This window comes from Endozoicomonas sp. ALB115, from assembly GCF_049310245.1.
Lineage (GTDB): Bacteria > Pseudomonadota > Gammaproteobacteria > Pseudomonadales > Endozoicomonadaceae > Endozoicomonas.
Map to the genome: position 1 here is coordinate 57,672 of NZ_JBLYZG010000014.1, position 57,671 is coordinate 115,342.

Below are 57,671 nucleotides of genomic sequence, written 5' to 3' on the forward strand. Positions count from 1 at the left end.
CTTTTTATTGCCTGAAGCTCTGCCACTGATGGTGGTGTGGCCGGACAGCCGACAATGGTCGCCCATGGTGATGGTTAATGGCCCCAGTAGCAGCGGCATGCCTGAGTAGAGATAGAGCTTCCCCGGGACATTGGCAAGTTGAGATTTGAACAGCGGTGTCCAGTAGAAAATACGAATCAGACTACTGAAAGCCCCGGTAATCATTTTATGCAATTGATACATTAAGCCGTGGGCAGGTCTGATTACTGGCATTTCAATGCTGCGAATGGATTTCAAAAAAGAGAATAGAGCCCTTCCTGCGACAGAGTCACTGTTTTTTATTCGGGCTTTCAGGCTGTTTAGCATGTGGCAAACCCTTGCCGTGTATGGTGTCCGCTAATCCATTAACTATAGACGCTTTTTCTGTCTCTGCGTTTTCTTCTTCGGCCGGATAGTGATTGTCCATAAAGTTGGCAATGGCAATACTGATCGATGTAATGATGTAGACTGGCCAGAGAAAGCCCTGACTCAGAAAAGATCCGGAAACACAGAAACCAACCAGTCCTGCATAGGTTCCTACGGCGATAGCGGTCATATGGGGATCGTACTCCGGTGACCCTTTATTTCTATCCAGGCGTGTCAGGGAGCTGCGTATCGACATGAAAATGGTGAAAATCATAAAGCCGAACAGGCCAAAACCAACAAAGCCGGATTCTGACATGACCTGAAACCAGGTGCTGTGGGTAACGTGGGCCTGACCCTCCGCCCGACTGTGGGTTGCGTAATCCCAGTAATTATCCAGGAAGAGAGATAGACCAACGCCGGTCATCGGGTTTCTGAGGGCCATGTTAAAAGCCGCTTCCCAGGCGTGGATACGGCCCATCGCTGATGCATCAACACCCTCCTCTGCGGCACCCCCGGATTTACGGTCGCTGATGCCAGCAGCGGCCACCAGAATCATCAGGCTAAAGCTGCCAATACTGATGAGCAGCAATTTTGATTTGATGATGCGAAGACCAAAGATACCAAACACGGCAACCGTCGCCAGTAAGCCGCCGCGACTTTGTGTCGCAATGATAGATGACACAAAGATGACAATACCAATCAGGCCAAGCAGCGTTCTGATCTTGCCGGTGCCTTTGGTGGTTGCCAGGGCCACGGCATAGCTCATGGGAAAGCTGAGAACCAGAGAGAGGTCGTTGGGGTCACCCAGACTGGTGCCCGGAATGGTGACACGGGTTTCCTCGACCATACCGATACCGTTGGCATTGTTATACAGTGTGACACCGCCCACAGCCAGACCAGAACAGATGATCAGAAAGTGCGCCAGCTTGAAGTGCCAGTGCTCGGTCATCAGCCACGAGATGGCCAATACCATGATACCGATTTTCATATAAACACTGGTGAAGCTGCCAAAAGCGGTGGGGGGATAGCTGGAAAATGCGATACCAATGACCACCCAGCCAAAAAAGCGGGCAAAAATGGTGTGTTCATGACGCCAGTAAACCTGAACTTTCTTGGTCAGGATAATGTGCCAGGCCAGCACAAAATAGGACCCCAGTGCGGTTAACAGCGGGATCTTGATGGGATCCAGCTGAGGAAAAACCTCATGGAGCCGGAAAAATGAGAACATGATAAAAATCAAACAGACCACAAAGGGTTTTTTCAGAATAAATATCAACCCCAGCGGGATCACTGCCAGAGGGAGCAGGGCTATAGGGTGTGGAAAGATCAGGCTTGGCAGTGCTGCAAGTGCACAGTAAACGGTGACGGTTACTGTTTGGTAGCGATTAACAAACAGCCGTTCAAGGTTGGGTAGCCGCATCTTTAAAACACCCTAGTGCCTTAAGTACTTGAGGGTGGTGAAGAGCGGGCGACGAAAGAGCAGCAGCTGAGTGGCTGAAAACAGGAGCACTCCAGCCAGAATCATCAGAAATAGTTGAGCTGCCTCATGTATCTGGCCGGTCAATTGATCCCGAAGCAGCAGTAAGCCCCCCAGCATAATCATGGCGCTGCAGAAGCTGGGTAGAAGAGCGCTCAGGAAAGACGATGATTTCAGCTCAAATGCTGGCAGCATAAGTTTCAGGTGAACAGCGAAACTGATCAGGTTAATGCTTAACCAGGCCCAACATGCTCCTTCAACACCATATTGGATACCAACGAAAAAAATGGGCAGGGTCAAAATAGTTAACAGTAAGGTATGGCTATTTTTTTTCGGTTCACCAATGGCGGTTATACCGGTAGCCATCATTTCCGACAGCATCCGGAATGGGCTGGTCAGGCAGAGAATTTGAAATGGCACAATCGCCGCAGCCCATTTATCGGAGAGGACCAGAGTGATTAATTCAGGCGATATGGCACACATACCGAGATACATGGGGAAAAGTACCAGACTGGCAAGCTGAACTGATTTATGCAGATATTGCCCGGCAACATTACGTTCATTCTGAAGCTTGGCAAATGATGAAAGCCCAAGGTGGTTGAGAAGTTCGCCGATCTTGTCGCTGGGAAGATTGGCCAGATTCCTGGCAACAGAGAACACCCCCAGATCGGCTTTGCTGAGCAGGCGGCCAATGCTGATGTTGCCAAAGACATTGACGAAATAACGCAACACATCATTAACGGTGGCGATGCCACTGAATCCTGCCATTTTGGCAAAACCCCTGAAACTCAATGCAGGCCGGACCCAGCAGGGGGCTATTAGGTTATAGCCAATGGTCAGAGCCAGACGCATAAACAGATGCCCCAGAATCAGTGACCATACGCCGCAACCGGAGGCAGCCATGGCGATGGTGACAAGGCTGGTCATCAGGGCGGTATAAAACTGGACTTTTTCCCGCTCTTTGAACAGCATCCTGCGGCTTGCCATGGCATAAGGGAGGGTATGAAAGATCATAATAAGGTGCTGGCAGGCGACTGCCCGGACCAGAACGGTCACTCTTGGTTCATCAAAGAAGCTGGCAATAACCGGGGCGATGGAAAAGAAAACGCTGAAAAAGACCAGACAGGAAACAATGTTAATCGTGCAAGCCTGCCGGAGCCGGTCTGTGGTGAGCTCTTCTGCCTGAATGATCGCTTTGCCGATACCAAAGTCTCCCATCAGTGCAAAGATACCGATAAAAGCCATGGTCATGGCCATAAGGCCATAATCATCAGGTGTCAGCAGGCGGATCAGAATCAGTGTATTGAGCCAGGTGAAAATCTGGGCCACAAGGCGCAGGATCGCGCCAACTTTCAATCCTTTGATAACATTCTGTCCAAGTTCCATTGAGTTTATCCAACCGTTTGAGAGCGATCCTGTTTCTTATTAGCCAGGCCATGGGCAGGGGACTCTTTGATGAGGTTATTGGGCCAATCGTACCCTTTTGCCTGCACGGCTTGCTGGTAGACATCAAGAATCTTTGGCAGGATTGCCTGACTTGAATAGTTATTGATCACTGTCGCAATACAGGCTTCTCTGATTTGCCACTTTACGGCCTCTGGCAGTGAGTCCCAGAACAGCAGTAAATTGCTCATTGCATTAAGGTCGCCAATCGGAGACGTCCAGCCATTGAAGCCCTGCACAATAAGGTCCGGAAGTCCGCCCAATGGAAAGCTGAGGACAGGCACACCATGAGCCATGGCTTCAAGCGCCACCAGGGGCAACCCTTCAAAGCGGGAGGTGATACACAACAGGCCAATATCGCGCCAATGGGCTTCCATGGATTGAACCTGTCCCATGAACATGACGTTATTGACCTGCTGCTTTTGCAGCATTTCTTCCATTGGGCCACTGCCATAGAGCCGGAAGGGGAGATGTGGCTGGTGCTTGGCCAGTTGCAGAAACAGGTCAGGACCTTTCTCGTGACTCAACCGGCCAACAAAGGCGATGGCTGTTCCCGAGGAGGGATAATGTTCCGGAACCTCCACAAAGTTATCAATCCGATGGGGAGCACTGATCCATCTTCTGGCAATCTCATCACTGACGGCAATATTTTCAGATATGGGGCTGCTCAGCTGATCAAGCAGTGAATATAGCCGGACCATACCTTCACCCGGATCACCATTATGAAAGGTGGAAACAACAGGCGTCCTTGTGACTACCGAAGCCAGGCGGCCAACAATACCGGCTTTGTACCCATGGGTGTGAAGTAACAGAGGCTGTGTGTTTTTGAGTGCTGAGATCAACCCGGGCAACTTGCCGCTGAGGTAGCGAAAACGGAGGGCCGAGTCTGTTAAGGCCTGTTCAAGAGGGTGTTCAGCCTGATATTGCTGGTAAAACCAGATTTCTGCAGGCCAGCCACTGTTTTTCAGCGCTTTGCCAAGTTGGTAAACATGGGTCTCGATACCACCTGCCTGTCGGGAGTCCAGGAGTATGACAATGGGATGATCAGTCATTATTGTCTCCCGGCGTTTCATAATCTCCGCCCTCTACCTGCGTATTACCCGACAAGGCACGCTGACTTGATATGAGGCTGATAAAGTCGTGGGCGGACAGTGGCTTTCCGTAGTAATAGCCTTGTCCTTCCTGACAGCCTTTGTTAGCCAGGTAGGTTTCCTGTTCAACAGTCTCTACACCCTCAGCCAGAACTTTCAGGCCGAAGCTCTTGCCAATCTGAACAATCGCTTCAACGATGCCACAGTTTTCGCGGTTATCAGGAAGATCTTCGACAAAGGATTTATCAATTTTGATTTTGTCGAAGGGAAACTGTTTAAGGTAACCCAGCGAGGAGTAACCTGTTCCAAAGTCATCAAGTGCCAGTGTTACCCCAATGTTTTTCATATTCTGGAGCTGGGCTTTCGATGCTTCCAGGTCATCAATAATGGAGGTTTCTGTCACCTCAAGCTCCAGGGTTTCAGGGGGAATCTGGTATTTATTCAGTAAAAAAGCGATTCGATCAGCAATATTCTGATCCTGCAGCTGAATGGCCGAGAGGTTGACGGCCAGACGCAGGTTTTGATGACCGTCAAGGTGCCACTTGTTTAACTGTTGGCAGGCATTCTCCAGAACCCAGTTACCAATAGGAATAATATCAAGACTGTGTTCTGCCATGGGAATGAACATATCCGGTGAGATCACCCCTTTCTCCGGGTGATTCCAGCGCAGCAAGGCCTCGGCACCCACCAGCTCGCCTTTTTGATAGTTAAACTGTGGCTGGAACGCCAGGCTGAGTTCGTGGTTTTCAAGGGCCTGGTGGAGGTCCATTTCCAACCGCTTGCGCTGGCGGATTTCGGTATCAATCGTGGCTACATAGAACTGGTAGCGGTTGTGGCTTCTGGACTTGGCCATGATCATGGCAAATTCAGCCTGCTGCAGGAGGGTGTCGACATCCTCACCATCATCAGGAAAGAGCGTTATTCCGACAGTAGCACTGATGGTCAGCTGCTCATTGTTAATCTCGAACGGTCTGTCAAGCTGCCTGATCAGAGACTGGGCCATCTCAGCAGCCTCGTAGGGCTGTTCGATCTTTGATTGGATAATGGCAAACTGATCTTCACCTAATCGACCAATATAGGCTTTATTGCCGATGCAGTTTCTAAGGCGATCCGAGACTTTTACCAGAATATGTTCGGCGGCATTGAAGTTGACTTGGGCATTGAGGGATTTAAAGTCATCCAGTCCGAGGCAGAGAATAGCGATGTTCTCATGCTTGTTAGTGGCCTTTTGGATAAAGGTATTGATCTGGTTCTGCAGGGTGCGGCGATTTGGTAGTCTGGTCAGGTAGTCATATTGGGACAGCCGCATGATACGGGCTTCTGCTTTTTGACGCAGACTTTGATGGTAGTTAATGGATGTTAACAGTTTATTGGCCGTTCTGACCCAGAGACCTAACTCATTATTTTCATTACCTTCAGGCACAGGCAGCTGCTGTTGTCCCGGTGCTTCAGGATCGATACTTGATAAATGGCGAATCAAACGATTCATGGGGCGAGTCAGCAACGTTGAGCAGATCAGGTACATCAACAGAGCCATTGCTATGGCCCTGATTATCCCGGCAAATACCACAACGACGGATCTTTGAATAAACGCCTTACCTTCGTAGGCCGTATCAATGGAGAGAATCAATTCCCCAAAGTGTTCTTTCCCTGATTCAAGTGGCTGACGGTAGGTACGGATGGAGTCAAAAATATAGTCAGAAAGGAGGCGGTACCGGGAAGCAAAAATGGGCCTCTCTACCTTGGCCAGATTTGCCGTATCATCCAGTCGTATTGCTGCCACCTGCACCGACTTCATTTCCAGCAGACCATTGAGCACTTCTTGTCCCATATCGGTATCCAGACGATCAACCGCCTTGCTGGCGGGATCATGAATCATTGCCAGCAATTCCCGGGCTTTTCGATCAATATCAGCGCTGGACAGGTGAGCATCCAGAAACACCTGCACAAGGCTTAGTAATATGCCTAATGTGCAGGCACAGAGAAGGACCGCTTTAAGCAGTTTGATGGATAAGTGTTCTGCAGAATGCACGCCCTTCTGGGTATCCATAAAAATAACTTTAATAATTAGCCATCGATTCAGAGTTATTTGGATACAGCTTCATGTCTGAATGCATTAAGGCGTGTTGTCTGGTTGGTATTTTTTACAGCCTTACGAATTAACTATAGGGTTTGCTCAGATTTGTGTTTTATAAAAAAATGAAATTTTAATTATTTTTTAATTCCCGAGACTATTTCATGATCTTTTGCTCTTTTCTTTAAAATATGACTTTTACAGAATGCATCTCTGTTCTTTTGTCTAATCTAATTGAATGTGTGTTGTGTAAAATTATGTTTTACTTTTATCAGGTAAATAATAAGAAGTATTGAAGTTGGGAGTAACAGGTAATGGATTACGCGACTTATCAAGCCAGCAGCTGTGATATTATTGAATTGCATAACAAATTCAATGCAGAGACAGTGAATGAGGTTAGAGGTCACTTTGATCATTTAATTAAAGAGTGTGCAGGAGATGTCCTTGTTGATATGAGTTCTGTTAATGAACTTGATTCTTCAGGCATCGGTGCGCTGGTTTTTCTTTATAAGCGTCTAAAGACTGAGAGCAGAAATCTTGGATTGCTTGGTGTTAATGGAAAGCCTGACGAGTTATTGACAATGCTCAGGATTAACCAGACGATCAAGCAATATGAGAGTATTGAAGAGTATCTGTCGAAAAAATAAATTATTTTTATTTTTTTCTATTTTGATATCGGGTGGTAAATCTGCCGGGTATCTGTTTGTTTGTTTTTTATTTCCTTTACTCTCCTCATGCTCATTTCTATGGCCATTTCATGCTGACCGTGATTTTAGCCTTACAGTTGATGAAAAACGCAATATCAGGGATATTAACCGGTCTCATGTGATTAAGTTATTGAATATCAGCCAATCCAGATATATTGAGCTCAAAGACGCTGGTGGTGAATATTGCCTTCCCGGGCAGATGAGCTTAATCAATGATAAGCATCGGCTTATCAGGCATGAGATTGATGGTGACCTTCTGGGCGATGCCAGTCATCAACTCAGTGAATCATTTGTGGCCCTGGAAAAGGTTCGTTTGATCATGGAGGCGATGGCTGAAGATGGCGGATGCCCTGTACAGTATGCTTCAGGGCTGATTCAAGAGGGCCACAAACCATTACGGTCGAAAGACTCTGTTCTGGGGCTTTCAGACTGGCCAAGACCTGTAAATTTATGGCTGTTTATGCGGGTGCCTCAATGAAGACTCTCCATTGCACAGGTATTTGCAGCAGGCTATTGCAGACTCTGGCAGTTTTCCTGTTATTCGTCGTCTATTCTGGCGGAGTACTTGCCAATGCACCCATCGAAAAAGGTGGAGTGTTCCTCATAAAGCTGAGTGATGGTGGAGAATCTGTGCCGCTTCTTCGAGTTGATGAGGCGGTGGCAGTCACTTTTCCTGATGGAATGGTTCTCAATTTGATGGGAATGGATGAAGAGGCTGCTTCCACTGAAATACTCAGTAAAACTGGTGAATCTTATAATGTAGAGAGCATAAACTATATTGCCCCGGAACGTTTGATCAACATTGCCATCCTCGGTGATATCCAAAATCCCGGGAAGTACCCTTTTCCCATTGACTCATTGTTAACCAGTCTTAATTCGTACCACACTTTTTTTGACGATACTGATGTTGATGCAGATTTTACCCTGATCAGGAACAGCCAGCATATTAAAGTGCCAGCCGCACAGTCAGGGGAATGGCAGCTGGAAGCCGATGATGCTGTGCTGATTTCTTTACGGGAGAAAACTCCTGAAAAAACAGTTGATCCGCAGAAGCAGACGGGCAGTAAAAAAGAAGTTTCACCTCAACCTGGTTTGAAAAACAATCAAAGCGCTGGCATAGAAGCTCACATGTTGGCTGCACCGGTAAGCGAAGAGGAGACTGTTCTGACGGGGCCAGAATCGGCGACTGCGGAGGTGGCTACCCCGGAAGTAGCTGACGTATCAGGCGTTGAGGTTGATAAATCATCAGGGCGGACGAGAGACCCTGTACATTATCAGTTGCAGTCAGGGGATATTCTGGTTATAGGGCTGCCGGGGGAAGAGGGGTTTAATACGAACTTCCTTATTGGCAGAGATGGGACTATCCACCTGCCTGAAGTAGGGCAGTTGAAAGTAGCCGACCTTACGTTAAGGGCTGCAGATAAAGCCATTTATACGGCGTTGTCCGATGTGTTTCTCGGGCTTGATAAACTGACCATTCATTTGAAGGAAAAACGGCTACTGATCACTGTATTGGGTTTTGTCAACAACCCGGGTGAGGTCGAACTGCCCAGTACCGGTAATATCCAAATGGCGATTACCGAGGCAGGGGGCTTCGTTGATGGTGCCCAGCTGGATAGGCTTCAGTTGAGAAGGGATGGTAAGAAAAACGTCTTTAACTTTAAACGCTATCTGGATACCGGGGACCCCTCTGTTCTTCCGGAGATAAAGTCTCTGGATGAGATTTTTGTGCCTACCTCACCTGGTTTGAGCAGTGTGCACGGAGAGCCCAGAGCCGTAGATGATAAGGCGCTTGATTCTGTTTCTGACAGGACCGTGATCAAGGTATTTGGTGAAGTGCTGAAGCCCGTTAGCTTTCCTTACCAGGAAGGCATTAATGTTGTGGATGCCATTTTGAAAGGCGGGGGGGTTACCCGCTATGCCAATGTTGAACAGATTCGGTTGCTTTCTGGTACAGAGCCCAAGCTGTTTGACCTTAAGAAGTTTCTTGACAGTGGAAAAGATGAAGATTTACCAATGTTGGAGCCGGGATCAACCATCTATGTTGCTCAGCAGGTTGATTCTGTTTCTGGTGGCGCGCGTAAAGTGTATGTGATGGGACAGGTTCAGAAGCCCGGTGCATTCGAAACATCTGAAGGCGTTGGTTTTCTGGATATTCTCGCTAGCTCAGGGGGCCCTACCCAATATGCCGATATTCGTTCGGTCAGGATTTTGAAAAATAATGGTACAGTAGTACCATTTAACTTTCAGGATTTTACCGAAGGACGAACCAGCAGCATACCTTCGATTGACTCGGGCGATGCGGTGTTTTTCCCCGAAAAAGGTCCTGAGGATGATAAGTCCTGGCTCAAGCTTGAAACTGATGACTCACTGAAGATACTCGGGGCTATTAAAAAGCCCGGCCGCTATGAGTGGGCACCTTCGGTAGATTTTATGGATTATATCAGTAACGCTGGTGGCCCGACTGATAAAGCAGACCTCGCCCATGTGAAAGTTATTAAGCCAGGCCCCAATGATCAGCGGAATATCATTGAGTTCAATATGCAGGAGTTTATTGAAGTTGGTGGGTCATGGTCAGATATGCCTCAACTGACGGGTGGTACAACGATCGTTATTCCCGAGTTGCCGGAGAACCCATCAGCCAATACTTCCAGCTGGGTTAAGTTACCAAAGGAAAATGCCATCTACGTTATGGGTGCTGTTAAAACACCGGGGCGCTACGCTTTTAACAATGAAATGGGCTTTCTGGATATAGTCGGTGCTACTTCAGGACCTTCAGAAGAAGCAGACCTGAGCCAGATTCGAATCGTTCATCGCAATGAGGGAGCTCCCAGAGTCACCAAGTTTGACCTTGTGAGATATTTTGAAACGGGTGATGACAGTTTGCTACCAAAAGTGAAACCCGGTGACTCTATCTTTTTCCCATCCAGAGCACGTAAATGGGTTGAGAAAAAACCTGAAGATACGGTCAGGATTATGGGTGCTGTTTTTGTCTCAGGCCGTTATGAATTTACCAATAACATGACCATTCTGGATTTACTGGCAGAGGCGAAAGGACCAAAGGAGACCGCTTATGTTGAGAAAATACTCATAGTCAACAGTTCCTGTTGTGAGAACCGGACGGCGACATTTGATCTGGTGGAATTTATGAAAGACCCGGATGCTTCACGGTTACCGGTGTTAAGGGCTGGTGATACGGTCTTTGTGCCAGAATTATCACAATCAAACTGGAATGTTCTCATGGGGCTGGTTGCTGATGCGGCCGCTGTTTTGACGGTAATTCAATTCCTCACCAATCTGGGATGGTTTACGCCATGATCAAGCTACCCATTAACTATCTGGAGATTGAAGAGGTATATGGCAACAGTATTGGTAAAGGGTTGCGTTCGGTCGCTATTACTTCCGCCAATGCGGAAGAGGGCTGCAGTACCCTGGCTTATGCGTTAAGTCAGCGCAGTGAAATCGATGGCAAGCGAACGTTGCTGGTGGAAGTGAACATGCTGCACCCTGAACTGGGTGATATTTCCGGGCATATTCATACCGACTGGTTGCCCAATCCTCAGTCTGCTGATGGCTGTATTATGCGTTCGGACGATGTGAACCTGGATATACTGCCGGCTCCTTGTGATACGGATGTGCTTGGATTCCGCAGTATTACCAACATGAGCAAGCTTATGGAGCATTGGCTGGAAAACTATGACGCGGTGATTTTTGATACCTCCCCGGTAAATGCCAGGAATCGTAATAATATTCCCGCAGAGTCCATTTGTGCCATGGTTGATGGAACAATCATGATCGTCATGGCTGGAGTGACTCGACAAACACAATTCAAAACAGCACTGGACAGGCTGACCCAGCATGATGTGTCATTAGTTGGTGTTGTTTATAATGATTTTCTAAATCCTCGCCTGGCGGATGAAATTTGCCGGGAAACCCGTCGACTGGACAACTGGTTTCCTAATGCCATGCAGAAAGTCAGAAATTACGTTAAAAAATCTTCGTTCTTTAATATTGACCTTTAGGGGCTGTGTTCCCTTTGGTTATCTGCGTCATCAAACAGGTTGTCGTAGCACACAGTGAAATATCAAAGGGGCTCTGCTGGTAGTGTTTTGTCCCGTAGATAGATGAAAACGGTATTGTTTATCAGGTAGGGGGCGTAACACCAATCTCAATGGTCGGGCCAAGGAATTTAGGGCCAGTATTGAGAAAATGTACCTCCAGCACAGCCAGTACCCTGGCAAGCATCTCTCTGGCTCTATTGCTGATATCAATGTCATAGCCCTCGCCCGCATTAAAGGCAATGGCGTCAATATCATGATTCATGGCGATATACAGAGCCCGCTTATTGTGTGGAGCCTGGGAAATAATTGTAAAGCTATCCAAATCAAAAACATGATGTGCCCTGAGAACGGAATCAAGCGTTCTGAAACCGGCATAGTCGCGATATATGCGTTCTGCAGGGACGCCTTTCTTTAGCAGGTCACGCCTTATAGTGCTTGGTTCATCGTAAAAACGGGTGCTGTTATCGCCGCTGATGAGAATGTAATCAATCTTACCCGCTTGGTAGAGTTGGAAGGCTGCTTCCAGCCGGAGCCGGTAGTGGTCATTAAAGCCGCCTAGGCGAGAGTATTTGCTGGTACCCAGCAAAACACCAACCTGATTATAGGGGAGCTTGCTCAGGTTAGAGTACAGGGCGTTATTGGTTGCCCTGGCCACCATCAAGTTGCAAAGTACAGTCAATGCCAGCAAGACAATGGTAGAGAGAATGGCCAGCCTGACAAAAATCAGTACATGGGGTATTCGGACACCCATCGTATACCTTCAATGCGAGTCACATCATTCCTGAGTAGATCACATTGCGTACATTCTATAAAGCCAGTGAATCAAAAAACTCTCTATTTTTAATCAGACATTCGTCTTAGCTCATCAATCATCAGCTTTGTTATGGTTTTGCTGGGCGCATCCGGTATGCCCAGGCTTTCGGCAACCGCCGGTGGCCTGAAGCCCCTGATGTGAGCATAAATCATGACGGCCAAAGGATCCGGGTTTGATGCGCGAATGGCCAGCTGTTCGGTCAGCATCAGGTTCTGATAGTTTTCATCAGCCACATAGATGACCGGCTTGCCCCGGTAGATGGCCTGCTGGGCGACGGATGATTTATGGACAATAACCGCAGAGGCAATGGTGCTCAGTGATGCGGTGGAATAAGTGCCGTGGTGTAACAGATGGACATTGCCGTCCGATTGAGCCTCAATGATCCTGCGCTCAAGCTCACCATCAAACTTGGGGTGATATGAAACCAGAAAAAGAATGTTGGGCAGCTTCCTTGTTGCTGCAATAAAGGTTTGAAAAGCCTTGGGATAGCTGCTGCTGTAATCACCGGCAAACAACACTACAGGCTGCTCCGGGTGTATATTGAGGGTGTCGCGTAATAGGAAAATATCGGTCTCATCATAGACTTTGTCCCAGTCTTCCAGTGCGGGCTGTCCGGTAACGGTCACTGCTGCTCCCAGGGAGGCAGCGATGCTCTGAAAGCTAAGCGCGGTGGTTTTACTGGGGACATGGAACTCGTCCAGGTAGCTCAGCTCTTCTAAAAAAGGCTGTACATAGCTGATGGAATCAACTGGCTCAAAATTATCATAAAATGCGATGACCCTGGCACCTCTTCTCTCCCAGATATTGGCAATCTGAGCCTGTGCCCGACTTGCCATACCGGTATAGACAATTTTGGTGGAGATGCTTTCAGCGAGTTGGTAAACCAGCTTCTGGTTCAGCAGATGGTCGCGATTTTCATACAGCGCTTCGTTGTGGGTCAATCTATCGAATGGAATCAGAGCCGGGTCATTTTTGAAGACTTCAGCAGCACGACCCATCGCCAATATCCGGTAGGGAATATTGGCGTTTTTCAGTTTTTCCTGAATACGCAGGAATGCGTTGCTTTCACCCTGGTCATAGGCCACGAACAATACCGCAGTTTTGATATAGTCCGCATCGCTGCTGTAAGAAGTCGGTGCAAAGAAAAGCCAGAAAACAGAGAAAATGATGGATGCTGGCAGATATTTCAGCTTGTTGTTTTTCACGTGAGGCTACCCCGGAGAACTTCCTTAAAACTTTTTCTTCCTAAGAATCAAAGTAGGAGTCCCGCCGGGGAGTGTAAATCTGACTATTTCCGAATCAGATGAACGCCCATTTCAGCATGATGAGTGTATGGGAACTGGTCAAAAAGGGCGATTTTTTCGATTCTATGGGTCTGGCAAATGGTTGACAGATTTTTCCTGAGCGTTTCAGGGTTGCAGGAAATGTACAGGATATTGTCGAAATTCTGCACCAGCTTTTCTGTTCCTTCATCGAGACCTGCCCTGGGAGGATCCACCAGAATGGTTGAGAAATCATAGCTGTCCAGGTCGATCTCACTCAGGCGGCGAAATGCCCGTTCCCTGTTCATGGCCTGGGTCAACTCCTCACTGGATAGACGGGCGATTTCTACGTTCTCTACATTATTCAGCTTAAAGTTTTCCCGGGCCGAATGGACTGAGGTTTTGGCAATTTCAGTGGCCAGTACCCGGGTAAAATGTCTGGCAAGCACGCAGGTGAAATTACCATTTCCGCAATAGAGCTCTAACAGATCACTGCTACGGTCGGACGTAATCGCTCGTGCGGTGCCACTGGCCCAGGCAAGCATGTGCTCATTAACACTGGCATTAGGCTGGGTAAAACTGTTTTCTACTTGGGTGTAATGGAATGGTTTGCCATCCACGGTCAAAGTTTCAGTGACATAGTCTTTATCCAGCACCAGTTTCTGTTTGCGGGCACGTCCAATAATGGCAATGCCAAACTGTTCCTGGAGTGCTGTCGCTTCCTGCTTCCACTGATCATCCAGCTGGCGGTGATAGATCAGTGACACCAGGGCTTCCTTTGTCTGGGTGGTGAGAAATTCAACCTGAAAAAGCCGTTTCTTCAGATGGCTGCTGGTGATGATAGCCTCCATCAAGGGCATCATTAACCGGTTAATGGTTTCGGAGCCGCTGGGAAAGGAGGTGACTTCAAAGGGCTGCCTGGTTTGTGGATCGAACATTCGGTAGTAGCAGTGATCGCCCTCATGCCAGACATGAAACTCTGCTCTCATCCGGTAATGGTCCGACCTGGAGCGGAAAAGTTCCAGTTCAGGCATATCGAATTCGGCAAACTCGCTGCAAATGCTGCTGGCCTTTTGGGCCAGTTGCTGTTCATACCTTTCGGGTTGGACTGTTGGTAGGGACATAGCGCTCGTGATCAAATAAAAACGGCCCATATTATGGGCCGTAATAGCATGGGCGTGAAGCGTGGTTTATGATTGATTTGAGTGGCCATGCATTGACTGCTGGATGTTTTTCCGGATTTGCTGCATTTTTAAGGCGATTTGATCACTGCGATGGCTGATCAGGATCATTCTCTGCTCAAATCGTTGCAGAACATGGCAGGCTGCCCGGAGTTTGTCAGGAAGTGTTCGTTGAAGATGTTCAAGTGAGCGATCGTTGGGCTTGTTCATAGCCCAAGTATAGATGTGAGGTAGGGTGGCCGGCACGTTCAGGGGAAGAAAATGCCGGTATAAGGAATCAGGCAGCGACAGCCACGCTCTGGCTATTCATGCCCATGGCTCTTGCGGTGAGTTCTGCCAGCAGTTGTTCAATTTGCTGGCGATCGGATGCCTGGCTATCCGACGTCTTCTGGGCCCTGGCTTTGCGGTGCCGCTCAATGGCTTCGCGGATGCGTTGTTCCCGTGGGTCAAGCTCAATAATGATCTCTGGTTCAGCCGCTTTCACTGGCTCAGGCTGCGGTTCAGCCACTTCGATCTCAACCGTTACGGGAGCGGCTGGTTTGCTGTTGAGGAGTTCAACCGCATTGCTGTCTCCTGACAGGACGGCGTTGGCTGCTGCCTGAATGGCTTCAAGCTGGGCCGAAATGTCGTCGCTGAGACAGATGTTGTTCATTTGCACAACGGCATTCACCTGAGAGCCGTTTTCCGGTTTTGCCACCAGCTTTTCTTTCCGGGCTTCTGCTGCGTTTTCCTGTGCGGTAGAAACATCCAGTTTGATGTCCGGTGATCTGACGCGTTCAACAGAAACAGGCGTCACTGGTTGTGCAATGCCGGGCTGTTGTGGTGTTGCGGTTTTCTCTTCCGTCTGCTTTTTCGGCTCTGGAGAAATCTCATCAAAGTCATCCATGTCGCCGTCGAACTCGTCAAAGATGCTGGCAAGCTCTTTTTCCACGCTGGACTTGCGGGTTCGTGTTTTCTTTTTAGGCTGGATCTTGACGGTGCTGGTTTTATAGCCACGGAGACTGCGAGCACCCAGCGTTTCAATGGCTTCCTGTTCAAGCGCGTTCAGCTCATTGCGGTCTTCTACGAAATCCCACTCTTCAACGACAAAGCCATCCCTGCCGTGTACACGGATCTCCTGGTATAGCGGGTAGTCAAGATTCTGCTCGGCTGCAGCCACCATTTTTTCCCATTGGTCAACCAGGTCATTGCGGGTTGACCCAACATAGACTTGAGAGGTGGTTTTGTTGGTGACGGTGAAGATAATCAACGCTTAAGACCTTGCTGTGACTGAAACAGGGGCGCGATTATACCTGTCAATTTATCCCTGTGCAGGGGTGGAAAGCTCGTATTTTGTAGTTTTTTTTTACGATGTCCGGTTTGATTTTGAAGCCTGGTCGATGACTTTATCGTTCACACGAAGACCCATTGCGCTAATACGATGCAATTGTCGTTTAATGCGGTAACTTGACGAGTTTATTAGGAATAAGTCGCTTCCAGAGCAGCTGTTGTTTTCAGTTGTTGTCAGTTGTTGTCAGCTGAGGAAAGTATCAGGTTCCATTGCCATCACGATGGCATCTTCCCAACCCCTGCCCATGGGGTAATAGTTTTTCCTGATGCCGATCTCGCTGAAGCCTTCATGAAGATAAAGGTTGAAGGCTTTGATATTGGAGCGGCGGACTTCAAGCAGAATGGTGTTGCAGCCAGACTGTCCTGCTGTCTGCAGCATGTGTTGCAATAGCTGCCGACCGATACCTCGCCGTTGAAAAGATTTGTCCACCGTCAGAATCAGAATGCTGGCTTCGCCGGCTACCGTCATCATGACGCAGTGTCCTACAATTCTGCCATCAAGCACTGCCAGTTCGCAGGTATAGCCGGAGGACAGGCTGGCGGAAAAGTGTGCTTTTCGCCAGGGGTGTTCTGCTGACTGTTGCTCCACGGCATTGACCTGTTCCAGGTCACTTTCCAGCATGGGGCGAAACGTGAGTGAGGGTTGTGTCATGGTTGATGATTTATCTGAATCGTTTGATCTTCAGGCATTGCCCTGTGTGTCTGGTGTTTTGGTGAGTAGCGGAGCCAGATCCTGCCATGCTTCCCTTTTGAGTATGGACTGTTTCATCAGTTCATTCAGCCCATGGGTTACAGCAAACCACTGGCCTGTATGAGTGCCCGGCTGGATGCCCCGTAGTTGCTCAAAATCTTTTTCCGGGTCCATAACAAACCTGGCCGCTGACTGTCCAAATAACAGAATCACCTTTCTGCGGGATAAGCCGTATTGGTTGCTCAGATAAGCACAGACGGCATCGGCGGCAGCGTAGTCATCCTGGCTTAGTTGGCTCAGCAGGCCCCGGCTTTCGCTCATGGGCCAGACAAATTCACGAACAGTCTGTGCACCTTCCGGGTTGAGCTTGAGTGCTCTGAGAATGTCATCTAAAAGGCGTTGATGGTAGCGGCTGAATTGGTTGAGCCCGGAGTGTGGCATTTCGGCCACCACAAGGCAGTCATCGCTGACGGGTTTTATCACCAGACGGAATTTGCTGACGGAGCCTGACAGCTGTTTTACAGGCTCTGGTGAAGGTTGAGCTTCCTGTTTGATGTCCTCAACAGGTTTGGATGGGGTAATAAATTGCCCAAGGATATCTACTGGCTTGGTCGGCGAGTATCCTGTCTGGGGCTGCTCTCTGGCATTCTGCTGGTTAAACGCTGAGCTGATTTCAGTGCCAGAAACAGCCTGAGCTGACTCTGCTTCGGCAAGTGCCCGGGCGTCCTCTGCTATCCAGTCAAAAGGTCTGGCTGGTTGAGCATTGGTCAGTTGATATCTGGGAAACCAGGTTTGTATGCCCATGGCTCCCAAATAGTTCTGTCTGAGTTTTTCCCGGTGGGCAATCTGAATTTTTGCTGCAGAACTGTCGACAGCCTGATCACTGTTGGATGGTGAAGGGTGGTCAACGGTTTCGCCCTGCATGTTGGTTCTCAATGGTTGCCGCTATTTACGGTTGCTGCTCTCAAGGGTAAGAGCAGAAGGAAGATTAAAAAGCCAATAGTATCATTGAAAGATCCTGTTGGCATTTTAATCAAACCAAATTGATTAAACCGTTCCCCCGGTTTGTGGATTGGCTTTGGTGATATCGGCTTCCAGCAGGTTGAGGGCATGGATGTAGGCTTTGGCGGAAGCAATGACGATATCGGTGTCAGCCCCGGAGCCATTGACAATCTGCCCGTTTTTCTCAAGCCGGACAGAGACTTTACCCTGGGAGTCAGTACCTGTTGTGATGGCGCTGACATTATACAATGCCAGTCTGGCCCGGGAGTTTGCCAGCTTTTCAATGGCTTTGAATATGGCGTCAACAGGACCATCACCGCTGCTGGATACCGTCTGCTGTTTTCCGTTGATTGCCAGGGTGAGTGTTGCTTCCGGTGTTTTGCCAATTTTTGAGCTGGCATTCAGATCGATCAGTTTATATTTCTCCACCAGCTCGCTGCTGCTGCGGGCATCACTCACCAGTGCCTGAAGGTCATCGTCGTAGATTTCCGATTTTTTGTCCGCCAGAACTTTAAAACGCTGGAAGGCATCATTCAGGTCGTCCTGGCTGCTGAACGATATGCCCAGTTCCTCCATTCGGGTTTTGAAGGCATTGCGACCAGACAGTTTACCAAGTACCAGCCGGTTGGTATTCCAGCCGACATCTTCGGCAGACATGATTTCATAGGTTTCCCGGTGCTTCAGTACACCATCCTGATGGATGCCAGACTCGTGGGCAAAGGCGTTGGCTCCCACGATGGCTTTGTTGGGTTGAACCGGGAAGCCGGTGATGGAGGAAACCAGTCGTGAGGCCGGTACAATCTGAGTGGTGTTAATACCGGTGGTTACTCCCAGACAATCCGACCGGGTTTTCAGGGCCATGACAATCTCTTCAAGCGAGGCATTGCCCGCTCTTTCCCCTAATCCATTGATGGTGCATTCAACCTGACGTGCCCCGTTCACAACGGCAGACAGTGAGTTGGCTACAGCCAGGCCAAGGTCATTGTGGCAGTGAACGGAGAAGATGGCTTTATCAGCGTTTGGGATACGTTCCATCAGGGTTTTGATGGTTTCTCCAAACTGGTGTGGCAGGGCGTAGCCAACGGTATCCGGAATATTGATGGTTCTGGCACCGGCATCAATGGCTGCTTCAATAATACGGCACAAAAAATCTATTTCGGAGCGGCCGGCGTCTTCACAGGAAAACTCAACATCGTCAATGTGATTTCTGGCCCGTTTGACGGCAAATACGGCCTGTTTGATCACATCGTCCGGGTTCATACACAATTTGTGCTGCATATGGATGGGAGAGGTGGCAATAAAGGTATGAATCCGCCCCCGTCTGGCTGGTTTCAGGGCTTCGGCGGCCCGGTCAATATCTTTTTCCAGTGCCCTGGAGAGGCTACATACGGTGCTTTCCGTGATATTGGTGGCAATGGCTTTGACAGCTTCAAAGTCACCCGGGCTGGCCATGGCGAAACCGGCTTCAATAACATCTACCCGCAGTTTTTCCAGGGTTCTGGCTATGCGTAATTTTTCATCACGGGTCATGGCTGCGCCGGGGCTTTGCTCTCCATCGCGCAGGGTGGTATCAAAAATCACAACTTGATTGTTGTTCATGGTGTATCCCTTGCCTTTGCTGTCCGAAAGGCTGGTCAATTTCTTATTGGCTATGCTGCTGTTACTTGTTTTGTGTGCGCAGCAAACTTGTCTGGCAAGTCCGCTTTATCAGTGGTCTTGCGGTTTGGCCATCAAGGCCGGGTAGTTGGGGAGATAGTAATTAATATGCCCTAAGGCAGTAGTAGAAGTAGCAGACGAGCAGGAGCGAAGAAAGTTTCAGGCAGGAGAAGAACTCCCTCTTGGTAAGCAGTCTTATTATTACTTTTTATATCAACGTACAGTCTTTGCCAGTTTATCACGCTACTCATTGCGCCCTTCTCTTGAGGGAAATACGTAGATCGGCCAGGTAGTTGTACTATAAAGGCAGAGTTTGCAGGATACAAGATGGATATGGGGTGGTGGGCATGTTTCATGCCCACTCATTTTTATCATCAATGAGTCAGAGGGTGTTCTGACCATTGCTTCAACAGGTCAATCCAGGCTGGATGATCATTCAGGCAGGGAATGAGTTCCAGTGATTCACCCCCGGCTTTAATAAACTCCTCTTTGGCCCCAATGCCGATTTCTTCCAGCGTTTCCAGGCAGTCAGAAACAAAAGAAGGGCAGATAACCAGTACTTTTCTGGCTCCTTGATCTGCCAGCTGCTTGAGAACATCCAGAGTATTTGGCTCCAGCCACTTGGCTTTTCCCAGTCGGGACTGGAAGCCAACGCTGTATTTATCAATCGGGATGCCTGCTTTTTCAACAAAGGCCTCTGTTGTCTGGTATACCTGATGTCGATAGCAGGTTTTGTGGGCAATGGAGGTTTTCTGGCAGCAGCTTTTATCTTTCAGGCAGTGGTTACCGGTTGGATCATCTTTTGTAATGTGGCGCTCTGGTACGCCGTGGTAGCTGAACACCAGGTGATCAAACTCTTTTTCCAGCCAGGGCTTTGCACTTTCGACCAGCGCCGCAATGTAGCCATCGTGATCATAGAACACCGGGTGGACGCGAAGCGGCAGGGTGATGCCCATTTCCTGCATCAGGCTTTTGGCCCGTTCAATCACGGTTTTTACCGATGACATGGCGTAGTGTGGGTAGAGTGGGAACAGCAGGATCTCTTCGATGCCCGGTTGCTTTGCCAAATTGCTCAGAGCCTCTGCCATATCCGGTTTGCCGTAGCGCATGGCCAGCTCAATCGGGATGCTGGTACGCTCTCTGAGCTGCTCCGCGCACTTTTCGCTGTTGACAATGAGTGGTGAGCCCTGCTCAGTCCAGATGGCGCTGTAAGCTTCAGCGGATTTTGCCGGACGTGAAGGTAAGATAAAAAGGCTTAGGATAAGCCTGCGAATCACCCATGGCAGGTCAATCACATGCTTGTCCATCAAAAACTCATTGAGATAGTTTCGAACATCTTCAACAGATGTGCTGTCCGGTGACCCCAGATTAACCAGCAAAACGCCTCTGTTTTCCATGGGCTAAAGAGCTCTCTATGATTTGTCAGAAGTACCGCCAATTCCTTTTCATTGTTCAGGCTGGATCGTATGGGTGGAGTACTTCCGGATTGATTAATTGACAGCGAGTTTAACAGCTTTGCAGAGACTTTGGTGAGAATGGTGTTATTTCTTGTTGGTTGAGAGTTCCGGCCTCTGCTTAGAGGCCGGAAACAGGCTCAGGCCTGTTTGCGTCCGGCCCAGTAAAGAGTGATAAAGCCAAAAACAGCGGAGAGTATGGAGCCAGCCAGCACGCCGATACGATCTGAGACCAGGTAGTTGGTATTCACGTTTTCAAAGGCCAGTGAGCCAATAAACAGACTCATGGTAAAACCAATACCGCAGAGTATAGAGAGGCCGTACATCTGGAGCCAGCTGGTTCCGGTGGGCAGTTTGGCCAGTCCGGATTTAACCGCCAGCCAGCAGAAGCTGAATACGCCAATCTGTTTGCCCAGGAAGAGGCCGGCCACAATCCCCAGGGGAATTGGGGTGAACAGGCTTTTGATCTGTTCGGCATTCAGTTCAAGTCCGGCGTTGGCAAAGGCAAAAATAGGCAAAATGACATAATGAACACTGCTGTGCAGGTTGTGTTGCAGGGCTTTCAGCGGTGATCGACCTCTGCGGTCAACGGTTTTCAATGGAATGGTAAATGCCAGAAGTACGCCAGCCAGCGTAGCGTGAACGCCTGACTTAAGCACGCAGATCCAGAGCAATACGCCTACAACCATGTAAGGTCCGATTCTGGTAACATCCCTGTGGTTGAAGAAAGCCAGGATTGCCAGTAAGACAGAGGCAATGCCCATGGACATCAGGGATAGCTCTTCTGTGTAGAAAATGGCAATGATAATGATGGCACCAAGATCGTCAATGATGGCCAGGGCCAGAAGGAATGTCATCAGTGATGCAGGTGCACGTTTACCGAGTAAGGCAAGAATGCCTACGGCAAAGGCAATGTCAGTGGCGGCGGGGATTGCCCAGCCTTTAATGGCAATAGGGTCTGAGTAGTTAAAAGCAACATAGAAGAGTGCCGGTACCAGCATTCCGCCGATGGCACCAATACCCGGCAGTATAACCTGGGCCGGAGTACTGAGCTCCCCTGCAAGCACTTCCCGTTTGACTTCGAGGCCGATCAAAAGGAAGAAAACGGCCATCAGACCATCATTAATCCACAGCAGCAGTGGTTTGTGGATGTCCAGGGGGCCTGCGGTAAAACGGATGGGGGTTGATAGCAGTAAGTCATAATACTCTGCAAAAAACGTATTGGCAGCGAGCATCGCCAGTGCCGAGGCAATAAAAAGCAGTACGCCAATGGCGTAATCCTGCTGCAAGAAGCTATGAAATCGTCTGGCAAACATGTTTTCTCCAGGTGCCCGCTATAACCGCCCGTAGCCCATTGATTACACCAGTATCTCCGTAAGGATTTCATGCCAGTTGTTGCTTGACAAGTACGTTGGTGCAGCGGGCAAAAAATAGCATTCAGTTTATCTGCACTGAATGCCGCTTGGTATTACGGGCTATTACTTATGGCGGCAGTACGGAGTAAGCCTATAGGGTTATTGGTAGTTCAGGCCGCAGGTTTGCGGGCAAGGGTTACGCGGTCATGACCGGCCAGATCGGTTTCTGTGCGAATTTGTGTGAAGCCTGCCCGGGAAAGGATTGTCTGGACGGGCCTGCCCTGGTCATAGCCGTGTTCTAACAGGAGCCATCCCCCGGGCTTCAGGCTTTGCAGTGAGTGTTCGGCAATCACACGAATATCGTCCAGTCCATCCACTCCAGAGACCAGCGCTGACAGGGGTTCATAGCGAACGTCTCCCTCTTTCAGGTGCGGGTCATTGCTGCAAATGTAGGGGGGGTTGCTGACGATCATATCCATTGAGCCTTCAGCCAGTGGTGAACACCATGAACCCTCAATAAATACGGTATTCCGGATATCATTGATCACCGCATTTTCTGCCGCAACAGCCAGGGCGTCCGGGCTTTTGTCGATAGCGGTAACTTCCCAGTTCGGCCGTTCCTTTGCCAGGGCAAGGGCTATTGCGCCGGTACCGGTTCCCAGGTCGGCCACTTTCATTGTTGATTCGGTGTTTTGATCCAGCGTGCTATCTAAGCCAAGTGCCAGCTCAACCAGTAGTTCGGTGTCTGGCCTTGGGATCAGGGTGGCTTCGGTAACTTTTAACTGCAAGCTCCAAAACTCCCGTTGCCCGATCAGATAGGCTATGGGGTGCCCTGCTTTTCGTCGATCGATAAGCTTTACAAACTGAGCCATCTGTTCACTGGTCAGAAGCGCTTCAGGCCAGGTAAAAAAATAACTGCGTGGCTTGTGGAGAACATGTGCCAGCAGCAGTTCTGCATCAAGCCTGGGAGTGGGGCTGGCAGAAAGCATGCGGGATGCTTTTGCCAGGGCGGTGTCAATTCGGGCGCTGCTCATGACTTATTCGCCAGCCAGACTGGCCAATAGCTCAGCCTGATGCTCCTGCAGCAGAGGGTCAATAACCGGGTCCAGTTCACCTTCCACGATTTCCGGCAATTTATAAAGAGTAAGGTTGATACGATGGTCGGTGACCCGCCCCTGGGGATAGTTATAGGTACGAATACGCTCAGAACGGTCACCACTGCCTACCAGACTTTTCCGGGTATCACTGATCTCTTTCGCGGCAGCGGCATCCTGGGCATCCTGAAGTTTGGCCGCCAGCCAGGTCATGGCTTTGGCCTTGTTTTTGTGCTGTGAGCGCTCATCCTGGCATTCAACCACAATACCGCTTGGCAGGTGGGTGATACGAATGGCTGAGTCAGTAGTGTTGACGTGCTGACCACCGGCACCTGATGAGCGGTAGGTATCGATGCGCAGGTCTTCCTTACGGATCTCAATCGCCTGTTGTTCATCGGGCTCCGGCATCACGGCAACGGTGCAGGCAGAGGTATGGATTCTGCCCTGGGATTCAGTCTCAGGAACCCGCTGTACGCGATGGGCTCCCGACTCAAACTTCATTCGACCGTAGACGTCGCTGCCAATAACACGGGTGATTATCTCTTTGTAGCCGCCGTGTTCACCGTCGCTGGCACTGATCACCTCAATTCGCCAGCCGCGTTTTTCCGCGTACCTTGAGTACATTCTGAACAGGTCGCCGGCGAAAATGGCGGCTTCATCGCCGCCTGTTCCGGCACGGATTTCCAGAAAGGTGTTCAGGCCGTCCCTTGGGTCTTTGGGTAACAGCAGCACTTCAAGACTCTGTTCCATTGCTGGCAGCTGTTGTTCGCAACTGGCCAGTTCCTCGCGGGCCAGTTCCGTCATGTCCGGGTCGCCATCTGTCATCATGGCTTCGGCTTCGGCTTTGTCGCTGAGTACCTGGTCATACTCTTTGTAGGCTTTAACCACCGGTTCCAGCTCAGCGTATTCTTGGGAGAGCTTGCGGAACTGATCCTGGTTACCAATAACCCCGGGGTCACTCAACAGTGCGGAAAGCTCTTCGAAGCGCTCACCGAGGTTTTCCAGTTTGACGAGAATGGACTCTTTCATGATGTCTGTAAAAGGTGTCTATATAAGGGTGGATTCAGAATGCCATCAGGCATCCTGAGTTGAATCGGATTGACGACTGGGGCTCAGGCCCAGAAGTTTCTCGGCCCACTCCAGCTTTTCATGCTGCCCTTTTGCGGCAGCACTTTTCAGCTGTACGCTGGGGTGGTGCATCAGTTTGTTGGTCAGCGAGCGGGCAAATTGCTGCAGTACTTCTTCCGGACTGCCGCCTCTGGCCAGCCATTGCAGTGCTTTCTCAAGCTCCAGGTCTCTGATCGCTTCGGTGCTCTGGCGATAGTTGCGTAACAGGCTGACGGCATCCAGCGCACGCAGGCGGGTCATGAACTCAAAGATATCGGCCTCAATCATGCGTTCAGCCTGTTGGGCTGCATTTTTGCGCTCTTGCAGATTGTCTTCAATTGCATCCTGCAAGTCATCCACTGTGTAGAGAAAAACATCAGCCAGATCACTGACCTCGGGTTCAATGTCCCGGGGAACCGCAATATCCACCATAAACATGGGTTTGTGTTTTCTCTGCTTCAGCGCCTTTTCAACCGTTCCTTTGCCGAGCACCGGTACCGGGCTGGCGGTGGAGCTGATAACAATATCGCTTTCATGGAGTATGTGCGGCAGGTCCGATAGCAGGACGGCTTTTCCGCCAAACATGTCGGTCAAGCGCCGAGCTCGCTCCAAGGTACGGTTGGCCACGATAATATTGGCAACGCCCTGCTGGCACAGGTGTCGTGCGGTCAGTTCAATGGTCTCGCCGGCTCCGATCAGTAATGCCGTATTTTCGCTAAGGTCAGAAAAAATCTGTCTGGCCAGTCCGGTAGCGGCATAGGCAACGGATACCGGCTGCGCGTTGATAGCGGTTTCTGTGCGAATCTGTTTGGCCGTGGTGAAGCTGTGCTGAAACAATCGATTCAGACCAGGGCCGGTGGTGTCGGCTTCCTGTGCGCTGGCGTATGCGGATTTTAGTTGTCCCAGAATCTGGGGTTCGCCAAGCACCATGGAGTCAAGCCCACAGGCAACCCGCATCAGGTGGCGGACCGCCTGTTCATCATGGAAGAGGTAGCTGTGTTCTGATAGTAATTTGCCGTTGGTCTGATGGTAACCGCTCAGCCAGTCAATCAGTTTGTCGTAGCACTGTCTGACTGTTTCGGCCCCGGAGCTGTGAATAGCACAGTAGATTTCGGTACGGTTGCAGGTAGACAGGATGGCAATTTCTTCAATACCAGTGTGGATTCTGGCGCTTTGCAGCGCATCGGACAGCTGCTCAGCAGAAAAGGCGACCTGTTCCCTCAATGTGATTGGTGCTGTCCTGTGATTGATACCGGCGGTAATATACCCCATCAGACCTCTGTTGCTGTCCAGGTTCACTGCTACTATAGATTGGCTGACATATCCGTACCCGGATTATAAGGCGTTCAATGCCATCTGGGCAGGGAGTTATGTCGCTCAATTGTTCATTTGAAAATGCTTTCAGAGGCGCATTCCCTGGTGAAGGGGGGCAAGGCCTGACATTTTCTGCTTAAGGCTTTCTTTCAGGAAAGCTCTTGATTGCTGGAGTGTTGTGCAAATCCTGCTTATGTTTTTTCTGACTTATGACCATGTCCGATACTTCAATCGCAGTTATCAGGTTCACACTCAGGAGCGGGGCTGCTGGATTGATGGGTGTTTCGGCCGATCAATTCTGCAATGGAAAGCGTGTAACTGCAAACTCTCTTCACGTTTTTTAATGGAAATCAGGGGAAAGGGCATACCATCCATGATTAGAACGATTGCCGGGGCTGAATTATTCATCAACGGGGCTGAGGTTTTCAGAAAATATTGTAAAAAGTTGACGCTTGTTTTTGCTGTTTTCCTGGCGGGTTGTGCCAGTAAGAATGTTCAGCAAGTGGATCATAGCGCTGTAACTGCAACGAACGGTCAATCACAGGCCGGGGTTGATGAGCCTGTTACCCCTTTTGCCGCGGAGACGCTTTATGATTTGCTGGTGGCAGAGATTGGCGGCCAGCGTCAGCGTTATGATCTGGCGCTGGGCAATTATTTAAAACAGGCACACAAAACCAGAGATATTGGCGTAGCCCGGAGAGCCTACCAGGTTGCCGTTTATGTAGGGGCAAGGCAGGCAGCGCTGGATGCTTCATTACTCTGGGTCGAACTGGAGCCGGAAAACCCGGATGCACTGCATGGGTCTGCTCTTGAGCTGCTGTATGCCGGTCAGTATGACCGGGCCTTTGCCCGGATGAGTCAACAACTTTCTTTGGGGGGCAGTCCGGCCTTTGATGTGCTTGCCAGTGCCGCTGGCAACGAGCAGGGGCGGCTGGCTACAGATAGCCAGCTTGAACTTATCCAACAGTTTGACCAATTGTCTCAGGCTTACCCGGATTATCCTGTGCTGAAGTTGGGTAGAGCCATTTTGCGTCAGCAGACCGGTGCGTTTGAATCGGCACTGACTCTGGCTAATGAGCTTCTGCGGCAGGATCGCGGGTTTGTCCCTGCCATGATGGTGAAAGGGCGGGCCTTACACAAATTGAAACGGGATGCTGAAGCTGAAATTATGCTTGCTGACGCGATTCGGCGTCACCCGGAGAAAAACCGCCTGCGCTTGTTATATGGCAGAGTTCTTGTTCATGCCGGTAAGCTCGACCTGGCAAGGAAGCAGTTTGAAATTCTGCTTGAGAGGGCTCCCGGAGAGAGTGATATTGTCTTGTCTCTGGCACTTATCACCTCAGAAAATGGTCTGGAGCAGGAAGCTGTGCAGTACTTTGAACAGCTGTTGGCCCTTGGTGAGCGAAACAATACAGCCCATTACTATCTTGGACGTTTGAGTGAGAAGCAGGAAAAATATTCTGCTGCCAAAGAGCATTATCTTTCTGTAGGTCCCGGAAAGGAGTTTATGGCGGCTCAGGTGGCACTGACTCAGATGTTGGTTGGGCAGAACAAACTGGAGGAGGCGCTGACCCATGTGGGGGAAGCAAGAAGCCGTCATCCTGCCCGGATGGAGTCGCTTTTCCTGTTGGAGGGAGAGCTTCTGGTTAATGATCGTCAGCTGGGCAAGGCGCTGATATTGTTTGAACGGGCACTTAAAACAAACCCTGAATCGGTCAATCTTCTCTATTCAAGAGCGATGGTTTATGAAAAGCTGGATGATCTGGAGGGGTTAGAGAAGGATCTGCGTTCTATTCTGGCGTTTGATCCTGACAATGCTGCGGCATTGAATGCCCTGGGCTATACCCTGGCTGATCGAACCGACCGGGTTAAAGAAGCGGAAGCGCTGATTTTACAGGCTTATGATTTGAACAGCGAGGATCCGGCTATCCTGGACAGCATGGGGTGGGTGCAGTTTCGTCTCGGGAACCTGGATCAGGCAGAGAAGTATTTGAGAATGGCATACAGCCAGTTTCCTGATGCGGAGATCGCTGCTCACCTGGGTGAGGTGCTCTGGGTGAAAGGTGAGCAGGATGCTGCCCGGTCTCTGTGGGCGGAAGCGCTGCGGAAAAGCCCTGATAGTCAGATTTTAAAGGATACGATGGGGCGGCTCACAGGGGGTGATCCCATGAGTCAGGCAGAAACAGTCAGTACTGCGCCGTGATTTTTTTAACAGTAAATGCCACGCCTTCAGTGGTCTGAAGAAGATTTTGCGGTGTGTGCGCATAAAATAGCTTGGTGTATATGGGAATGGGTGTTGAAAAGTACTTTTCTGGTTTGAGAATTTTACTGGTTCTGTGTGTTTTCATCCTTGCCGGCTGTGCTTCCCGAGTGGTTGATTCGGGCAGGCAGGTCAGTGGCGAAGAGAGAGAACAGCGCTGGCAGAGGCACCAGGAACGTTTGGGGTTGATTCAGGCCTGGGATATGACCGGCCGTCTTAACATGAAGGTTCCAGGGCAATCAGGTACGATGTCGCTTGACTGGCAACAACAAGGTGATCAATACAGGTTGGCCCTGGAAGGCCCCCTGGGTGCATCCATTGCTCGTATCTCGGGGGGGCGTCAGGGTGTGTCGGTCACTGCCTCGGATGAAACCCGTTATGGTCCGTCACCGGAGATGCTGCTGTATTCGCTGACCGGGTGGCAGTTTCCGGTCAGTAATCTGAAGTACTGGGTTCGGGGGTTGCCAGTGCCTGGCGATGATGCCAGGGTCCAGCTGAATAACCTGGGATACCCTGACAAAATTGAACAGCAGGGTTGGGTGGTTGCTTACCAGCAATACGGATTGAGTGGCAGTCAGCGATTACCTGTCCGCCTGGTTGTAAGCCGTGGTGATGTTCGATTGAGTCTGATAGTGAGTAGCTGGCAGCTTTAATACTGCCAGTCAGTTTTTGCCTATGTTAATGGTGGCAAGTGGGGAGGTCATTCCCGGGTCAGAGTATTTCCCAGATGCCTTCCGGGTTGTATTGAGAAATGGTTATTAATCTGTCTAACACTCTATAAACGGTATCGTGGTAGCTTCCACAGCCATTTGGTGGGTTCAGGGCCTCCATTGCAGCCCTGTTTTCGACCATGTAGTTGCGAATTTCCAATAATGGCTTTACCGCACGGCTTCCTGTCATGCCTTCGATAACATGTATTCCTGTACCTGGTTTTGCAGCACAAAACATTGGTGTTACGTTATAGGAACAATTGACGAAAGTATCTTCACCATACCCTTTCATCTGAAAGTCATAGCCCATAATTACCATCCTCGTTTGAGTCAGGGTGAATGATTTGCAATTAAGTGATGGGTCAAAAGTGATCAATCAGACCTTGTTTTCCGGTGTTAAGTTCAAGGTTGGATGTTTTTCTTCGAGTACTTCTGTCTTAATGCTTTCCTGGGCATTTTGAGCCATTATGATGACGGTGTTTTTTTTGGAGTATTCTGGATGCTGACAGAATTAGTGTTGCCAGCCCCTGCCAAGTTGAACCTGTTTCTGCATATCACTGGCCGCAGACCTGATGGCTATCATAATCTGCAAACACTTTTTCAATGTCTGGATTTTGGTGATCAGCTGACTATCACCAGCAGTGATTCGGGTATTGAGCTGGTTACTGACCTTGAAGGAGTGGAGCATGAGGATAATCTGATTGTTAAGGCCGCCCGTCTTCTGCAACAGGAGACCGGTTGTCGTCTTGGTGCAAAGATTCATCTTGATAAACAGCTGCCCATGGGGGGAGGGCTTGGTGGTGGTAGTTCCAATGCCGCGACCACTCTGTTAGGACTTAATGCCTTGTGGGGGCTGAGCCTTTCGATTGATCAGCTGGCGGCACTTGGTTTAAGACTGGGGGCCGATGTTCCGGTGTTTGTGCGCGGGCACAGCGCTTTTGCCGAAGGGGTGGGTGAAATTCTTACTCCAATCGAGCTTCAGGAAGCGTGGTTTCTGGTTCTGGTTCCCAATGCTCAGGTGAATACCGCTGCGATGTATGGCCACAGTGAATTGACAAGAGATTCATTGCCAATTACAGTGCGCGACGTCCTTGAACGAGAGGGGGCGGCCCTTGATCAGGCTCCGGGTAACTATCTGGAGCGGCATCACAGGCAACAGCGGCGAAACGATTTCGAACCTCTGGTTCGTTCACTGTATCCCGAGGTTGATAAAACGCTCTCTCTGTTGGATAATCTCGCAGATTCAAGCATCGGGCGGGCCATGATGAGTGGTTCCGGGGCATCAGTATTTGCCCGGTTTGCCAGTCGTGAACAGGCGTTAACGGCACAGGCTGAACTGACTCAAAGCGTCACTCGTCCTGAGATTGCAGAGGATACATCAAAGCTACACAGCTTCGTGGCGCGCGGCATTAATCGTTCGCCCCTGCATACGGCTTTGCAGCAGGCAGGTTTTACGCTTACTGCGTAATCTGTTTGTTTATCGCTCAAGACTGTTTTGGTGTTAACTACGATAAATCGGCCTGGATTGTGCGCGGATTGATAAAGAGATTTACTGGGGTGTCGCCAAGCGGTAAGGCATCAGGTTTTGATCCTGACATGCGGGGGTTCGAATCCCTCCACCCCAGCCAGTATTCTGTCCGTGTTCTCCGTCACACCGAAAGTCGTCTCCTGTCATCTACTGATGCTGATTTTTCAGGCAGTGCCCTGCCTGAACCCTCTCTCGTTACTCGATTTTTCCACCTACGCCCAGTACCCAAGCAAGGTAATTTCCCGTGTCGAAAATGATGGTGTTTGCCGGCAGCTCAAATCCGGATTTGGTTCACAAAGTTGTCAATCACCTGCATATCCCACTTGGCAAGGCTTACGTTGGCCGTTTCAGTGATGGCGAGTGCGCCGTAGAAATCCAGGAAAATGTCCGTGGCCGGGATGTATTCATCATCCAGTCAACCTGTGCGCCGACCAATGATAACCTGATGGAGCTTCTGGTAATGGCGGATGCCATGCGTCGCTCTTCGGCGGTTCGTGTAACGGCCGTTCTGCCTTATTTTGGTTATGCCCGTCAGGATCGTCGCCCCCGTTCCAGCCGTGTACCGATCAGTGCCAAAGTGGTGGCGGATATGATTGCCAGTGTGGGTGTGGATCGTGTGTTAACGGTTGACCTGCATGCGGACCAGATTCAGGGCTTCTTCGATATCCCTGTGGATAACGTCTACGGTTCACCCATTCTTCTGGACGATATTGAGCGTCGTAATTACAGTGATGTGATGGTGGTTTCACCGGACCATGGGGGTGTCGTTCGTGCCCGTGCCGTGGCCAAGCGATTGAACTCTGACCTGGCTATTATCGATAAGCGCCGTCCAGAGGCCAACAAGAGTGAAGTCATGAATATCATCGGTGATGTGTCCGGGCGCACCTGTATTCTTGTTGACGATATGGTGGATACGGCCGGTACCCTGTGTCAGGCCGCTGCTGCCCTGAAAGAGAAGGGAGCAAAAGCCGTTTATGCCTACTGTACTCACCCGATCCTCTCTGGCCGTGCCCTGGAAAATGTTGCCAACTCCCAGCTGGATGAGCTGGTGGTGACCAACACCATTCCTCTGAGTCCGGCGGCCCAGGCGCTGGATAAGATTCGTCAGCTGGATATGTCTACTCTGCTGGCTGAGTCTGTGCGTCGTATCAGTAATGCCGAATCCATTAGTGCGATGTTTCAGTAAATACCCAGTCTGGTGCGGGAAACATATTTTGCTTTTTTGCGCCATGCCGGTATGATATCGCACCTTTGAATCCCTTTGGGGGGTTCTGTTTGAACAGCCTGACGCTGCCTGGTCGCAAGGCGGCGGCAGGTCTATTGGAGATTATCATGTCTGAAGCAATCGTTTTAAACGCAACAGCGCGTAAGGATATCGGGAAAGGTGCGAGCCGCCGCCTCCGTCGTGCTGACCTGGTGCCTGGTATCATCTACGGTGGTGAAGCTGAGCCGGTACAGATCACTCTGGAAGGTAAAGCCATCCGTAAGGTTCTGGAAGTTGAAGCTTTCTACTCTCAGGTTCTGACCCTGACGGTCGATGGCACCAGGCAGCAGGCTATCCTGAAGGACCTGCAGCGTCATCCGGCTAAAGAGTTCGCCATGCACATGGACTTCCTGCGTGTTGATGCGGACCATGAGATCACTACCAACGCTCCTCTGCACTTCATCAATGAAGAAGAGTGTGTCGGTGTGAAAGCGGGTGGTGCGATCGTACACAACCGTGTGGATCTGGAAATCAAGTGTCTGCCAGGTGACCTGCCAGAGTTCATCGAAGTTGACATGGCCAAGGTTGAAGTGGGCGGCCACGTTCACCTGAGCGACCTGACCATTCCTGCGGGCGTTGAAGTTATCGCTCACGGTCAGGATCTGGACATTGCCAGTGTTCAGGCTACTCGCGGTGGTTCTGACGAAGAAGCATCTGCTGAAGAAGCTGGCGAAGAGTAAGCAGAAGGAGGCGTTATGGCAAAATCTTCGGAGCTTTTACCCTCAAATGAGTCGATTCGACTGGTTGTGGGTCTGGGAAATCCCGGGTCACAGTACGAAGATACCCGCCATAATGCCGGCTTCTGGTACGTTGAGCAGTTAGCAAGAAGCTACGGTGCTATCTTGCAGCCAGAAAAGAAGTTTTTTGGCATGACTGCCAGGGTGCTGATAGGCGGACAGGAAGTTCGCCTGCTCAATCCTGGAACCTTTATGAATCGAAGTGGTCAGGCTGTTGCTGCCATGGCGACTTTCTTTAAAATCCCTCCTGAATCTATCCTTGTGGTTCACGATGAGCTTGACCTGCCCGCTGGCGTTGGCCGCTTGAAGCAGGGTGGCGGCCATGGTGGTCATAACGGTCTCAGAGATATTATCTCTTCCCTTGGTAACAGTCGTGAGTTTTTACGGCTTCGGCTTGGCATCAGCCATCCCGGCAACAGCAAAGATGTGGTGAACTATGTGTTGACCAAACCATCGGTTGCAGAGCGGCAAAAGATTGATGCGGTTATTGATGAATCGATCCGGGTCACACCTGAAGCCTTGAATGGCAAACGATCCAAAGCGGTGCAGGAGTTGCATACGTTCTCTGCCTGAGAGTTTCCACTATTGCCTGCTTACTGACTTGACACATTCAATTCGGGAATTGGCCAGTAATCATTGCCATTAAACAGTTTCCCCTTTCTCAGCATGGCGTTGTCGATCAATCGGCAGATCAGTTCCTCAAACTCTATTCCGGCATGCCTTGCTCCATCGGGAAACAGGCTGGTGGGCGTCATTCCGGGAAGATTATTGATTTCAGCAAAGATCGGCTCTCCGTTTTCGGGAACCATAAAATCGGAGCGGCTGATATCCCGGCAGCGAAGCAGTTGGTGTGCTTGCAGAGCGATCTCCTGAACTCTTTTTCGCTGATAATCCGTAATACGGGCGGGAATAATATGTTCACTCAGGCCCGGTGTGTAGCGATGGGTATAGTCATACCAGGCATTATCAGGCGTGATGATTTCTGTGGTTGGCAGCACTTGTGGGCTATCCAGCTCAAGTACCCCGGCGGTGACTTCTCTGCCATGAATAAATGTCTCCACCAATAGTTGTTCATCTTTCTCAAAGCCGCTTCCAAGTCGTTCTTCCAGCTCTTGCTCGCCCCGGGCAAACTGAATGCCGATACCAGAGCCCTGGGCGAAGGGCTTGATAATCACCTTCTCCCCGAGGGCTTCCATGCATTGGCTGACGGAGCGGTTTAGCGGGTCTCCACGGGAAACGATACAGTCTTTCGCCATGGGGATGCCCGCAGCCTGTAAAATACGCTTGGTAGCGACTTTGTCCAGGGCGCAGGCGCTTCCAAGGACCGTTGAGCCAACATAAGGGATGCCCATAATCTCAAGAAGCCCCTGCAGGCAGCCATCCTCCCCCATGGGGCCGTGGGCGACGGGAAAAACCACATCGACCTGGTGGAGGGTCAGGTTGGCAGGCAGCATCTTGTCCAGCTCAAGAGTGACTACTTTCCGATAGTTTTTCTCCAGGGGCGGGCTGATGCGACCCGCAGAGAGTCTTGAAACACTGGCTTCAGGGGAAGGACCGCCACAAATGATTCCCACGGTAATACTTCTGTCTGGCATCTAATGATCCACAAGATTAAGGGTGCAGTTCATCAAATGTAGTTGTTTTTGTTGTCCTGCATCTTGTTAATTAATATTCCGAGGTTGCCCAGCGATAAAATCCAGAGGCCAGAATGATGCCCAGCCCGGCTTTCATAACGGTATAGATGTGAGGGGATGTTGAGAGGTAGCTGGCAATAATATAAAAAAGCATGGCCGTACTTGCGATTTCTACGGTGGCCAGAATGCCTCCCGCGGCACCCGTCAGGCTGGGAATGCTTTGCATGCCTAAAGTATGGCTAATAGTTCCTGTCAATGGGCTGGAGCCTTTCCAGAGTTTGCTGATATAGGGGTGTCTTTGGGCATAATCGGGGAGATCGTATAGGGAGGGAAATTCCTCGATTATTTCCCAGTCATTAACCAGCGCAGTCAGATAATGCCTGTCATCGGTGGAAGTTATCAGTGCAGCTGGTTGAGCATCAAAACGGGTGTTGCCTTTGCTTTCTTCGGCAAGCTGTAATTGCCTGGCGGCTTCTATAAGCTGATTGATCTCTTGTGATTCTGGTCTGGCAGTTGTTTCATTGTTTAGAAAGTGCATATGGTTTCTAAGGAGTAAAGAGCTGTAGGTTACAGGAAGCTCGCTCCCGTTGTTGTCACTTCTATCGTATAGCTGAGCCGTTGCTATTTCTGTTGGTATTGCACTAACGCCTCGTTTATTGAGAGAAAGAACAGCTACCGCTGGTGCCACGTTGATAGTGCCATTTTCGACCCTGTGGCATAGAAGGGCGTCGACCGTTGAAGTTCCGTCAAAATGTAATTCATTTAACACTCTGGTGATTTTGGGTGTGGCCGCTCTGGCCGGTTGCCAGGTTTCATCGGTTTCGTTTTCTGTGCGGCTCGGTGTAATAAGAGAAAGGTGGGAGATTTTTTTGATTCGCTGGTCGTGGCAATAAAAGTTGTTTGAAAGTTGAGGAGGGCTTTCAGGTAAAACAATGGGAGGAGAGCATGGGTCGATAAAGTAATCCGCCGGGGCAAGCACTCGATCGTTGCCAATGAGAATACCTTTTGCCATTCTTTTTTGCCTGGCAAGGGGGTTGCCCTTGCAGTGGTCAAAGTGAGCGGTAATGACTGGGGTGGCGTTGGAATGCTTTTCAAGGGTGTAGCCGGTGGTTGTGAGATATGAATCGGCAGGGTCGCCGGTTGCCATTGGTTGAGTGCTTTCTGCTGCAATGGCTGTGAGTGGCAAAGCTGACAGGGCAAGTATCAGTTTACAAATAACGGTTTTGATCAATTGTTTCACAGGATTGTCGCCTTGGTTATTCAGGTAATACACCTTGTTAAAGTTGAAACGGCTTGTCTCCATGGGGTGGTCGCAAGCGCTTTTGGGTAATTCGTTTTAATGTTGAGTGCTTGGACATTTTTTTGTGCGAATAATTCTATTTTTTGCGAACGACCATAAATTTGTTTGGCCGGGACCTGAATTTCTGATTATTTTGATTGTGATTTTTAGTGTTTTCCGTAATATCGGCAACGAGTGTACTTTTGTCTGTTACGGCAGTACGGGCGGCTGAGATAAATTGAACAAGGCATGAAGACTGAGTCCTGGTTTCAGGTAATCAAACTGCTGAAGAGCCAGCAGGATGTGGAAGCGCTCCATGAAATTATGGCGGTGTTACTGACTCGAGAAGAACGGGAAGCGATTGGCTCAAGGCTGGCCATTATGCGGGCCCTGATTTCGGGAAAAGAGTCTCAACGGGAGATAGCTGCGCGGATCGGGGTGAGTATCGCCAAAGTAACCCGCGGTTCAAATTATCTGAAAACGCTGTCTGCTACTGAAATAGCCATGATTGAACAGATTTAAATAGTTAGTGTCTTATTAGAAAACAGCCTTGAGCCAGAAACAGCCCTGAGCCGGAAACAGCCCTGAGCCGGAAACAGCCCTGAGCCGGAAACAGCCCTGAGCCGGAAACAGCCCTGAGCTGGATAAGCAAATAGACCCATAGCAGTAGGAATAAGAATGTCTGAAGCAGTTATAACGGAAAGTTCTGCGGGCGCTGCCGGAAAGCAGGGTTCGGTTCTTGGGGGAACGGTGATCGTAGCCGGAACCGCGATTGGTGCCGGGATGTTTTCACTGCCAGTAGCCACCAGCGGTCTCTGGTTTGGTTACTCAATGCTGCTGATGGTCTTTACCTGGTATTGCATGTACAGCGCATCACTCTACCTGCTGGAAGCTAATCTGCGCTTTCCTTTGGGGGCGAGTTTTGACTCTATTGCCGAGGGCACCATTGGTTCTTTTGGTCGTATTGTTAACGGTGCTTCTGTTGCCTTTCTCTGTTACATCCTGACTTACGCTTACATCTCGGGCGGCAGTTCCATTATTACTTATTCCCTGGAAGCCGTGGATGGTGTTTCTCTTTCTCCACCTATGGCCAGCTTTGTTTTTGCCCTGGTGCTTTCTGCTATCGTAATGATCGGAACCCGTGCCGTTGACCGGGTCAGTACGGTGCTGATTGGTGGAATGGTGATCACCTTTCTGTGGAGTATCAGTGGCTTACTGGGTAATGCGTCCTCTGATAATCTGATGCCGGGCCTGTCGTTTGCCGAGGTGTCTCCGTTCTCTTTCGGAGCGTTGGGCTTTCTGACTGTCAGTTTCGGTATGCAGACCGCTGTACCCAGCATCACCCGCTATCTCAATAAGGATGGCAAACAGGTAAGGTTTGCCCTTTTGACCGGCTCGTTGCTGGCCCTGGCGTTTTATGCTCTGTGGCAGTTCAGTTTCTTTGGCAATCTGACCCGTGAGGCGTTCCCGGCCATTATTGCTGCCGGAGGCAATATTGGCGATATGCTGGGTGCACTTTCCGGGTCTGGTCTTAATGTAAATGTATCCAATGTGTTGCAGTGGTTTGCCAATATGGCGGTGGCCAGCTCATTCCTGGGCGTTGCCCTGTGTCTGTTTGATTACATCGCAGACCTGTTCGGTTTCGACAGCAGCTTTGTGGGTCGCTTAAAAACAGCTGCCATCACGTTTATACCGCCAACCCTGTTGGGGGTATTCCTGCCCAATGGTTTTATTACTGCCATTGGCTTCGCCGGGCTGGTGCTGGTTGTTTTCTGTATTCTCTCTCCGGTAGTGATGGCCTGGGTTGGCCGTCAACGGGGTGAGGGTGGCTATCAGGTGCCGGGCGGGACCGTGAGAATGGCACTGATTTTCCTCTTTGGCATTGTGGCTATGGTGCTGGCGGGGCTCGATTTGATGGGGGTTCTGCCAAAGTTTGGCTGATGCCTGTTTGATGTGATTGGATTGAGCGCCTGGAGAGTATTTCTCTGGGCGTTTTTTTATCTGCCGACATAAAATTTCTGAAATTTTTTCCCCCAGTCTTTATAATTCGCCCCCATTAACTATCTTCAGGAGCGAGCAGAAGCGCTATGGGTTTCAAATGTGGCATCGTTGGATTGCCAAACGTTGGTAAATCAACGCTATTTAATGCCTTAACCAAGGCGGGTATTGATGCAGAAAACTTCCCGTTCTGCACCATTGAGCCCAATGCCGGTGTTGTCGCCATGCCAGACCCCCGTCTGGATAAGCTGGCGGCAATCGTTAAACCTCAGCGAGTGTTGCCGACCACCATGGAGTTCGTGGACATCGCGGGTCTTGTTGAAGGCGCTTCCAAAGGGGAAGGCCTTGGTAACAAGTTTCTGGCGAATATCCGTGAGACGGATGCAATTGCCCATGTGGTTCGCTGCTTTGCCAATGACAATGTTATTCACGTGGCCAACAAGATTGATCCCCGTGCAGATATTGAAATCATCAATATGGAACTGGTGCTGGCGGATCTGGAAAGCTGCGAAAAACAGCTGCAGCGTGTTGCCCGTTCTGCCAAAGGTGGTGATAAGGATTCCGTAGCCCAGAAGGGGGTGCTGGAAAAAATCATTCCGCATCTGGAAGCTGGTAATCCGGTTCGCTCTCTGGATATGAGTGATGATGAGCGGAAGCTTGTTCGTTTATTCCACCTGCTGACCATCAAACCCACCATGTATATTGCCAATGTGGATGAGGATGGTTTTGAGGATAACGACTACCTGGACACCGTTCGGGAAATCGCTGCCCGGGAAGGAGCCGTGGTGGTCCCAATCTGCAACAAGCTGGAATCGGAAATCGCCGAACTGGATGATGACGAGCGAGCAGAGTTTCTTGCGGATCTTGGCATGGAAGAGCCTGGCCTGGATCGTGTTATCCGCGCCGGTTATGAACTGCTGGGTCTGCAAACCTACTTTACCGCAGGGGTGAAAGAGGTCAGGGCCTGGACGGTGAAGGTGGGTGCCACTGCGCCGCAGGCTGCCGGTGTTATTCATACAGACTTTGAGCGTGGTTTTATTCGTGCGGAAGTCACCGGCTATGATGATTTCATTAAATACAATGGTGAGCAGGGTGCCAAGGAAGCTGGCCGTCTGCGCGTAGAAGGCAAAGCGTATATTGTTCAGGATGGTGATGTTATGCACTTCCTGTTTAATGTTTGAACCTGGCTGAAAAAAAACGACGGAAGAAGGCACGCGAAAGCGTGCCTTTTTTCGTTGTGCCAGTGCGTCGGGTATTTGCCTGTCGTCGTGTTATGAATCTGCGTTGCTTATAGGCTTTTTGCTTGACAGGCTCAGGTGAAATCACTAAAGTGCGCACCATCTTTCGGCGGCTAGGTAGCTCAGTTGGTTAGAGCACAGCACTCATAATGCTGGGGTCGGCAGTTCGAATCTGCCCCTAGCTACCATCTAATCTTTTCTGCAAGATTTATGATGGTTGCTAAAACGAGTTTTCGTATAGTAGCATCGAAAGGCCTTTGTGAGCGAAGAGATAACAATTCGCTAATTTGCTGGGGTGTCGCCAAGCGGTAAGGCATCAGGTTTTGATCCTGACATGCGGGGGTTCGAATCCCTCCACCCCAGCCATTTATCCTGTTGCTGTGGCAGTTGTTGTAACAGTCGTTGTAACAGCTGTAGAGATAAAGAATGGCATGTTTCTTGACATGAGCATTCTGAATCACGACAATAGCGGCCCGATTCAGTGGCTAGGTAGCTCAGTTGGTTAGAGCACAGCACTCATAATGCTGGGGTCGGCAGTTCGAATCTGCCCCTAGCTACCACTAGTTCGAATATGCATCCTGCATAATCTATTGGGGTGTCGCCAAGCGGTAAGGCATCAGGTTTTGATCCTGACATGCGGGGGTTCGAATCCCTCCACCCCAGCCATACAGAACCTTCCTGAGATATCAGGAAGGTTTTTTTGTGCCTCTGTTTTTAATCAGGCCGTTAAGGCTTGAGATGGTTCAGGGGTAAAGCGGTCTTATGAACCGGCTGGCGGAGTACAAAGCTGGAATGTACGCCGGTGACGCCAGTAATTTTTGTGATCTTGTTTAGCAGAAAATCCTGATAGTAATTCATGTCCGGCACCATCACCTTGACCATATAGTCTGCCGATTGCCCGGTAATCAACAGGCACTCAATCACTTCGTCATAACTGTTGATGGTTTCTTCAAAGTGTTCAAATCGCTCCGGGGTGTGTCTATCCATACTGATATGAATCAGAACGGTAAGGCTTAGTCCCAGCTTCTGTGGGTTGAGCAGTGTTACTCTGGCGGTTATTAATCCTGACTCCTCCAGCTGCCTGACCCTGCGCAGGCATGGGGATGGCGTCAGTCCAATCAGATCGGCCAGATCCTGATTGCTGATATGGGCATTCTGTTGCAGCGCTTGAAGTATCCGGATATCGTAACGATCGAGTTTCATGATATTTTCTTTTAATAATTATTAAGTCTTTGGAATATTATTGCGCTGTTTTTGGGTTTTATCCACCAATTCGCAATCTTTTGCCACGCCGTTTTTTCTATAATTATCCCGTAATAAAGAGTGTCGCCAAAAGTGACCTTCAGCCATCCCGGCCACAAGCCTGAGATGAAAAAGTATTCCCAATCAGGAATGCTGGTCAGAGGAACTCACAAGGTTCAATGACGGAGAGCGTATTAGCAGGCCAGGTGTTATGAGCTCAAGCGAGATTACCAACCGCTGATTATCTGGGGAGATAATCAGCGGTTTTTGCTATTGGTACGAATATTTTTTTACGGGTTTTTAATAACCCGGTAATCGAAAAGTAAGTAGATTCCGTTTGCTGCGGGGTGAACTTTATCTGAATATTTTTTGCTGGACGTTCTATTATTACGCTTCCATAAATTATCAACCTTTATCTGCAAGGATTGACCTTGGACGCAACCATTACTCTGGATCTTGTGCTTTTCCTTTTTACTGTTGCCTCGGTGGCTGGATTTGTTGATTCCATTGCGGGTGGTGGGGGGCTGATATCAATGCCCGCGCTTCTGGCTGCCGGGCTTTCACCGGTTCAGGCGCTGGCAACCAATAAGCTTCAGGGGGCCGCTGGTACGCTGTCTGCCAGTGTTTACTTTATTTCCAAAGGTGCGGTTAACCTGCGGGAGATACGTCTGCCAATAGTGATGACCTTTATTGGCAGCATGATGGGGACGCTGCTGGTGCAGAGGATTGATGCCGGGGTTTTGGAACAGGCCATTCCCTTCCTGCTGATCGGTATTGTCCTTTACTTTCTGTTTTCTCCACGACTGAGCTGTGACCAGTCACGACAGTTGATCTCTGTGCCGGTGTTTGCGTTTACCGTGGCGTTGCTGATCGGTTTTTATGATGGCTTCTTTGGGCCGGGTACCGGTTCGTTTTTTACCATGGCGTTTGCAGGCTTGCTGGGGTATTCCATCACCAGTGCCACCGCTCATACCAAAGTTTTGAATTGCACCAGCAATTTGGCCTCTTTGCTGTTTTTCATTATTGGTGGGCATGCGGTCTGGGCGGTTGGTCTGGTCATGATAGTGGGCCAGGTTATTGGTGCCAGACTTGGCTCATATGTGGTACTTAGCCGCGGCGAGGCATTGATCCGTCCCATGATTGTCTGCGTGTCTCTGGCTATGACGGCCAAACTTCTTTGGGGTAATTATGGACATTTGCTCCAGTGAAAGGCATCTTGTTTGAAACCATTGTCCCTTTTTATCTGTCGAGGCTGCCCGCTACCGGGCAGCTTTGTGGGTAATGCCAGCTGAGTTTGCAAACCCCGTTATTCCCGGTGACTGGTTAGAAAGACAATAGTCTTGGCGGCTGGTTTATAGCCGGAGCAATGGCGAACACCTCAACAGAGTACTTCTAGCCAGATCAGCCGGACATTTGGGTAATTCAGCTGGTTTAATTTCGGAACTTTAGTGCATGGAAACAACCTGGTATAGCTGGCTGTTTGGCGCTGCCTATTTAAGTGCCATTATTGCTTTTGCGGTTGTAGTGATTATGACCCGAAGGCCTGTGGGGGTTTCTCTGGCCTGGCTGGTGTTGCTGTTCGCGTTGCCGGTGGCAGGGTTTGTGCTGTATCTGTTATTGGGTTCGCCCCGCCTGGGCATTGGTCGTTTAAAACGCATGCGCACACTTTATCCGGATTATGCCCAGTGGTATCAGCACCTGGCCCGGATTATCTCAGGTGGTGAGCCATCCCGCTGTCCGGTGACCAGTCATCATGGCATTTTCTCATTGGCAGAAAAAAGCATGAGTATTCCTTTGCTGCCGGGTAACCACCTGCAGCTCTTTTCAGATTTTGAAAACATTATCGAACCTCTGCTGCGTGATATAGAAAATGCCCGGCAAAGTCTCTTGATTGAGTTCTATATATGGGAGCCGGTCGGTCGGGCTGAAGAGGTGGCGGAAGCGGTTATCCGCGCTTCCAGGCGAGGGGTTGATTGTCTGGTTGTGCTGGATAATGTCGGCAGTCGGGATTTTTTGAATGGAGTATGGGCGCGTCGTTTTCGCCTTGAAGGGATCAGTGTTACCGCATCCATGTCAGCCGGCCCTCTGCGCATGCTGGTGGAGCGTATGGATATTCGTAACCATCGGAAGATTCTGGTGGTTGATGATCAGGTGGCCTGGACCGGCAGTTTTAACCTGGTAGATCCATCCCTGTTTAAGCAGGATGCTCAGGTCGGACAGTGGGTGGATGCCATGGTCAGGATTGATGGTGTTGCTGCCCATGTGCTCGGAGCCATCGTGCAGTGGGATAAGGCACTGGAAACCGGGCAGGGGCACCCCTCGTTCAACCGGCAGTATGAGTACCCTTCGGCTGAGCATCGTGGCCGGGACGGTGCATTTGTACACGTTCTGCCGTCCGGACCTGATGTGGACCGGGAAATGCTGCAGCAGGTTCTGCTGACGGCTATTTACGAAAGTCGTCAGGAACTCCTGATCAGTACACCGTATTTTGTGCCCGATGAGTCTTTGCTGACGGCCTTGAAGTCAGCAGCAATGCGTGGTGTGGATGTCCAGTTGCTGGTGCCAGAGAAAAATGACTCGAGAATGGTTCATCATGCCAGTCGCTCCTATTATCAGGAGTTGCTGCAGGCTGGCGTGACTATTCAGCAGTTCAGAGGGGGGTTGCTGCACACCAAGTGTGTTCTGGTGGACCGTGAAACAGCGCTGTTTGGTACCGTAAACCTGGATATGCGCAGTGTCTGGCTGAATTATGAAGTGACGTTGATTGTTTATGATGATGGCTTTGGTCAGCAGATATTTCATGTGCTCCAGTCCTATATGAATCAGGCGGGTGAGGTGGATATCAACCGTTGGTCAAAAAGATCCTTTCGACGGAAACTGCTGGAAAATACGCTGCAGCTATTAAGTCCGCTGCTGTGATTGGGCGCTGGGAATAACGTTAATAGTGATTACTGCTGAGGTTTGATGCTTACTTAAGGGATTTCTTCTTTATTATTGATTAAAACGCAATAAATCCTGCTTTTTTGTTATTTTTAGGTGAAAGCACTGATATAGCTAGAGCCTCATGTATGAAATAAAGAGGCCTCTCGGGAGGCCTTTATTTCGCCTCTCCATGCTCACTTCCAACACTATTCTTTCTGGTTACAGGGTTTGCCGTTCTGGTATGGCTGACCGGTCGTTTGCCAGAGAGAGTGGGTACAGGGGACAGGTTTTGTCGCAGACTTTAAAAGCCACAGATATTATGGCCACGGGCCTGATGACCTTTGCGCTCTTTCTGGGCGCAGGAAATATTATCTTTCCTCCATTTCTGGGGCATATGGCGGGCACTGAGCTGATGATTGCGATGCTTGGATTTCTGCTCACTGGAGTAGGCCTGCCGTTGCTGGGTGTGCTTGCCTGTGCTCGTGTCGGTGGTGGTCTGGAAAAGCTGACTACCATTTTCCCGGCAAAAATCGCCTTAACCTTTGCAGTTGTTCTGTTTCTGGCTATCGGTCCTTTGTTTGCCGCGCCCAGGACCGCTGTTGTTTCTTATGAGCTGGGTCTTCTGCCGTTTATTGCTGAGTCCGGTGCGGTTTCGCTGGCGCTGTTTTCCATAACGTTTTTTGCTGTTGCGCTGTATCTGGCACTGTTTCCGGGCAGGTTGGTTGAGACGGTAGGTAAAGTGATCACTCCGCTACTGATGGGTGTTCTGGTGATTATTGCCGTTGGTGCTTTGCTTTTTCCCCAGGGAGAAGCTGGTGCTGCCACCGAGTCCATGATCAGTCAGGGCTTCTTTAATGGTTTCCGTGAGGGTTACCAGACCATGGATACCCTGGGGGCACTGGTATTTGGCGTGGTTATCATCAATGCTATTCAAAATAAGGGGGTTACGGATACACGGCAGGTTGCGCGCTATACCTTTATTGCAGGCTTGATCGCTTCTGTCGGTCTGTCACTGGTGTATCTGGTATTGGGTTACATTGGTGCTACCAGTCATCAGCTGGTGGGTGCTCCGCAAAATGGCGCAGAGATTATCAGCCTGTTCATCGACGCGGTGTTTGGGTCCTGGGGGAAGGTGGTACTGGCTATCACAGTTATTCTGGCCTGTTTGACCACTGCGATTGGTTTGCTCAGTGCCTGTGGTGAATATTTTTCCCGGGTATTTCCGGCATTTAATTATCGCACCTGGGTGATTCTCTGCGCCCTGGCCAGCGCACTGATTGCCAATGTTGGATTGAATACATTATTGCAGGTTACCATTCCAGCGTTGCTGATTATCTATCCTGTCGCGATTGCTTTGATTGTGGTGACACTGTTGCAATCGTGGCTGGCGAAACCTGAGCGGGTAATGGCGTTTGTACTAATTCCAGTGGGTCTGATCAGTCTTGTAGAAGGTCTGCACGCCGCTGGCCTGGCTTTCATTGAGCCAGCTTACGCAGTGCTTGCGTATTTGCCTTTGCAGACAGAGGGTCTGGTCTGGTTGTTACCAGGTATTCTGGGTGGTATTTTTGCGATGATCACGTCAGTTCGTTCCTCGCAGGACGCCAGGCCTGTTCAGGGGTAACAGGTATCAGGCTGCCCATTGTATCGGGCAGCCTCTGATGTTTAATGCCTGACCGGGTCAGTAAGAGCTTTGAGATACGGTTGACCGTGGTGATGTTGTGTGATGGTTTCAGCCAGAGTTTTCCCTGCGCTGTCCCGGGCGTCCAGATTCAGGCCGGCTTCCAGATAAAATGGGATAAAACGGGCAAAATCATCCGCACGAAGGTAGCGGTAGGCTCTTAACAGAATGTGATAGTCTCGACTGCTGCCAGCGGCTGGCTGCAGTGTCAGCAGCGCTTTCAGGCGCTCATCACTTAATTCCTCTCCAATGACTTTCTGTTTGTCTTTCTTCATGGCTGACTCACTGTCCAGTGTTTTATGGGTAGGGTTTGTCTGGGCGAAATCTATAAGCAGATGGATATTTTACTGAGTCGAAAACAAAGATATATAACCTCAATAGGATATTTTGAGATTACGTTAAGCATAAAAAGAATAAAAGTAAATGTTTGCAGTGGGATTTAGACAGGCTCAGATAATCCATTGCCGGAAAAGCGGCCTATAAGGCGACATGATTTTGACAAAGAGTTTATTTTACCGGGAATCACTGTCCGGTTGCCTGTTTTCTGAAATCACTATTGGCTTTGTTATTAAAGTTTTCTTGCGCAGCTACAATTGATTGAGTGATCAAAGGAATGTTTGAGGGCCATTATGGAAAGGGCATCTAATACAGGTTCGCTTAGTTTACAACAACTGGACACGATCAAAAGTCTTCTTCAAGAGGGGAATGAATGTACCATTACATTTGGTCCTAAGGGTACGGTTACCATTACGGCAGTAAAGGTTTTATCAACACCGGGTCTTAAGTTATCAGACCAGGAACCAGGTGTATCCGGACCCAAAAAGATACCCCTTGAGCGGAGAAAAATTGGGATAGCCGCTGAAAAAGATACGGTATCCGTTCGGGAAAAAGTATTTAAGAAACTGAAGCAGTTTAAAACCAGCGTTAGCGAAAAATTAAAAAGTTCATTCAATGGTATCAAAAAAGCCGTCAAGCATGAAAACTGGGAAAAAATTCCAGAAGAATCAATAAAGGGCGGCTCTGACCAGTTGAAGCTTGAAGCTCAAGCACACAATGACAGAATTGATCAACTTGAGAGTGCTGAGAAACAGGAGGTTGATAAGCAAACAGAACTGGATAAGCTCAAGCAGCTCTACAAAGATACCATTAAGGTTTGTGAAAATCCTGATGGCGTGATCCATAGCAAAAAGAGAATATCTCTCCCAATTCCTATTGAGGACGCTGATCCTGTGATAATTGCATCAACGGATCCTGATGCTCGGAAAGATCTGGTCAATATGGTGATTAAGCAGGTTGAAAATTCAGGTTTGTCTGATCGAATGGAACGGCTTGATTCAGAAATACAAAAGCTGAGATCTGAGCAGAAGCAGTTGAAATCTTCAATAAAAGATAGTGGTAAAGAAATTCTCAAACATTTTAAGGAGCAACAGCATACTCTGGAACAGGGCAAGGGTAGAAATACCAGGCTATCTGAATTACAGGATACGTTGACTCAGCAGCGTATCAAGCTGGACGATAAGGTTGACCAGTTGCAGACTGAAATCAGAGCACTGAAAGCAGAGAAGCAACAAACACAGGAGTCCGTTGCTGAGCATAAGAAGCTTCTGTCAGACTTGAAAAAACAACTGAGTCTGCTCAGTATGATCCCAAAAGAGCGTGAGGGAATACCGACAGCATTCACTGCTACGGTGAATAGTATTGAGAAAGCGCAAAAGATTATTGAAAATGGTAGTGCCAGGTTGGAAGCAATACCCGGTGAGATGAAGGAGAAAAAAGCAGAGCTTGATACTAAGATGAAAGAAGTGGATAGCTTGCAAAAAGGTAAAGAATTAAAACAACAGGAGAAAGCTGACAAGAGAGAAATGGAAGCTGAACAGAATATGCTTAAACAGCAATTAGGTAGAAATCTTCGGAAAAAATAATCTTTTATCGAAAAAAAATATTCTTAAACCATGGAAAGGAAGGAGTCATAAAAATGACCGCTATAAGTAACAACCGGGTTGATCAAATTCAAAAACTACCTTTTGCTATAAAAGCAGATATTGTTAACCCAGAAGTAGGGTTTCTGAATGGGAAGCAGGTTACTATTCAGGAGATTAATCCAGAAGAGTTTGTCGGTATCCAGGTTTCTGCGGGTAAGTTTGAAGAGCTTCCTAAAAGCATCAGGCCTGTAAAGGTTGCCTTTAAAGATTTTCGTCAGTGGCTCAGTAACTGCCGTCCTGTTAAAGGAATAAAGCATTTGGTGATGGGCAAAGGCAAGAGGATGGTGAAAAATCAGAATTGGGGAGAAATTTCCCCAGCTCAGGCTCAAAAAGCTTTAAAAGCTACTCACAGTAATGACAAAAAGCAAATATTGGCGGAAGAGATTCAGAAATTTAATACAGATTTGAAGACGCTCGGTCAGAAGAAAGAGGATCTTAACGAGTTAAAAATGCAAAATGATCAATTCAGAGAAAAGTACAAAACTATATTGTCGATTGTTGATGGGGATTTGACCTCTTTACGTAACGGATCAGTGATTGTTTTACCGCCGGCCACTGAGGATGGGGAGCCTCAATTGGTGGCTTTGAAAAGTGGTTCAGAGAGAGTGCGTAAAAATGCTGTGAGAAAACTTGCAAATATTTTCATGGATAGTGAGGCTTACGATCTGTTCAGCAGGAATGTGCATCAAGTTTCTAATATTGAAAAAGAACGTAATGAATTGAAGTCATCTTTGGCTAAGCAGGCAAATAATTTTAAAAAAGAACATAAGGGGCTTATTAATGAGAGAGCTGATGACTTCAAAGAGACTCTGGCCCTTCATAGTAAGAAAATGAAAGATGAAGCCATTTCAGACTTGAAAAAAGCTGAAGTCGAATACACTGAGACAATAAATAAAAAAATTGATAATAAAATTTCTGAAGCTAATAAACTGAGTAATCAAATAAAAGAAAACCAAACCCGCATTGGTGAGATTCAAACTGTCATTGCCGAGAAACAACAAAAACTACAAGGTTACGAAATGTCGTTAATGTTTGTTGAGGAATCTGAGGTCAAGCTGCCTGAGTTTGCACCCAAAATTACAACTGCTGAAAACATTAAAAAAATCAACGTGGGTAAAACAGAGCTTCTCTCAGAACTTGGAGCTGAACAGAAAAAGCTTGAAAATCTGCAATATGCCCTGAAAAAAAATCAGGATGATCAAATACAGGTTATGAAAGACTTAAAAACTCTGCAAGCTGAGAAAAAGAAAGAGATGACAGCATTACAAAAAGCACGAAAGAAAATCGAAAACCAATACGATGATAAAACTTCGGAGATGAGCAAATTGTATGACCAGGATATCAAGGCTCAAAACCAGACGGTAACCAAAATGTTCAGTGGCTCTGGATTTAAAAAGAAAGACACTGCCCAACCACAAAATGACCAGGAAAATAATCCTGAAGCATAACACTGGCGAAATGGATTAACCCAAATCAAAAAGCCTCCGGACCGGAGGCTTTTTTTCTAAGAAATTGCAGGATTTCAATGACCTTTCAGGGCATAAATGCCATTGGCATTACGCCAGTAACCCTGATAGTCCAGACCGTAGCCAAAAATATAGCGATCTTCGATTTCCAGGCCGGTAAAGTCAGCCTTCAGGCCGGGGCGGGCTTTACGGTCATGCTTTTTATCCACCAGAACCGCAGTCAGAACGCTGGCTGCACCTTCTTCCTTACAAAAATCGATAATTGCGTCGAGAGTATGTCCTTCATCCAGAATATCGTCGATGATCAGGACGGTACGATTTTTGATGGTCTGGGTTGGGCGAACTTTCCACTCCAGGCCGCCACCGGTCAACTGGTCCCGGTAACGGGTTGCATGCACGTAGGAGGCTTCCAGGGGGAACTGCATGTGCGTCAGCAGTTTGCCGGTAATCACCAGGCCTCCATTCATTACGCAGAATACCAGCGGGTTGCTATCCGCCAGCTGGTGGGTAATGTTGCGTCCCATGGTGGCGATGGCATCTTCAATCTGCTTCTCGTTATAGAGACAGTCGGCTTCATCCATCACTTGCCGGATATGGTCGAGATCAACAGACATGTTGTGCAAACCCTGATCGTTTGATTGGCGGCCGGTCACGCCAGTGAGTCAACTCATGCAGTACAGGTGTCGGACACCCTGGCGAGCGGCAGTCCATTTTTGATTAAAAAACCATTTTTACTCTCCTGTGGAGAGCTGGAAACAGTTTTCACGAAAAGCAAAGCAGGAAAAAATACCGTTGTTGTCGTCAATGGGCAAGAGAAAACTACACGATTGTTGCGGTTGTAAAAACCTATGGGCAGTGCGGACATCCTGTGGGAGAATAAGAAGGTTTAGGCGTTGAAAGCTGTTGCACGATCATTCTCTCAATGAGTGCTTACTCAGAAACGTTTTCTATCTCAGCCATTCATTTTTTTACTTCATTACCCATCCACCTCCAATCAGACAGTTGAGGTCATGCATGAGCGTACAGGAAATCAGGCATCCGCTGGTACAACACAAGCTGGGACTGATGCGATCCCACGATATCAGTACCAAGGGCTTCCGTACCCTGGCCAGTGAGGTTGGCAGCCTGCTGACCTACGAAGCAACCAAAGACCTCGAGCTGGAAGATACGGTGATTGAAGGCTGGAATGGTCCGGTGACCGTTCAGCAAATCAAGGGCAAGAAAATCACCATTGTGCCGATCCTGCGTGCCGGCATTGGTATGATGGATGGCGTTCTGGATATGATCCCCAATGCCAAGGTCAGTGTGGTAGGCCTGTACCGCGACGAAGAAACCCTGGAACCGGTGCCTTACTTTGAAAAACTGGTCAGTAATATTGATGAGCGTATTGCCCTGATCCTGGATCCAATGCTGGCTACCGGTGGTTCCATGCTGGCGACTATAGATATGCTGAAGAAGGCAGGTTGCAAAGAGATCCGCTGTCTGGTGCTGGTGGCTGCGCCGGAAGGTATTGAAAAGATCTGCTCAGCGCATCCTGACGTGAAGATTTTTACCGCATCTGTTGATCAGGGGCTTAATGACAACGGTTACATCATTCCGGGCCTGGGTGATGCCGGTGACAAAATTTTTGGTACTCGATAAGTAACGAATAAGGATATCCAACAATGAATCATTCAGCACAGTCGGGGGACAGCCTGCACTCAGAGATGTCGCTCTGGCGGCAGGCGCTGATGGGGGGGCAGATGCTGTTTGTTGCCTTTGGTGCACTCGTTCTGGTGCCGTTGCTGACCGGGTTGGACGCCAATGTAGCGTTCTTTACCGCAGGTATCGGTACCCTGATTTTCCAGCTGATCACACGCCGACAGGTGCCTGTCTTCCTGGCATCTTCTTTTGCCTTTATTGCGCCGATGACGTTCAGTATTCAATCCTGGGGCCTGGCGGCCACCATGGGTGGCATTATGGCCGCCGGTGTGCTGTATGCCGCCTTGAGTGTGCTGGTCAGGTTGCGTGGATCCGGCATACTGTACCGGTTGTTTCCACCTGTGGTGGTCGGGCCGGTGATTATGGTGATCGGCCTTGGCCTGGCACCGGTTGCCGTTGGGATGGCAACATCCCCTGTTGAAGGGGTAATCTCTGCTGATCAGGCTCTGTTCCTGGCCGCGATCTCGCTGCTGGCGACCCTGCTGGTGGCGACCATGGCCGGTGGGATTCTGCGACTGATTCCCATCATCTGTGGCATTGGTGCAGGCTATATTGCTGCGGTGATCATGGGGGTTGTGGACTTTCAGCCTTTGTTTGACCGCCCATGGTTTGCTATTCCGAATTTCACCACCCCGGAACTTAATTGGAATGCGGTGCTTTATATGATTCCGGTGGCCATTGCCCCCGCCATTGAGCACATTGGTGATATGCTGGCGATCAGTTCAGTGACCGGGAAAAAGTATCTGGAAAAACCGGGGCTGAAAAATACACTGCTCGGTGATGGTCTGGCGACGACGGCTGCGGGTATGTTGGGTGGGCCGCCCAATACCACATACTTAGGGTCGGAAAAACGTAGGACTATAATGTCCTCAAGAGGTGACCAGAAGTATGTATCACAAGCCAGTAATTTTAGGGTATGTGCGTGTATCTAGTGAGCAGCAAAAACGTGACCAGAAAGGCATTAGGCGGCAAATAACAGTCGTCACTGAAGCCAGCGAACAACTTTCAAAAGACCATTCCATCCCCTTTGTCGATGTCGTACGAGACGAAGGTTTATCAGCATTCCATAGAACAAACGTAGAAGAAGGTATCCTTGGGGATATAATCTCAGGTAAATACATTCCTTCAGGTTCCATTCTTGTTATAGAGAACTATGATCGATTCAGTCGTTCTGATGCTTTATACGTCCTTTCGAAGCTAAAAGAAATAATCGATCACGGAATAAGTGTATTCGTTTGTCATCAGAGCAAGATGATAGATTCTGTATCGATACTTGATACCAGCAACATATTGATGTCTGTAATGCAGATTTCCTTAGCTCACGAAGAGTCCATGAAGAAATCTAACCGGATGAAGGCTATCTATTCCAAACAGATAGAAGAAGCCAAGAAAGGAACGGGCAAGATAAGAATAGGTGGTGTTCCATCATGGATAACTAAGCGTGATGACCAATATGTATTTATGCCAGAACGTGTTAAGACTCTCAGAAAGATCATTGATATGTATATCGGAGGAATGGGAGCAGGTCAGATAGCAGGAAAGTTAAACGACGACAATGTTCCGATATTCAAAACCCATACACACAAGAAGTCCCACGGAAGAAAAAGAACCACTGACAAATGGCATTCGAGTTTTATTAGTCGAGTTCTTTATAACGAAGCTTTGATTGGAGTTGCTAAATTCAAGTACGACGGTGAAGAGATTAAGATTCCGAACTACTTCCCGAAAGTTATTAATCGTTCAGAGTATAATCAGATCGAAGTTATAAGAAAGCAGAGAACAACAGGTCAAGGTAGAGGCGGAAGAAAGGGTGTTATCACTGGTTTCTTGACTGGGAATAATATGACCAAGTGCTTTTATTGTGGTTCAGGTATGATTCAAAAGTTTGATGCTAGACATAAGAGAGGAAACGGGAAACATAGCAGGAATGTTGTTTGTTCTGGGTTTGTTAAGAAGTACACTCACGATCATTGTTCAGGTGGGACAATGGGATTGTTTCATTTAGAGAATTCTATACTTCGGTATTGTAGTGATGAGATTAACTGGTCAGAAGTCTTTGGAGATGAATCAGCAACGATTAACGGATTAAAAAATCAACTAGCTGATAAAGAAGATGAGCTTGCTAAGTTAAATAAACGCCAGCATAAATTAATGAATTTGTTGCTAGATGATGATGACGATGAAATGTTGAAAGAAAAATATAAGCAACAAAAGAAACAGATAAATGGCTTGAAGATTGTTATTCAAGGATTGAACGATGAAATATCTGTTCATTCTGGTGAGTCATCCACTATTAAGGAACAGTTTTTAGAAATTTTGGAAAATGCAGAGGAAGGAGAACTGTCTGAAGACGTAAGGATGAAGTTGAGAGTAGTTCTTCCTAAGTTTATAGAAAAGATTGAGATTGCTAATTACGGTGTTTACATCAAGAAAGGGCATAAACTGGATGAATATGTTCGTAATCTGGATGAGGTAGGCGTTGATGAAGAGTCAAAGGAAATGTTTTTAACTCGTGCGACGAATAAAGACAGAAGCAATGGCTGTGTGTATGTGAAGTTCAAAACTGGTGAACATATGTATCTTCACCCAAAGCCTAGCGAATCGGGTCAATTGCGAGTGTGGAAAACAGGCGAGAACAGAACATGGATAGAGGCTGAATGATTCTTAGGTTATTTGCTATCGAATCTCCCTCAGAGGTATCATAAATCCTCACTTGCTCCCAGCGGCATCAATTCTGGTGTCGCTAATAAAGGAGCAAACCTCAATGAAAACCTTACACACAATGACTCGTTACTTCGAAGAATATAAGATTCGTCAGGATACTGATGGAATGTTTAATGTTCAGGATATTATCGATGCATTCAACGAACGGGAGAATAGTAACAAACGATTAGATCACTTTTGGGAAAATAACAAATCAGGTCTGGTTAGATTTCTTCTTTCTTGGGCGCGAGAAGAGCGCATCAAGATTGATGTCTTGGAGACTAAGTTTGGAGTTGATCTGAGCAAAAACCTGAATTCAGGGTTTAACTTTTCCGACAAAGAAATCAAGGATATAAGTGCTATCAAGTTGGCAAAGGCTATGAAGGTTTATAAAACTTCCCGTAGAAAAGGCGAACCAACTAAAAGAGTATCTGGAGTTCTGATGCTAAAGATTGCCGGTTGGTTATCTCCAGAATTTGAGTCTCTGTTGTACTCAATGGCTTGGGATGGTCTCATCAAGGTTCGTCATTTTATGGGAGACAATACTCAAAAATTCACCGATGCCATTATGAAGCGTTTTCATGGATATTATGGAGAAAGGGCGTACGAGCGTTTTATGAATAAAGCCAACTCTCATCTACTTGGCCTTCCACCCTTGAAATACAAGACCAATAGGGTCAGAGATGTAATGACAGAAGACCAGCTACTGGTTGCCGATAAGGTATTTGACCAAATGGCTGTTCTGCTGGACGAAGGTTATGTCGTTACAGAGTCCGGTTTCGACCAGGCACTATCTAACAGACCCAACTTGGTAAACGAAGATGGTATTAATCTCGGTGACTACATCAGAGAAATAAACGGGTTATCTTAATTACTACATGGCACATGGATGTGCCTCACATCCCCTCCAGCCAATCATCTCTCCTCACCACCATACTACTATCCCTCCCATAAACCACCCTTCACAGGACATCAAAACTCCCTCCAAACACATTTCTATTTTATTCGAATTAATTTCCTGTCAGGGGTTTCCATTGCTGTGCAGTCTAGTATCGTTAGTGTCACCTGGTCGAAAAATGATCAGTTCTTAAACCTTGGAGCATTATATGTTTATAGCTATTTTCTGGATCATCTTTGTCATAGTTGCCGTTATTCTTGCTGGGAACCTTGGTCGCAATCGTCTTGTCTGGGGTCTGGTCGCTACCATCTTCTCACCACTGGTTGCAGGTATTCTCCTGCTGGTGCTTGGTAAGACAGACGAAAAGAAGTTTGAAGAGCTTCAGCGTTTAGAAGCTATGAAGTCTCGGCTGTAATTTTTGACCTTAGTATAAGGCAGTAGTCGTATGTTTAGAGAATTTCGCCCCACTGATTGGTATGTATTCGCCGGAGCCGAAAGGTTTGATGATGGTAGCGAGCCATTGGTGTCATACTTTGAGACAACTATTAAGGTTGGTAAGAAAACTGTACTTGGTTGCATCTCAGCAATTATCGATAAATCAGGACTTGTTTTTAATGCCCTGATAGAAACTACTGAAGAGACATATTCTTACGCAGTTCTCAGAACCTCAATAAGTAAGCGTCTGGCAATGGAAATGAATGAAGATGATTTAAAGACCATTGCTCAAATAGAAAAGTTTGAAATGGTATGATCGATATTCTTTCTGATCCAGATAATGAAATTGTCGAAGAAACTATTCACCACAGCAATCTAACAATCACGAATTTCTACATCAATGGTGTATTGGCTGTGGTTCGAACAATAAGTTGTGACGGTGTTGAGTACGAGAAAAGATTATGAAGAAGAACTTACTTGCTGTTCTGAATGCTCCTTGTGCGGATAACGAAGAACTTTGTGCTGTTCCATATAATAGAGATTTACCAAGTTTTTATTTCAGCTCTTTTGAAGAATATGAAGAACGCCTAACAGTTGCCAAGCAAATTGACCTGATATTTCATCTCTGTGGAGATTTCGAACATGAGGTTCAGTTTATTGATGGCGAGGGTGGTCAGTGGTTGGTTGATGCCTTTGGCTGTAATATAGAGGGATATTATGAATTCATTGATGAAAGTAATTCGGATCAAATCGCAGCTTTATTTTATTTGGTTACGTCTTTGGGTTATTCAATTGAAATTGCTCTTGAGAAAGTTGACGAAGTGATGTTAACAACTGAGGCATTAAAAGACTATGCCTTCGATAGAGCTTGTGAATCAGGAGAATTATCAGACTTCGCAAAGATGTATTTTAATAGTGAACAATATGCTGAAGTTCTGGAATGTAACGGTGACGTGCATCTCTTTAATTACGACGGTCAAGAATATCTAGTAACAAACCATTCAGGTCTATAATATGGAAATTAATACTTCAAAATCAACACACAATATTTTGGTTTCTAGGTTCTTCCATAAATACCAAACGCTCGGACATGTTTTAGAACAATCAATCTACCGCCAAGCTGATGCTTTGTCAGATGAATATACAGGTGGTCACTGGTACATTCAGAAACATCCAGAGGCGAATGCATTTTGGTTCTGTTTGGATTCTGATAAGGAATTTACAGTACACGCCCCAAATGGAAACGAAGTAGTTGCTGATAACATTGTATTCAGTGCAGCGGTCAATATGTTCATTTACAATGGATTGATATGGAAATTATACGAACAGGAGAACAAAGCTCAAGCTCTAGTATCTGATGATTATTATCGATTGCGTGATTTGTTTTATGACAACCTTAGTGAAAGGGATGCATCGAAGCTGTTCAAAATAGTGGATTGATACCACCTATAACGATTCCAAATAACCTCGTTGCCGCTGGAAGTGATAATATTCCAGCGGTTTCAACACGAGCTATAAAATATTGTATTTTCTCAACCCCTTCCACTGCACCACTCCCAAGCCCTCCAAGAAGTTATTTCTCTTTCATACGTATAAACCTCTAGATAATTCGGAAACTACACAGTTCAAAATTAGTGACAAGTTTGAAACGTACCAAGAGAAGTAACTATGTACTCTAAACTGATTAATTCCCTGAATAAGAAATCCGACAAAGAACTCAAAGCTCTGATGGCTAATGCTCAGAAGAAGAAAGCTTCTGATGTAATTGAAGCTGTTACCAAAGAGGTTTCTCGCCGTCACCCAATCCTTGCAAACAACTGTCGTGGCTTTGATCATGCTGCATATTATGGTGAAGGTGCTGTAATGGACTGTGTCCCTGAACAGCTTGGTAAAATTAAAGTTTCTGAAATTCGGGATGTGGTTAAGTTTCAATATGAGGGTGAACTTGTAAGAATCGATACCTTCACTAATTGCTATCCGACTGATATCACAATCCCTGATGCTGATTCTAAGGAGTTCTCAAAGCACTCAGGTAAAGATGGAATTTGTTATTTTGGTGATCTGGTATCTTCTGAGGTTGTTACGAAGGAACATGCTGCTAAGTTGTTCCCAAAGGCGTTTTCTAAAATTGGTAATTTTAACCAATTCACATTCAAGCGTGCCTAATTATTCCAAGCACAGGGAAGTGCCTATTCCTATTTGAGATTGTTATGAAGAAATTAATTGCTATTGCTATCGCCACTGTGTCAATGAATGTAATGGCTATGCCTACCAAATACCAAGAAGTTTGTGATCAATTCGATTTTTCTGAATATTCTGAACGCATTTCCGAAAAGGTTGAGTCAGAGAAAAAGTCTACACTTGCTGGTTACGATTACCTTAGACCAAACCGTTATGAAGTTGACGAAGATGGAAACTTCTTCAAAAACAGAAATGGAGACATTAGAACTTATAAAGACAGTAGTCGTAAGAGCTACTGTAAAAAATGGATTAAATACGATCTTGCTAAGTACACGCATGCTAACTACGAAGAAATTCAAAATCTGAGAAAGCTTCCTAAAGAACAGAGGTTAAAAATTGAGCGTGAGAAGTATCAGTCAGAACTTGATTCTTTACAAATCACACTATCAGAAAAGACCGAAGAGTTTTCATCTTTAAATAAAGAACATGAAATCCTTGTTGCTGATATGGAAAGCAAGTTTATTCCTAAACCTGAAGCCAAGAAATACAAGTTTCGAGTTGATAAGATTTATGGCGATACCACATTCGGTGTTTATATTGGTGAAGAATACGCAATTATAGAAACTTTTGGTCTGTGGGATACAATCAAAGGCTATGGTAAATACGAAGGTTGGCTTGTTAAGGTAAAGGATGAGGTTGTTCAATTGAAATATGGAATCCCAGTACATGACGTTAATGTCTATTCGTTTAAAAAGAATCCTATGCCGAAATACAATGAATCATTAAGAAAGAATGGCTATCGAGATGCTGAATCTAAGGTGATCAAGTCTTCCACTAAAATCAAAAAGATGGATCAAGAAATTACTAAGATCAATACCCGTATCGACTGGCTTGAGCGTAAGCTGTAATGGTGTCCTATGAGCGACTTGATTGTTATAGCCTTAATACTTGGCTCCCCGTTTTTGATCTACCTACTGAAGCGATGGATGACGCTCTCAGTAGATGAACCTTCAAACCCACGTCCACCGAGGACTAAGAAACACGTTCTTGAGAAACATGGGTTTGATCGTTATGGGAATGTGAAGAGGCGATAAGCCTCTTCATTTCTTTAAGTCCTTCCACTGCATCTCCTGCAAACATTCCCCAAGAAAAACTTCAAATTATTTCTCTTCAATGCATTTCCAATTCTGTGCATTTTAGTATGATTAGTCTCAAATGTGAGTGACCACCAACATATTGGAGTTTGAAATGCTGTTAGAAACCTATCTTAAAAAGCACTTTGCTGATGTTGAACTGAAACTGGAAGATGAGAATAGTGAGATGGAAAGATTCTGGTGTTACTTAAACGAGGAATCTGACTCTCCTGAACTTATCGTTTGGATTGAGGGTAATGTTCGTCGTATCACAACCATTGATGGTGACGAACTTTTCAGCGGTGATGAGAAAGGTTGCAAGTCTTTCGTTAAGCAATATATGACTGACAATGAAATCGAAGAGACGAAAGAAGAACCAACTCATGTTGCCAAAGAAATTGATCAAACTGTTGAGGTTGAAGAGTCTGTCACCGTATTAGAAGAACCAACTCCAGAATTTGACGGTATTGATCTGAATGACTTTGATAGTGATAACAGCTTCTCTATCAAAACTGATTTCGCAAACATCCTTGTTTCTGTATCAAACTATGGCAAAGTTAATATCGGCTACAAGATTCATGGCTTCTGGAGTAGTTCTAGCCTTGATATGACCTTTGATGCCAAGTACGACTGGGAAGAAAAATCTGATGCTGAATGGAAAGCTGAAATCTCTCGTAGTTCTGGCGGTGAAGAAGGTGATTTCGACCACCTCCTGGGGCAACTGAACTACGCTCGCTCACTGGAACACGCTGTATCCTTTGCAAAGTGGCTTGAGGAAAACGCTATACACTTCTCTACCATCAGGGATGAAGAGCGTGAGCGTGTCCAGAAACTGCGTAAGGAAGAGAAACGTAAACGTGAAGAAGAGCTTGGGGTAGCTCGTGTCGAATGGGAAGAATCATACCGACTTGCCACCAAAGCTGAATCAAAGAAGCTGATTGATTCAATGGTAGCTTCGTATAAGGAATCGTTCAAAGAGCAAGAACAAACTGTGTTGCTTCGCGATAATGACTATGATGTGTCAGAACATAAAATTGAATACAAGCGGAATGGTTCGGTGAATGCATTTTATCTTGATGGTGTCAAAACTGGAGCAAGCAAAATCATCGACAGGCTTGTTGAATCTTGGTCAGTGGTTAAGAAAAATTCTAACATTTAATCTAATAAATTATAGAATACATATTCT

The 57,671-nt window shown here is 48.0% G+C and carries 52 protein-coding genes, 5 tRNA genes and 1 pseudogene (1 of these 58 only partly in view); 34 read left to right on the forward strand and 24 right to left on the reverse strand.

Annotated features, from left to right (window positions below):
* The 5 genes in view from ACO6VE_RS08985 to ACO6VE_RS09005 are tightly spaced (at most 12 nt apart) and all read right to left on the reverse strand, a layout consistent with a single transcriptional unit that may run on beyond the window.
* Positions 1–345, reverse strand: the 5' portion of a protein-coding gene (locus ACO6VE_RS08985; RefSeq protein WP_422460891.1) for an acyltransferase. 381 nt of this gene lie to the left of the window's left edge; the window shows 345 of its 726 coding nt (coding positions 1–345); its start codon is at positions 343–345; its stop codon lies off the left edge, out of view.
* On the reverse strand, positions 308–1,804 hold the full coding sequence (locus ACO6VE_RS08990) for an O-antigen ligase family protein (protein ID WP_422460893.1): 1,497 nt from the start codon (positions 1,802–1,804) through the stop codon (positions 308–310). The genes ACO6VE_RS08985 and ACO6VE_RS08990 overlap by 38 nt, the downstream gene beginning before the upstream one ends.
* A 12-nt stretch (positions 1,805–1,816) precedes the next feature.
* Entirely contained in the window at positions 1,817–3,247 is a 1,431-nt protein-coding gene (locus tag ACO6VE_RS08995; RefSeq protein WP_422460895.1) for a lipopolysaccharide biosynthesis protein, read from the reverse strand.
* Between the two features lie 5 nt (positions 3,248–3,252).
* On the reverse strand, positions 3,253–4,356 hold the full coding sequence (locus tag ACO6VE_RS09000; RefSeq protein WP_422460897.1) for a glycosyltransferase family 4 protein: 1,104 nt from the start codon (positions 4,354–4,356) through the stop codon (positions 3,253–3,255).
* On the reverse strand, positions 4,349–6,445 hold the full coding sequence (locus ACO6VE_RS09005; protein ID WP_422449469.1) for a putative bifunctional diguanylate cyclase/phosphodiesterase: 2,097 nt from the start codon (positions 6,443–6,445) through the stop codon (positions 4,349–4,351). Before ACO6VE_RS09005 ends, ACO6VE_RS09000 begins: the two co-directional genes overlap by 8 nt.
* A gap of 338 nt (positions 6,446–6,783) precedes the next feature.
* Here ACO6VE_RS09005 and ACO6VE_RS09010 point away from each other — a divergent pair, with 338 nt between their 5' ends.
* The 4 genes from ACO6VE_RS09010 (at position 6,784) to ACO6VE_RS09025 (ending at position 11,198) form a co-directional block, all read left to right on the forward strand.
* The gene (locus ACO6VE_RS09010) at positions 6,784–7,116 is read left to right on the forward strand and encodes an STAS domain-containing protein (protein WP_209199922.1); all 333 of its coding nucleotides are present in this window, start codon (positions 6,784–6,786) and stop codon (positions 7,114–7,116) included.
* A gap of 190 nt (positions 7,117–7,306) precedes the next feature.
* Entirely contained in the window at positions 7,307–7,654 is a 348-nt protein-coding gene (locus ACO6VE_RS09015; protein ID WP_422460899.1) for a hypothetical protein, read from the forward strand.
* The gene (locus ACO6VE_RS09020) at positions 7,651–10,494 is read left to right on the forward strand and encodes an SLBB domain-containing protein (RefSeq protein ID WP_422460901.1); all 2,844 of its coding nucleotides are present in this window, start codon (positions 7,651–7,653) and stop codon (positions 10,492–10,494) included. Before ACO6VE_RS09015 ends, ACO6VE_RS09020 begins: the two co-directional genes overlap by 4 nt.
* Positions 10,491–11,198, forward strand: a complete 708-nt coding sequence (locus ACO6VE_RS09025; RefSeq protein ID WP_101744791.1) for a CpsD/CapB family tyrosine-protein kinase — start codon at positions 10,491–10,493, stop codon at positions 11,196–11,198. Before ACO6VE_RS09020 ends, ACO6VE_RS09025 begins: the two co-directional genes overlap by 4 nt.
* A 121-nt stretch (positions 11,199–11,319) precedes the next feature.
* Here the strand turns inward: ACO6VE_RS09025 and ACO6VE_RS09030 are convergent, their stop codons facing one another.
* The 13 genes from ACO6VE_RS09030 to hemA form a co-directional block, all read right to left on the reverse strand.
* Complete coding sequence (locus ACO6VE_RS09030; RefSeq protein ID WP_422449462.1) at positions 11,320–11,988, reverse strand: SanA/YdcF family protein; 669 nt, start codon at positions 11,986–11,988, stop codon at positions 11,320–11,322.
* 89 nt (positions 11,989–12,077) lie between these two features.
* On the reverse strand, positions 12,078–13,256 hold the full coding sequence (locus ACO6VE_RS09035; RefSeq protein ID WP_422449460.1) for a hypothetical protein: 1,179 nt from the start codon (positions 13,254–13,256) through the stop codon (positions 12,078–12,080).
* An 83-nt stretch (positions 13,257–13,339) separates the two neighbouring features.
* On the reverse strand, positions 13,340–14,467 hold the full coding sequence (trmA, locus tag ACO6VE_RS09040; protein WP_422460903.1) for a tRNA (uridine(54)-C5)-methyltransferase TrmA: 1,128 nt from the start codon (positions 14,465–14,467) through the stop codon (positions 13,340–13,342).
* A gap of 36 nt (positions 14,468–14,503) precedes the next feature.
* Entirely contained in the window at positions 14,504–14,704 is a 201-nt protein-coding gene (locus tag ACO6VE_RS09045) for a hypothetical protein (protein WP_422460905.1), read from the reverse strand.
* A 67-nt stretch (positions 14,705–14,771) separates the two neighbouring features.
* Positions 14,772–15,743 carry a GIY-YIG nuclease family protein gene (locus ACO6VE_RS09050; RefSeq protein ID WP_422449454.1) on the reverse strand — a complete coding sequence of 324 codons (972 nt, stop codon included), beginning with the start codon at positions 15,741–15,743 and terminating at the stop codon, positions 14,772–14,774.
* A 264-nt stretch (positions 15,744–16,007) separates the two neighbouring features.
* A complete protein-coding gene (rimI, locus tag ACO6VE_RS09055; protein ID WP_422449452.1) occupies positions 16,008–16,475 on the reverse strand; it encodes a ribosomal protein S18-alanine N-acetyltransferase in 468 nt (155 codons plus the stop codon).
* Positions 16,476–16,505: 30 nt separating this feature from the next.
* Complete coding sequence (locus tag ACO6VE_RS09060) at positions 16,506–17,438, reverse strand: hypothetical protein (RefSeq protein ID WP_422460907.1); 933 nt, start codon at positions 17,436–17,438, stop codon at positions 16,506–16,508.
* A 123-nt stretch (positions 17,439–17,561) separates the two neighbouring features.
* Positions 17,562–19,115, reverse strand: a complete 1,554-nt coding sequence (locus ACO6VE_RS09065; protein WP_422460909.1) for a 2-isopropylmalate synthase — start codon at positions 19,113–19,115, stop codon at positions 17,562–17,564.
* A 431-nt stretch (positions 19,116–19,546) separates the two neighbouring features.
* A complete protein-coding gene (hemH, locus tag ACO6VE_RS09070) occupies positions 19,547–20,569 on the reverse strand; it encodes a ferrochelatase (RefSeq protein WP_422460911.1) in 1,023 nt (340 codons plus the stop codon).
* 197 nt (positions 20,570–20,766) lie between these two features.
* Positions 20,767–21,942, reverse strand: a complete 1,176-nt coding sequence (gene nhaA / locus ACO6VE_RS09075) for a Na+/H+ antiporter NhaA (RefSeq protein ID WP_422460912.1) — start codon at positions 21,940–21,942, stop codon at positions 20,767–20,769.
* A gap of 209 nt (positions 21,943–22,151) precedes the next feature.
* Complete coding sequence (gene prmC / locus ACO6VE_RS09080) at positions 22,152–23,015, reverse strand: peptide chain release factor N(5)-glutamine methyltransferase (protein ID WP_422460914.1); 864 nt, start codon at positions 23,013–23,015, stop codon at positions 22,152–22,154.
* Positions 23,016–23,018: 3 nt separating this feature from the next.
* Positions 23,019–24,104: a peptide chain release factor 1 gene (prfA, locus tag ACO6VE_RS09085; protein WP_422460916.1), complete on the reverse strand. Its 1,086-nt coding sequence runs from the start codon at positions 24,102–24,104 to the stop codon at positions 23,019–23,021.
* A 45-nt stretch (positions 24,105–24,149) separates the two neighbouring features.
* Entirely contained in the window at positions 24,150–25,454 is a 1,305-nt protein-coding gene (hemA, locus tag ACO6VE_RS09090) for a glutamyl-tRNA reductase (RefSeq protein ID WP_422449438.1), read from the reverse strand.
* Positions 25,455–25,869: 415 nt separating this feature from the next.
* Between hemA and ACO6VE_RS09095 the strand changes: the two genes are divergently transcribed.
* Positions 25,870–27,699 carry a tetratricopeptide repeat protein gene (locus ACO6VE_RS09095; RefSeq protein ID WP_422460918.1) on the forward strand — a complete coding sequence of 610 codons (1,830 nt, stop codon included), beginning with the start codon at positions 25,870–25,872 and terminating at the stop codon, positions 27,697–27,699.
* A gap of 86 nt (positions 27,700–27,785) precedes the next feature.
* Positions 27,786–28,409 carry a lipoprotein insertase outer membrane protein LolB gene (lolB, locus tag ACO6VE_RS09100; protein ID WP_422460920.1) on the forward strand — a complete coding sequence of 208 codons (624 nt, stop codon included), beginning with the start codon at positions 27,786–27,788 and terminating at the stop codon, positions 28,407–28,409.
* 58 nt (positions 28,410–28,467) lie between these two features.
* Here lolB and ACO6VE_RS09105 read toward each other — a convergent pair whose 3' ends face one another.
* Positions 28,468–28,776 carry a hypothetical protein gene (locus ACO6VE_RS09105; RefSeq protein ID WP_422449432.1) on the reverse strand — a complete coding sequence of 103 codons (309 nt, stop codon included), beginning with the start codon at positions 28,774–28,776 and terminating at the stop codon, positions 28,468–28,470.
* A gap of 189 nt (positions 28,777–28,965) precedes the next feature.
* Here ACO6VE_RS09105 and ispE point away from each other — a divergent pair, with 189 nt between their 5' ends.
* From ispE to pth, 5 genes are all read left to right on the forward strand, one after another.
* Positions 28,966–29,934, forward strand: a complete 969-nt coding sequence (ispE, locus tag ACO6VE_RS09110) for a 4-(cytidine 5'-diphospho)-2-C-methyl-D-erythritol kinase (protein WP_422449430.1) — start codon at positions 28,966–28,968, stop codon at positions 29,932–29,934.
* 85 nt (positions 29,935–30,019) lie between these two features.
* A tRNA-Gln gene (locus ACO6VE_RS09115) sits at positions 30,020–30,094 on the forward strand.
* 144 nt (positions 30,095–30,238) lie between these two features.
* The gene (locus ACO6VE_RS09120; RefSeq protein WP_209275601.1) at positions 30,239–31,180 is read left to right on the forward strand and encodes a ribose-phosphate pyrophosphokinase; all 942 of its coding nucleotides are present in this window, start codon (positions 30,239–30,241) and stop codon (positions 31,178–31,180) included.
* A 146-nt stretch (positions 31,181–31,326) separates the two neighbouring features.
* The gene (locus tag ACO6VE_RS09125; protein ID WP_209200009.1) at positions 31,327–31,938 is read left to right on the forward strand and encodes a 50S ribosomal protein L25/general stress protein Ctc; all 612 of its coding nucleotides are present in this window, start codon (positions 31,327–31,329) and stop codon (positions 31,936–31,938) included.
* 15 nt (positions 31,939–31,953) lie between these two features.
* Entirely contained in the window at positions 31,954–32,568 is a 615-nt protein-coding gene (gene pth / locus ACO6VE_RS09130) for an aminoacyl-tRNA hydrolase (RefSeq protein WP_422449428.1), read from the forward strand.
* A gap of 20 nt (positions 32,569–32,588) precedes the next feature.
* Here the strand turns inward: pth and ACO6VE_RS09135 are convergent, their stop codons facing one another.
* Positions 32,589–33,590, reverse strand: a complete 1,002-nt coding sequence (locus tag ACO6VE_RS09135; protein ID WP_422449426.1) for a D-alanine--D-alanine ligase family protein — start codon at positions 33,588–33,590, stop codon at positions 32,589–32,591.
* 70 nt (positions 33,591–33,660) lie between these two features.
* Positions 33,661–34,932, reverse strand: coding sequence for a hypothetical protein (locus ACO6VE_RS09140; RefSeq protein ID WP_422449424.1), 1,272 nt, complete (start codon positions 34,930–34,932; stop codon positions 33,661–33,663).
* A 225-nt stretch (positions 34,933–35,157) separates the two neighbouring features.
* Here ACO6VE_RS09140 and trpR point away from each other — a divergent pair, with 225 nt between their 5' ends.
* From trpR to ACO6VE_RS09175, 7 genes are all read left to right on the forward strand, one after another.
* Complete coding sequence (gene trpR / locus ACO6VE_RS09145; RefSeq protein ID WP_101744812.1) at positions 35,158–35,430, forward strand: trp operon repressor; 273 nt, start codon at positions 35,158–35,160, stop codon at positions 35,428–35,430.
* Positions 35,431–35,586: 156 nt separating this feature from the next.
* The gene (locus ACO6VE_RS09150) at positions 35,587–36,849 is read left to right on the forward strand and encodes an amino acid permease (RefSeq protein ID WP_422460922.1); all 1,263 of its coding nucleotides are present in this window, start codon (positions 35,587–35,589) and stop codon (positions 36,847–36,849) included.
* Positions 36,850–36,995: 146 nt separating this feature from the next.
* The gene (gene ychF, locus ACO6VE_RS09155; protein ID WP_422460924.1) at positions 36,996–38,087 is read left to right on the forward strand and encodes a redox-regulated ATPase YchF; all 1,092 of its coding nucleotides are present in this window, start codon (positions 36,996–36,998) and stop codon (positions 38,085–38,087) included.
* 168 nt (positions 38,088–38,255) lie between these two features.
* Positions 38,256–38,332, forward strand: a tRNA-Met gene (locus ACO6VE_RS09160).
* A gap of 103 nt (positions 38,333–38,435) precedes the next feature.
* Positions 38,436–38,510 (forward strand) — tRNA-Gln (locus ACO6VE_RS09165).
* Positions 38,511–38,627: 117 nt separating this feature from the next.
* Positions 38,628–38,704: transfer RNA gene (locus ACO6VE_RS09170), tRNA-Met, on the forward strand.
* A 31-nt stretch (positions 38,705–38,735) separates the two neighbouring features.
* Positions 38,736–38,810: transfer RNA gene (locus ACO6VE_RS09175), tRNA-Gln, on the forward strand.
* 60 nt (positions 38,811–38,870) lie between these two features.
* Here ACO6VE_RS09175 and ACO6VE_RS09180 read toward each other — a convergent pair.
* Positions 38,871–39,350 (reverse strand): Lrp/AsnC family transcriptional regulator, encoded by a 480-nt coding sequence (locus ACO6VE_RS09180; RefSeq protein ID WP_422449574.1) that lies wholly within the window; start codon positions 39,348–39,350, stop codon positions 38,871–38,873.
* Between the two features lie 467 nt (positions 39,351–39,817).
* Between ACO6VE_RS09180 and ACO6VE_RS09185 the strand changes: the two genes are divergently transcribed.
* From ACO6VE_RS09185 to brnQ, 3 genes are all read left to right on the forward strand, one after another.
* Positions 39,818–40,594, forward strand: a complete 777-nt coding sequence (locus ACO6VE_RS09185; protein ID WP_422449418.1) for a TSUP family transporter — start codon at positions 39,818–39,820, stop codon at positions 40,592–40,594.
* A 244-nt stretch (positions 40,595–40,838) separates the two neighbouring features.
* A complete protein-coding gene (gene cls / locus ACO6VE_RS09190) occupies positions 40,839–42,305 on the forward strand; it encodes a cardiolipin synthase (RefSeq protein WP_422460926.1) in 1,467 nt (488 codons plus the stop codon).
* A 292-nt stretch (positions 42,306–42,597) separates the two neighbouring features.
* Complete coding sequence (gene brnQ / locus ACO6VE_RS09195) at positions 42,598–43,929, forward strand: branched-chain amino acid transport system II carrier protein (RefSeq protein ID WP_422449414.1); 1,332 nt, start codon at positions 42,598–42,600, stop codon at positions 43,927–43,929.
* Between the two features lie 41 nt (positions 43,930–43,970).
* Here brnQ and ACO6VE_RS09200 read toward each other — a convergent pair whose 3' ends face one another.
* Positions 43,971–44,261 carry a PA4642 family protein gene (locus tag ACO6VE_RS09200; protein WP_422449412.1) on the reverse strand — a complete coding sequence of 97 codons (291 nt, stop codon included), beginning with the start codon at positions 44,259–44,261 and terminating at the stop codon, positions 43,971–43,973.
* 354 nt (positions 44,262–44,615) lie between these two features.
* Between ACO6VE_RS09200 and ACO6VE_RS09205 the strand changes: the two genes are divergently transcribed.
* Positions 44,616–45,908 (forward strand): hypothetical protein, encoded by a 1,293-nt coding sequence (locus ACO6VE_RS09205; protein ID WP_422449410.1) that lies wholly within the window; start codon positions 44,616–44,618, stop codon positions 45,906–45,908.
* Positions 45,909–45,961: 53 nt separating this feature from the next.
* A complete protein-coding gene (locus tag ACO6VE_RS09210) occupies positions 45,962–47,416 on the forward strand; it encodes a coiled-coil domain-containing protein (protein WP_422449408.1) in 1,455 nt (484 codons plus the stop codon).
* 74 nt (positions 47,417–47,490) lie between these two features.
* On the opposite strand, the gene ACO6VE_RS09215 is transcribed toward ACO6VE_RS09210, so the two are convergent.
* Positions 47,491–48,048, reverse strand: a complete 558-nt coding sequence (locus ACO6VE_RS09215; RefSeq protein WP_422449406.1) for a hypoxanthine-guanine phosphoribosyltransferase — start codon at positions 48,046–48,048, stop codon at positions 47,491–47,493.
* A gap of 400 nt (positions 48,049–48,448) precedes the next feature.
* Between ACO6VE_RS09215 and upp the strand changes: the two genes are divergently transcribed.
* The 11 genes and pseudogenes from upp to ACO6VE_RS09270 all read left to right on the forward strand — a co-directional run bounded on the left by upp (position 48,449) and on the right by ACO6VE_RS09270 (position 57,644).
* Complete coding sequence (upp, locus tag ACO6VE_RS09220; protein WP_101744823.1) at positions 48,449–49,075, forward strand: uracil phosphoribosyltransferase; 627 nt, start codon at positions 48,449–48,451, stop codon at positions 49,073–49,075.
* 23 nt (positions 49,076–49,098) lie between these two features.
* Positions 49,099–49,971, forward strand: a pseudogene (locus ACO6VE_RS09225) (uracil-xanthine permease family protein); the annotation flags it as partial.
* A 52-nt stretch (positions 49,972–50,023) separates the two neighbouring features.
* A complete protein-coding gene (locus ACO6VE_RS09230; protein WP_422460928.1) occupies positions 50,024–51,796 on the forward strand; it encodes a recombinase family protein in 1,773 nt (590 codons plus the stop codon).
* A gap of 103 nt (positions 51,797–51,899) precedes the next feature.
* Positions 51,900–52,709: a KilA-N domain-containing protein gene (locus ACO6VE_RS09235; RefSeq protein ID WP_422460929.1), complete on the forward strand. Its 810-nt coding sequence runs from the start codon at positions 51,900–51,902 to the stop codon at positions 52,707–52,709.
* 235 nt (positions 52,710–52,944) lie between these two features.
* Positions 52,945–53,151, forward strand: coding sequence for a hypothetical protein (locus tag ACO6VE_RS09240; protein ID WP_422460931.1), 207 nt, complete (start codon positions 52,945–52,947; stop codon positions 53,149–53,151).
* A gap of 30 nt (positions 53,152–53,181) precedes the next feature.
* Positions 53,182–53,487: a hypothetical protein gene (locus tag ACO6VE_RS09245; RefSeq protein WP_422460933.1), complete on the forward strand. Its 306-nt coding sequence runs from the start codon at positions 53,182–53,184 to the stop codon at positions 53,485–53,487.
* A gap of 145 nt (positions 53,488–53,632) precedes the next feature.
* Complete coding sequence (locus tag ACO6VE_RS09250) at positions 53,633–54,184, forward strand: hypothetical protein (protein WP_422460935.1); 552 nt, start codon at positions 53,633–53,635, stop codon at positions 54,182–54,184.
* A gap of 1 nt (position 54,185) precedes the next feature.
* Positions 54,186–54,611 carry a hypothetical protein gene (locus ACO6VE_RS09255; RefSeq protein ID WP_422460937.1) on the forward strand — a complete coding sequence of 142 codons (426 nt, stop codon included), beginning with the start codon at positions 54,186–54,188 and terminating at the stop codon, positions 54,609–54,611.
* Positions 54,612–54,839: 228 nt separating this feature from the next.
* Positions 54,840–55,337, forward strand: coding sequence for a hypothetical protein (locus tag ACO6VE_RS09260; RefSeq protein WP_422460939.1), 498 nt, complete (start codon positions 54,840–54,842; stop codon positions 55,335–55,337).
* 44 nt (positions 55,338–55,381) lie between these two features.
* The gene (locus tag ACO6VE_RS09265) at positions 55,382–56,260 is read left to right on the forward strand and encodes a hypothetical protein (protein WP_422460941.1); all 879 of its coding nucleotides are present in this window, start codon (positions 55,382–55,384) and stop codon (positions 56,258–56,260) included.
* Between the two features lie 340 nt (positions 56,261–56,600).
* Complete coding sequence (locus ACO6VE_RS09270) at positions 56,601–57,644, forward strand: hypothetical protein (RefSeq protein WP_422460942.1); 1,044 nt, start codon at positions 56,601–56,603, stop codon at positions 57,642–57,644.
* Positions 57,645–57,671 lie beyond the last annotated feature (27 nt).

Coding starts and splice junctions, on each gene's coding strand:
- ACO6VE_RS08990 (WP_422460893.1), bottom strand. CDS start 1,804: ATGCGGCTACCCAACCTTGAACGGCTGTTTGTTAATCGCTACCAAACA.
- ACO6VE_RS08995 (WP_422460895.1), bottom strand. CDS start 3,247: ATGGAACTTGGACAGAATGTTATCAAAGGATTGAAAGTTGGCGCGATC.
- ACO6VE_RS09000 (WP_422460897.1), bottom strand. CDS start 4,356: ATGACTGATCATCCCATTGTCATACTCCTGGACTCCCGACAGGCAGGT.
- ACO6VE_RS09005 (WP_422449469.1), bottom strand. CDS start 6,445: ATGGATACCCAGAAGGGCGTGCATTCTGCAGAACACTTATCCATCAAA.
- ACO6VE_RS09010 (WP_209199922.1), top strand. CDS start 6,784: ATGGATTACGCGACTTATCAAGCCAGCAGCTGTGATATTATTGAATTG.
- ACO6VE_RS09020 (WP_422460901.1), top strand. CDS start 7,651: ATGAAGACTCTCCATTGCACAGGTATTTGCAGCAGGCTATTGCAGACT.
- ACO6VE_RS09025 (WP_101744791.1), top strand. CDS start 10,491: ATGATCAAGCTACCCATTAACTATCTGGAGATTGAAGAGGTATATGGC.
- ACO6VE_RS09030 (WP_422449462.1), bottom strand. CDS start 11,988: ATGGGTGTCCGAATACCCCATGTACTGATTTTTGTCAGGCTGGCCATT.
- trmA (WP_422460903.1), bottom strand. CDS start 14,467: ATGGGCCGTTTTTATTTGATCACGAGCGCTATGTCCCTACCAACAGTC.
- ACO6VE_RS09045 (WP_422460905.1), bottom strand. CDS start 14,704: ATGAACAAGCCCAACGATCGCTCACTTGAACATCTTCAACGAACACTT.
- rimI (WP_422449452.1), bottom strand. CDS start 16,475: ATGACACAACCCTCACTCACGTTTCGCCCCATGCTGGAAAGTGACCTG.
- ACO6VE_RS09060 (WP_422460907.1), bottom strand. CDS start 17,438: ATGCAGGGCGAAACCGTTGACCACCCTTCACCATCCAACAGTGATCAG.
- ACO6VE_RS09065 (WP_422460909.1), bottom strand. CDS start 19,115: ATGAACAACAATCAAGTTGTGATTTTTGATACCACCCTGCGCGATGGA.
- hemH (WP_422460911.1), bottom strand. CDS start 20,569: ATGGAAAACAGAGGCGTTTTGCTGGTTAATCTGGGGTCACCGGACAGC.
- nhaA (WP_422460912.1), bottom strand. CDS start 21,942: ATGTTTGCCAGACGATTTCATAGCTTCTTGCAGCAGGATTACGCCATT.
- prmC (WP_422460914.1), bottom strand. CDS start 23,015: ATGAGCAGCGCCCGAATTGACACCGCCCTGGCAAAAGCATCCCGCATG.
- prfA (WP_422460916.1), bottom strand. CDS start 24,104: ATGAAAGAGTCCATTCTCGTCAAACTGGAAAACCTCGGTGAGCGCTTC.
- hemA (WP_422449438.1), bottom strand. CDS start 25,454: ATGGGGTATATTACCGCCGGTATCAATCACAGGACAGCACCAATCACA.
- ACO6VE_RS09095 (WP_422460918.1), top strand. CDS start 25,870: ATGATTAGAACGATTGCCGGGGCTGAATTATTCATCAACGGGGCTGAG.
- lolB (WP_422460920.1), top strand. CDS start 27,786: ATGGGTGTTGAAAAGTACTTTTCTGGTTTGAGAATTTTACTGGTTCTG.
- ACO6VE_RS09105 (WP_422449432.1), bottom strand. CDS start 28,776: ATGGGCTATGACTTTCAGATGAAAGGGTATGGTGAAGATACTTTCGTC.
- ispE (WP_422449430.1), top strand. CDS start 28,966: ATGCTGACAGAATTAGTGTTGCCAGCCCCTGCCAAGTTGAACCTGTTT.
- ACO6VE_RS09125 (WP_209200009.1), top strand. CDS start 31,327: ATGTCTGAAGCAATCGTTTTAAACGCAACAGCGCGTAAGGATATCGGG.
- pth (WP_422449428.1), top strand. CDS start 31,954: ATGGCAAAATCTTCGGAGCTTTTACCCTCAAATGAGTCGATTCGACTG.
- ACO6VE_RS09135 (WP_422449426.1), bottom strand. CDS start 33,590: ATGCCAGACAGAAGTATTACCGTGGGAATCATTTGTGGCGGTCCTTCC.
- ACO6VE_RS09140 (WP_422449424.1), bottom strand. CDS start 34,932: ATGGAGACAAGCCGTTTCAACTTTAACAAGGTGTATTACCTGAATAAC.
- trpR (WP_101744812.1), top strand. CDS start 35,158: ATGAAGACTGAGTCCTGGTTTCAGGTAATCAAACTGCTGAAGAGCCAG.
- ACO6VE_RS09150 (WP_422460922.1), top strand. CDS start 35,587: ATGTCTGAAGCAGTTATAACGGAAAGTTCTGCGGGCGCTGCCGGAAAG.
- ychF (WP_422460924.1), top strand. CDS start 36,996: ATGGGTTTCAAATGTGGCATCGTTGGATTGCCAAACGTTGGTAAATCA.
- cls (WP_422460926.1), top strand. CDS start 40,839: ATGGAAACAACCTGGTATAGCTGGCTGTTTGGCGCTGCCTATTTAAGT.
- ACO6VE_RS09200 (WP_422449412.1), bottom strand. CDS start 44,261: ATGAAGAAAGACAAACAGAAAGTCATTGGAGAGGAATTAAGTGATGAG.
- ACO6VE_RS09205 (WP_422449410.1), top strand. CDS start 44,616: ATGGAAAGGGCATCTAATACAGGTTCGCTTAGTTTACAACAACTGGAC.
- ACO6VE_RS09210 (WP_422449408.1), top strand. CDS start 45,962: ATGACCGCTATAAGTAACAACCGGGTTGATCAAATTCAAAAACTACCT.
- ACO6VE_RS09215 (WP_422449406.1), bottom strand. CDS start 48,048: ATGTCTGTTGATCTCGACCATATCCGGCAAGTGATGGATGAAGCCGAC.
- upp (WP_101744823.1), top strand. CDS start 48,449: ATGAGCGTACAGGAAATCAGGCATCCGCTGGTACAACACAAGCTGGGA.
- ACO6VE_RS09230 (WP_422460928.1), top strand. CDS start 50,024: ATGTATCACAAGCCAGTAATTTTAGGGTATGTGCGTGTATCTAGTGAG.
- ACO6VE_RS09235 (WP_422460929.1), top strand. CDS start 51,900: ATGAAAACCTTACACACAATGACTCGTTACTTCGAAGAATATAAGATT.
- ACO6VE_RS09240 (WP_422460931.1), top strand. CDS start 52,945: ATGTTTATAGCTATTTTCTGGATCATCTTTGTCATAGTTGCCGTTATT.
- ACO6VE_RS09245 (WP_422460933.1), top strand. CDS start 53,182: ATGTTTAGAGAATTTCGCCCCACTGATTGGTATGTATTCGCCGGAGCC.
- ACO6VE_RS09250 (WP_422460935.1), top strand. CDS start 53,633: ATGAAGAAGAACTTACTTGCTGTTCTGAATGCTCCTTGTGCGGATAAC.
- ACO6VE_RS09255 (WP_422460937.1), top strand. CDS start 54,186: ATGGAAATTAATACTTCAAAATCAACACACAATATTTTGGTTTCTAGG.
- ACO6VE_RS09260 (WP_422460939.1), top strand. CDS start 54,840: ATGTACTCTAAACTGATTAATTCCCTGAATAAGAAATCCGACAAAGAA.
- ACO6VE_RS09265 (WP_422460941.1), top strand. CDS start 55,382: ATGAAGAAATTAATTGCTATTGCTATCGCCACTGTGTCAATGAATGTA.
- ACO6VE_RS09270 (WP_422460942.1), top strand. CDS start 56,601: ATGCTGTTAGAAACCTATCTTAAAAAGCACTTTGCTGATGTTGAACTG.